51 protein-coding genes, 3 tRNA genes and 1 pseudogene (1 of these 55 cut by a window edge) are annotated in these 56,269 nt (G+C 71.8%); 35 read left to right on the forward strand and 20 right to left on the reverse strand.

Going from position 1 to position 56,269, the window contains the following annotated elements; translation table 11 throughout:
- From ACFZDL_RS31850 to ACFZDL_RS31890, 9 genes and pseudogenes are all read left to right on the forward strand, one after another.
- A pseudogene (locus ACFZDL_RS31850) lies at positions 1-341 on the forward strand (6-phosphogluconate dehydrogenase); the annotation flags it as partial.
- Positions 342-385: 44 nt separating this feature from the next.
- Complete coding sequence (recF, locus tag ACFZDL_RS31855) at positions 386-1,612, forward strand: DNA replication/repair protein RecF (RefSeq protein ID WP_353594832.1); 1,227 nt, start codon at positions 386-388, stop codon at positions 1,610-1,612.
- Positions 1,609-2,142 carry a DciA family protein gene (locus ACFZDL_RS31860; protein ID WP_353594831.1) on the forward strand — a complete coding sequence of 178 codons (534 nt, stop codon included), beginning with the start codon at positions 1,609-1,611 and terminating at the stop codon, positions 2,140-2,142. Before recF ends, ACFZDL_RS31860 begins: the two co-directional genes overlap by 4 nt.
- 335 nt (positions 2,143-2,477) lie before the next feature.
- Positions 2,478-4,520: a DNA topoisomerase (ATP-hydrolyzing) subunit B gene (gene gyrB, locus ACFZDL_RS31865; protein WP_353594830.1), complete on the forward strand. Its 2,043-nt coding sequence runs from the start codon at positions 2,478-2,480 to the stop codon at positions 4,518-4,520.
- A 45-nt stretch (positions 4,521-4,565) separates the two neighbouring features.
- Positions 4,566-7,175, forward strand: a complete 2,610-nt coding sequence (gene gyrA, locus ACFZDL_RS31870; RefSeq protein ID WP_353594829.1) for a DNA gyrase subunit A — start codon at positions 4,566-4,568, stop codon at positions 7,173-7,175.
- 147 nt (positions 7,176-7,322) lie between these two features.
- Complete coding sequence (locus tag ACFZDL_RS31875; RefSeq protein ID WP_353594828.1) at positions 7,323-7,910, forward strand: DUF3566 domain-containing protein; 588 nt, start codon at positions 7,323-7,325, stop codon at positions 7,908-7,910.
- Between the two features lie 61 nt (positions 7,911-7,971).
- Positions 7,972-8,045, forward strand: a tRNA-Ile gene (locus ACFZDL_RS31880).
- Positions 8,046-8,230: 185 nt separating this feature from the next.
- Positions 8,231-8,365 (forward strand): DLW-39 family protein, encoded by a 135-nt coding sequence (locus tag ACFZDL_RS31885; protein WP_003958712.1) that lies wholly within the window; start codon positions 8,231-8,233, stop codon positions 8,363-8,365.
- A 177-nt stretch (positions 8,366-8,542) separates the two neighbouring features.
- Positions 8,543-9,931: a hypothetical protein gene (locus ACFZDL_RS31890; RefSeq protein WP_353594827.1), complete on the forward strand. Its 1,389-nt coding sequence runs from the start codon at positions 8,543-8,545 to the stop codon at positions 9,929-9,931.
- 102 nt (positions 9,932-10,033) lie between these two features.
- Here the strand turns inward: ACFZDL_RS31890 and ACFZDL_RS31895 are convergent, their stop codons facing one another.
- Entirely contained in the window at positions 10,034-11,689 is a 1,656-nt protein-coding gene (locus ACFZDL_RS31895) for a serine/threonine-protein kinase (protein WP_353594826.1), read from the reverse strand.
- 48 nt (positions 11,690-11,737) lie between these two features.
- Entirely contained in the window at positions 11,738-12,283 is a 546-nt protein-coding gene (locus tag ACFZDL_RS31900; RefSeq protein ID WP_353594825.1) for a DNA-binding protein, read from the reverse strand.
- Between the two features lie 117 nt (positions 12,284-12,400).
- On the opposite strand from ACFZDL_RS31900, the gene ACFZDL_RS31905 reads away from it, so the two are divergent.
- Both ACFZDL_RS31905 and ACFZDL_RS31910 read left to right on the forward strand, forming a co-directional pair.
- A tRNA-Ala gene (locus ACFZDL_RS31905) sits at positions 12,401-12,473 on the forward strand.
- A 263-nt stretch (positions 12,474-12,736) separates the two neighbouring features.
- Positions 12,737-13,882, forward strand: a complete 1,146-nt coding sequence (locus ACFZDL_RS31910; protein WP_353594824.1) for a response regulator — start codon at positions 12,737-12,739, stop codon at positions 13,880-13,882.
- Between the two features lie 21 nt (positions 13,883-13,903).
- Here the strand turns inward: ACFZDL_RS31910 and ACFZDL_RS31915 are convergent, their stop codons facing one another.
- On the reverse strand, positions 13,904-14,611 hold the full coding sequence (locus ACFZDL_RS31915; protein WP_353594823.1) for a DUF5324 family protein: 708 nt from the start codon (positions 14,609-14,611) through the stop codon (positions 13,904-13,906).
- A gap of 223 nt (positions 14,612-14,834) precedes the next feature.
- On the opposite strand from ACFZDL_RS31915, the gene ACFZDL_RS31920 reads away from it, so the two are divergent.
- Together ACFZDL_RS31920 and ACFZDL_RS31925 are read left to right on the forward strand one after the other, a co-directional pair.
- Complete coding sequence (locus ACFZDL_RS31920; protein WP_353594822.1) at positions 14,835-15,368, forward strand: peptidylprolyl isomerase; 534 nt, start codon at positions 14,835-14,837, stop codon at positions 15,366-15,368.
- Positions 15,369-15,566: 198 nt separating this feature from the next.
- Positions 15,567-16,454, forward strand: a complete 888-nt coding sequence (locus ACFZDL_RS31925; RefSeq protein ID WP_353594821.1) for a rhomboid family intramembrane serine protease — start codon at positions 15,567-15,569, stop codon at positions 16,452-16,454.
- A gap of 325 nt (positions 16,455-16,779) precedes the next feature.
- Here the strand turns inward: ACFZDL_RS31925 and crgA are convergent, their stop codons facing one another.
- Complete coding sequence (crgA, locus tag ACFZDL_RS31930) at positions 16,780-17,037, reverse strand: cell division protein CrgA (RefSeq protein ID WP_353594820.1); 258 nt, start codon at positions 17,035-17,037, stop codon at positions 16,780-16,782.
- A gap of 146 nt (positions 17,038-17,183) precedes the next feature.
- Here crgA and ACFZDL_RS31935 point away from each other — a divergent pair, with 146 nt between their 5' ends.
- The 6 genes from ACFZDL_RS31935 (at position 17,184) to ACFZDL_RS31960 (ending at position 22,097) form a co-directional block, all read left to right on the forward strand.
- Positions 17,184-17,951 carry a DUF881 domain-containing protein gene (locus tag ACFZDL_RS31935; protein ID WP_353594819.1) on the forward strand — a complete coding sequence of 256 codons (768 nt, stop codon included), beginning with the start codon at positions 17,184-17,186 and terminating at the stop codon, positions 17,949-17,951.
- Between the two features lie 36 nt (positions 17,952-17,987).
- Positions 17,988-18,671 (forward strand): class E sortase, encoded by a 684-nt coding sequence (locus ACFZDL_RS31940; protein WP_353594818.1) that lies wholly within the window; start codon positions 17,988-17,990, stop codon positions 18,669-18,671.
- A 70-nt stretch (positions 18,672-18,741) separates the two neighbouring features.
- Entirely contained in the window at positions 18,742-18,933 is a 192-nt protein-coding gene (locus ACFZDL_RS31945) for a hypothetical protein (protein ID WP_319689107.1), read from the forward strand.
- Positions 18,930-19,580, forward strand: coding sequence for an aminodeoxychorismate/anthranilate synthase component II (locus tag ACFZDL_RS31950; RefSeq protein WP_353594817.1), 651 nt, complete (start codon positions 18,930-18,932; stop codon positions 19,578-19,580). The genes ACFZDL_RS31945 and ACFZDL_RS31950 overlap by 4 nt, the downstream gene beginning before the upstream one ends.
- Positions 19,577-21,262 (forward strand): class E sortase, encoded by a 1,686-nt coding sequence (locus ACFZDL_RS31955; RefSeq protein WP_353594816.1) that lies wholly within the window; start codon positions 19,577-19,579, stop codon positions 21,260-21,262. The genes ACFZDL_RS31950 and ACFZDL_RS31955 overlap by 4 nt, the downstream gene beginning before the upstream one ends.
- 76 nt (positions 21,263-21,338) lie before the next feature.
- Positions 21,339-22,097 (forward strand): class E sortase, encoded by a 759-nt coding sequence (locus tag ACFZDL_RS31960; RefSeq protein WP_391193144.1) that lies wholly within the window; start codon positions 21,339-21,341, stop codon positions 22,095-22,097.
- 123 nt (positions 22,098-22,220) lie between these two features.
- Here ACFZDL_RS31960 and pknB read toward each other — a convergent pair whose 3' ends face one another.
- From pknB to ACFZDL_RS31990, 6 genes are all read right to left on the reverse strand, one after another.
- Complete coding sequence (pknB, locus tag ACFZDL_RS31965; protein ID WP_353594815.1) at positions 22,221-24,245, reverse strand: Stk1 family PASTA domain-containing Ser/Thr kinase; 2,025 nt, start codon at positions 24,243-24,245, stop codon at positions 22,221-22,223.
- Between the two features lie 168 nt (positions 24,246-24,413).
- Positions 24,414-25,886 carry a penicillin-binding transpeptidase domain-containing protein gene (locus tag ACFZDL_RS31970; protein ID WP_353594814.1) on the reverse strand — a complete coding sequence of 491 codons (1,473 nt, stop codon included), beginning with the start codon at positions 25,884-25,886 and terminating at the stop codon, positions 24,414-24,416.
- Positions 25,883-27,307, reverse strand: a complete 1,425-nt coding sequence (locus ACFZDL_RS31975; protein ID WP_353594812.1) for an FtsW/RodA/SpoVE family cell cycle protein — start codon at positions 27,305-27,307, stop codon at positions 25,883-25,885. The genes ACFZDL_RS31970 and ACFZDL_RS31975 overlap by 4 nt, the downstream gene beginning before the upstream one ends.
- Before the next feature lie 22 nt (positions 27,308-27,329).
- Positions 27,330-28,952 carry a PP2C family serine/threonine-protein phosphatase gene (locus ACFZDL_RS31980; protein ID WP_353594811.1) on the reverse strand — a complete coding sequence of 541 codons (1,623 nt, stop codon included), beginning with the start codon at positions 28,950-28,952 and terminating at the stop codon, positions 27,330-27,332.
- Between the two features lie 75 nt (positions 28,953-29,027).
- Complete coding sequence (locus ACFZDL_RS31985) at positions 29,028-29,549, reverse strand: FHA domain-containing protein (RefSeq protein WP_353594809.1); 522 nt, start codon at positions 29,547-29,549, stop codon at positions 29,028-29,030.
- A 10-nt stretch (positions 29,550-29,559) separates the two neighbouring features.
- On the reverse strand, positions 29,560-30,390 hold the full coding sequence (locus tag ACFZDL_RS31990) for a DUF3662 and FHA domain-containing protein (RefSeq protein WP_353594808.1): 831 nt from the start codon (positions 30,388-30,390) through the stop codon (positions 29,560-29,562).
- Positions 30,391-30,715: 325 nt separating this feature from the next.
- Here ACFZDL_RS31990 and ACFZDL_RS31995 point away from each other — a divergent pair.
- Positions 30,716-30,802: transfer RNA gene (locus ACFZDL_RS31995), tRNA-Leu, on the forward strand.
- 131 nt (positions 30,803-30,933) lie between these two features.
- Here the strand turns inward: ACFZDL_RS31995 and ACFZDL_RS32000 are convergent.
- Complete coding sequence (locus ACFZDL_RS32000; protein ID WP_353594807.1) at positions 30,934-32,208, reverse strand: APC family permease; 1,275 nt, start codon at positions 32,206-32,208, stop codon at positions 30,934-30,936.
- A gap of 82 nt (positions 32,209-32,290) precedes the next feature.
- A complete protein-coding gene (locus ACFZDL_RS32005; RefSeq protein ID WP_353594806.1) occupies positions 32,291-32,944 on the reverse strand; it encodes an NAD(P)H-dependent oxidoreductase in 654 nt (217 codons plus the stop codon).
- 146 nt (positions 32,945-33,090) lie between these two features.
- Here ACFZDL_RS32005 and ACFZDL_RS32010 point away from each other — a divergent pair, with 146 nt between their 5' ends.
- The 4 genes from ACFZDL_RS32010 to ACFZDL_RS32025 all read left to right on the forward strand — a co-directional run bounded on the left by ACFZDL_RS32010 (position 33,091) and on the right by ACFZDL_RS32025 (position 36,571).
- Positions 33,091-33,456 (forward strand): helix-turn-helix domain-containing protein, encoded by a 366-nt coding sequence (locus ACFZDL_RS32010; protein WP_353594805.1) that lies wholly within the window; start codon positions 33,091-33,093, stop codon positions 33,454-33,456.
- A 199-nt stretch (positions 33,457-33,655) separates the two neighbouring features.
- Entirely contained in the window at positions 33,656-35,113 is a 1,458-nt protein-coding gene (locus ACFZDL_RS32015) for a DUF2252 domain-containing protein (RefSeq protein WP_353594804.1), read from the forward strand.
- 41 nt (positions 35,114-35,154) lie between these two features.
- Entirely contained in the window at positions 35,155-36,174 is a 1,020-nt protein-coding gene (locus tag ACFZDL_RS32020) for a hypothetical protein (RefSeq protein ID WP_391193148.1), read from the forward strand.
- A gap of 43 nt (positions 36,175-36,217) precedes the next feature.
- Positions 36,218-36,571 carry a rhodanese-like domain-containing protein gene (locus ACFZDL_RS32025; RefSeq protein ID WP_353594802.1) on the forward strand — a complete coding sequence of 118 codons (354 nt, stop codon included), beginning with the start codon at positions 36,218-36,220 and terminating at the stop codon, positions 36,569-36,571.
- 49 nt (positions 36,572-36,620) lie between these two features.
- On the opposite strand, the gene ACFZDL_RS32030 is transcribed toward ACFZDL_RS32025, so the two are convergent.
- The 6 genes from ACFZDL_RS32030 to paaA form a co-directional block, all read right to left on the reverse strand.
- Entirely contained in the window at positions 36,621-37,799 is a 1,179-nt protein-coding gene (locus ACFZDL_RS32030) for an acyl-CoA dehydrogenase family protein (protein WP_353594801.1), read from the reverse strand.
- 132 nt (positions 37,800-37,931) lie between these two features.
- Complete coding sequence (locus ACFZDL_RS32035; RefSeq protein WP_353594800.1) at positions 37,932-39,041, reverse strand: 2Fe-2S iron-sulfur cluster-binding protein; 1,110 nt, start codon at positions 39,039-39,041, stop codon at positions 37,932-37,934.
- Positions 39,041-39,544: a 1,2-phenylacetyl-CoA epoxidase subunit PaaD gene (paaD, locus tag ACFZDL_RS32040; protein ID WP_353594799.1), complete on the reverse strand. Its 504-nt coding sequence runs from the start codon at positions 39,542-39,544 to the stop codon at positions 39,041-39,043. The genes ACFZDL_RS32035 and paaD overlap by 1 nt, the downstream gene beginning before the upstream one ends.
- Positions 39,538-40,239 carry a 1,2-phenylacetyl-CoA epoxidase subunit PaaC gene (gene paaC / locus ACFZDL_RS32045; RefSeq protein WP_353594798.1) on the reverse strand — a complete coding sequence of 234 codons (702 nt, stop codon included), beginning with the start codon at positions 40,237-40,239 and terminating at the stop codon, positions 39,538-39,540. Before paaC ends, paaD begins: the two co-directional genes overlap by 7 nt.
- Positions 40,236-40,532 carry a 1,2-phenylacetyl-CoA epoxidase subunit PaaB gene (paaB, locus tag ACFZDL_RS32050; RefSeq protein ID WP_353594797.1) on the reverse strand — a complete coding sequence of 99 codons (297 nt, stop codon included), beginning with the start codon at positions 40,530-40,532 and terminating at the stop codon, positions 40,236-40,238. Before paaB ends, paaC begins: the two co-directional genes overlap by 4 nt.
- Positions 40,529-41,479 (reverse strand): 1,2-phenylacetyl-CoA epoxidase subunit PaaA, encoded by a 951-nt coding sequence (gene paaA, locus ACFZDL_RS32055; RefSeq protein ID WP_353594796.1) that lies wholly within the window; start codon positions 41,477-41,479, stop codon positions 40,529-40,531. The genes paaB and paaA overlap by 4 nt, the downstream gene beginning before the upstream one ends.
- Positions 41,480-41,704: 225 nt before the next feature.
- On the opposite strand from paaA, the gene ACFZDL_RS32060 reads away from it, so the two are divergent.
- From ACFZDL_RS32060 to ACFZDL_RS32070, 3 genes are read left to right on the forward strand one after another with little or no spacing between them, the layout of a single operon-like run.
- Positions 41,705-42,424: a DUF5819 family protein gene (locus tag ACFZDL_RS32060; RefSeq protein WP_353594795.1), complete on the forward strand. Its 720-nt coding sequence runs from the start codon at positions 41,705-41,707 to the stop codon at positions 42,422-42,424.
- Positions 42,421-43,725, forward strand: a complete 1,305-nt coding sequence (locus tag ACFZDL_RS32065; protein WP_353594794.1) for an HTTM domain-containing protein — start codon at positions 42,421-42,423, stop codon at positions 43,723-43,725. Before ACFZDL_RS32060 ends, ACFZDL_RS32065 begins: the two co-directional genes overlap by 4 nt.
- A gap of 9 nt (positions 43,726-43,734) precedes the next feature.
- Positions 43,735-44,505 (forward strand): RNA methyltransferase, encoded by a 771-nt coding sequence (locus ACFZDL_RS32070; protein ID WP_353594793.1) that lies wholly within the window; start codon positions 43,735-43,737, stop codon positions 44,503-44,505.
- 30 nt (positions 44,506-44,535) lie between these two features.
- On the opposite strand, the gene paaN is transcribed toward ACFZDL_RS32070, so the two are convergent.
- Positions 44,536-46,257: a phenylacetic acid degradation protein PaaN gene (gene paaN, locus ACFZDL_RS32075; RefSeq protein WP_353594792.1), complete on the reverse strand. Its 1,722-nt coding sequence runs from the start codon at positions 46,255-46,257 to the stop codon at positions 44,536-44,538.
- A 143-nt stretch (positions 46,258-46,400) separates the two neighbouring features.
- Between paaN and ACFZDL_RS32080 the strand changes: the two genes are divergently transcribed.
- Positions 46,401-47,951, forward strand: coding sequence for a 3-hydroxyacyl-CoA dehydrogenase (locus ACFZDL_RS32080; protein WP_353594791.1), 1,551 nt, complete (start codon positions 46,401-46,403; stop codon positions 47,949-47,951).
- Entirely contained in the window at positions 47,948-48,535 is a 588-nt protein-coding gene (locus tag ACFZDL_RS32085) for a TetR/AcrR family transcriptional regulator (protein ID WP_353594790.1), read from the forward strand. The genes ACFZDL_RS32080 and ACFZDL_RS32085 overlap by 4 nt, the downstream gene beginning before the upstream one ends.
- Before the next feature lie 51 nt (positions 48,536-48,586).
- Here ACFZDL_RS32085 and ACFZDL_RS32090 read toward each other — a convergent pair whose 3' ends face one another.
- Positions 48,587-49,078 (reverse strand): Lrp/AsnC family transcriptional regulator, encoded by a 492-nt coding sequence (locus tag ACFZDL_RS32090; RefSeq protein ID WP_353594789.1) that lies wholly within the window; start codon positions 49,076-49,078, stop codon positions 48,587-48,589.
- A gap of 166 nt (positions 49,079-49,244) precedes the next feature.
- On the opposite strand from ACFZDL_RS32090, the gene pdhA reads away from it, so the two are divergent.
- The 6 genes in view from pdhA to ACFZDL_RS32120 are tightly spaced (at most 50 nt apart) and all read left to right on the forward strand, a layout consistent with a single transcriptional unit that may run on beyond the window.
- Positions 49,245-50,375: a pyruvate dehydrogenase (acetyl-transferring) E1 component subunit alpha gene (pdhA, locus tag ACFZDL_RS32095; protein WP_353594788.1), complete on the forward strand. Its 1,131-nt coding sequence runs from the start codon at positions 49,245-49,247 to the stop codon at positions 50,373-50,375.
- A complete protein-coding gene (locus tag ACFZDL_RS32100) occupies positions 50,372-51,403 on the forward strand; it encodes an alpha-ketoacid dehydrogenase subunit beta (protein WP_353594787.1) in 1,032 nt (343 codons plus the stop codon). Before pdhA ends, ACFZDL_RS32100 begins: the two co-directional genes overlap by 4 nt.
- Positions 51,403-52,890: a dihydrolipoamide acetyltransferase family protein gene (locus tag ACFZDL_RS32105; protein ID WP_353594836.1), complete on the forward strand. Its 1,488-nt coding sequence runs from the start codon at positions 51,403-51,405 to the stop codon at positions 52,888-52,890. Before ACFZDL_RS32100 ends, ACFZDL_RS32105 begins: the two co-directional genes overlap by 1 nt.
- 50 nt (positions 52,891-52,940) lie before the next feature.
- On the forward strand, positions 52,941-53,771 hold the full coding sequence (locus ACFZDL_RS32110) for an NTP transferase domain-containing protein (RefSeq protein ID WP_353594786.1): 831 nt from the start codon (positions 52,941-52,943) through the stop codon (positions 53,769-53,771).
- A complete protein-coding gene (locus ACFZDL_RS32115; protein ID WP_353594785.1) occupies positions 53,768-55,474 on the forward strand; it encodes a molybdopterin-binding protein in 1,707 nt (568 codons plus the stop codon). The genes ACFZDL_RS32110 and ACFZDL_RS32115 overlap by 4 nt, the downstream gene beginning before the upstream one ends.
- 10 nt (positions 55,475-55,484) lie before the next feature.
- Positions 55,485-56,269, forward strand: the 5' portion of a protein-coding gene (locus ACFZDL_RS32120; RefSeq protein ID WP_353594784.1) for an NAD(P)H-quinone oxidoreductase. Its footprint extends 193 nt past the window's final position; only the first 785 of its 978 coding nucleotides appear in the window; it begins with the start codon at positions 55,485-55,487; its stop codon lies beyond the right edge, outside the window.

Genomic DNA, 56,269 nt, shown 5'->3' on the forward strand with positions numbered 1-56,269 from the left:
AGGGCTGGGAGCTGCTGGAGGCCGTGGACTCCGTCACCGACGTCCGCGAGGTCTTCCGCTCCTGGCGGGAGGGCACCGTCATCCGCTCCTGGCTGTTGGACCTCGCGGTGAACGCCCTGGACGACGACGAGCACCTGGAGAAGCTGCGGGGCTACGCGGAGGACTCCGGCGAGGGCCGCTGGACCGTCGAGGCGGCCATCGACAACGCCGTGCCGCTGCCCGCCATCACGGCCTCGCTCTTCGCCCGGTTCGCGTCCCGCCAGGACGACTCCCCGCAGATGAAGATGATCGCCGCACTGCGCAACCAGTTCGGCGGCCACGCGGTCGAGAACAAGAAGTAACCAGCCCCCGTAAGGGAGCCGCCGGGGGAGGTCGGCGCGCCACCATGCATGTCACGCATCTGTCGCTCGCCGACTTCCGCTCGTACGCCCGGGCCGAGGTCGCCCTCGGTCCGGGCGTCACTGCCTTTGTGGGCCCCAATGGCCAGGGGAAGACCAACCTCGTCGAGGCCGTCGGCTATGTGGCCACGCTCGGCAGCCATCGCGTCTCCGCCGATGCCCCGCTGGTGCGGATGGGCGCGGACCGGGCGATCGTGCGCGCCGCGATCGTCGAGGGCGACCGGCAGCAGCTGGTCGAGCTTGAGCTGAACCCCGGCAAGGCCAACCGCGCCAGAATCAATAGATCCTCGCAGGTCAGACCGCGCGATGTGCTCGGTATCCTGCGCACGGTCCTGTTCGCCCCCGAGGACCTTGCCCTGGTCAAGGGGGATCCCGGCGAGCGCCGGCGCTTCCTGGACGAGCTGATCACCGCGCGGTCGCCCCGTATGGCCGGGGTCCGCGCCGATTACGAGCGCGTGCTCAAGCAGCGCAACACCCTGCTCAAGACCGCCGCGCTGGCCCGGCGCCACGGCGGCGGCCGTGGTGCGGGGGGCGACGGGGCGCTGTCCACTCTCGACGTATGGGATCAACATCTGGCGCGGGCCGGTGCGGAACTGCTCGCCCAGCGCCTCGATCTGATCGCCGCCCTGCAGCCGCTGACCGACAAGGCGTACGAACAACTGGCGCCGGGAGGCGGCCCGGTCGGTTTTGACTACCGCAGCTCCGTCGGCGACGGGCTGGTGGCCGCGGGCGGCCGCGAGGAGCTGTACGAGCGGCTCTCGGCCGCGCTCACCGCCGCCCGCAAGCAGGAGATCGAGCGCGGGGTGACGCTGGTCGGCCCGCACCGCGACGATCTGATCCTGCGGCTCGGGGAGCTTCCGGCGAAGGGCTATGCGAGCCATGGCGAGTCCTGGTCGTATGCGCTGGCCCTGCGCCTGGCCTCGTACGACCTGCTGCGCGCGGACGTCTCATGGGCGCCGGGCGGGCCTTCCGCCGAAACCGCTCAGGCCGCCGGGGCCGGAGGGGCCGCCGGGGCGGTCCGGCGGGCGGGCGAGCCGGTGCTGGTGCTCGACGACGTCTTCGCGGAGCTCGACGAGCGGCGCCGGGAGCGGCTGGCCGAGCTGGTCGCGCCCGGTGAGCAGGTGCTGGTGACGGCGGCCGTGGAGGACGACGTTCCCGCGGTGCTGTCGGGCGCGCGCTACGCGGTCTCCGAAGGGGAGGTGCGGCCCCTGTGACCGAGCAGCCCGCACAGCCGCCCACCCCGCCGGAGCCCTCGGGGGTCGACCTGGCGCGGGTGGCGCTGCGCGCCGCCAAGGAGCAGGCGCGCGCCCGTGGTGCGGCGGCGCAGCAGAGGAAGCAGGCGCGCCGAGGGGGCTTGCGCTCCGGCGCGCGCGCCGACGGGCGCGATCCGCTGCCGCTCGGTGCCGCGATCAGCCGGCTGATCACCGAGCGGGGCTGGGAGACCCCCGCCGCGGTGGGCGGGGTGATGGGGCGCTGGCCCCAGATGGTGGGGCCGGAGGTGGCGCAGCACTGTGAGCCGCAGCGGTACGACGAGGATGCGCGGGTGCTCACGGTGCGGTGCGATTCGACGGCGTGGGCGACCCAGCTGCGGCTGCTGGCCCCGCAGCTGGTGGCCCGGCTCAACGCGGACCTCGGCCAGGGCACGGTCAAGCTGATCAAGGTCTTGGGCCCGGGCGGCCCGGCCCGCCGTTATGGCTCGCTGCGCGCCCCGGGCAGCACGGGCCCCGGGGACACCTACGGCTGAGACGGCCTTCCGCGCTGCCCGTCGCGCGCGCCCGGGCGCGCGCGACGGCGGCGGCCGTGAAGGAGGTGGCGGCTGGGGCGTCTGTCATGGTTGCCGGTGGTTGACGGCCCGAAGCGCTGAGTGGCGGTGTGAGCCTCTTGGACCCCGTGCCCAGATATGGGGAGTCGGTGGCGGCCGGTTCAGGGCGGCACATGCGTACTCAGGCACCAGCAAGCCCCCATTCTTGTCGGCGCTACCGGTAGACTGGGCCCGTACACCGTCGCCGCTTGCGCACCGAGCGCTCGCGGAAACATGTTGAACGACGCAGCCGCTCCCGCCTGCCCCGGAGACGGCTCGTGCTGTGCCAGAAAGGGCGCTTCGTGGCCGATTCCGGCAACCCCAACGAGAACATCCCGTCCCAGCTCCCGTCCCAGGACGGTGACGAGGCCCTGGCCCCGCCGTCCTATGACGCCAGTGCGATCACCGTCCTGGAGGGTCTGGACGCGGTCCGCAAGCGACCCGGTATGTACATCGGTTCGACCGGTGAGCGCGGCCTCCACCACCTCGTCCAAGAGGTGGTGGACAACTCCGTGGACGAGGCTCTGGCCGGTCACGCGGACAGCATCGAGGTGACGATCCTGGCCGATGGCGGGGTCCGCGTGGTCGACAACGGCCGCGGTATCCCGGTCGACCTGCACCCGGTGGAGAAGAAGCCGGCCGTCGAGGTCGTGCTGACCGTGCTGCACGCGGGCGGCAAGTTCGGCGGCGGCGGCTACGCCGTCTCCGGCGGTCTGCACGGCGTCGGCGTCTCCGTGGTCAACGCGCTGTCGACGAAGGTCTCGGTCGAGGTCAAGCGGGACGGCTACCGCTGGACCCAGGACTACAAGCTCGGTGTGCCCACCGCGCCGCTGGCCAAGAACGAGCAGGTCACGGAGACCGGTACGACGGTCACCTTCTGGGCCGACCCGGATGTCTTCGAGACGACCGAGTACTCCTTCGAGACGCTGTCGCGGCGCTTCCAGGAGATGGCGTTCCTGAACAAGGGCCTGTCCATCTCGCTGACGGACGAGCGGGCGGCCCATGTGGACGAGGAGGGCAAGCCGCTCTCCGTGACGTACTGCTACGAGGGCGGCATCGTCGACTTCGTGCAGTACCTGAACTCCCGCAAGGGGGAGCTGGTCCACCCCACGGTCATCGGCTTCGAGGCCGAGGACAAGGAGCGGATGCTCTCGGTCGAGATCGCGATGCAGTGGAACACCCAGTACACCGAGGGTGTCTACAGCTTCGCGAACACCATCCACACCCATGAGGGCGGTACCCACGAGGAGGGCTTCCGCGCCGCGCTGACGTACTTGATCAACAAGTACGCGCGGGACAAGAAGCTGCTCCGGGAAAAGGATGACAATCTCACTGGTGAGGACATCCGCGAGGGTCTGACCGCGATCATCTCGGTCAAGCTCGGCGAGCCCCAGTTCGAGGGCCAGACGAAGACGAAGCTGGGCAACACGGAGGCGAAGACCTTCGTCCAGAAGATCGTCCATGAGCACCTGGCCGACTGGCTGGACCGCTATCCCAACGAGGCGGCGGACATCGTCCGCAAGTCCATCCAGGCGGCCACGGCCCGGGTCGCGGCCCGCAAGGCCCGCGATCTGACCCGCCGCAAGGGGCTGCTGGAGACCGCGTCACTGCCGGGCAAGCTGGCCGACTGCCAGTCCAACGACCCGGCCAAGTGCGAGATCTTCATCGTCGAGGGTGACTCCGCCGGCGGCTCGGCCAAGGCCGGCCGGAACCCGCAGTACCAGGCGATCCTGCCCATCCGAGGCAAGATCCTCAACGTCGAGAAGGCGCGGGTCGACAAGATCCTCCAGAACAACGAGGTCCAGGCGCTGATCTCGGCGTTCGGCACCGGTGTGCACGAGGACTTCGACATCAGCAAGCTCCGCTATCACAAGATCATTCTGATGGCGGACGCCGATGTCGACGGCCAGCACATCAACACCCTGCTGCTCACCTTCCTCTTCCGCTTTATGCGCCCGCTGGTGGAGGCGGGCCATGTCTTCCTGTCCCGCCCGCCGCTCTACAAGATCAAGTGGGGCCGGGACGACTTCGAGTACGCGTACTCGGACCGCGAGCGGGACGCGCTGATCCAGGCCGGCCGTGAGCAGGGCAAGCGCATCAAGGAGGACTCGGTCCAGCGCTTCAAGGGTCTGGGCGAGATGAACGCCGAGGAGCTGCGCGTGACCACCATGGACGTCGACCACCGCGTCCTGGGCCAGGTCACCCTGGACGACGCCGCGCAGGCCGACGACCTGTTCTCGGTCCTGATGGGCGAGGACGTCGAGGCCCGGCGCTCGTTCATCCAGCGCAACGCCAAGGACGTCCGCTTCCTCGACATCTGAGTCGGCCCCGAGCAGCCGCAGACGACAGAAGGACTTTGACCAGCAATGGCCGACGAGAACACCCCGAACACGCCCGAAGACCAGGTCCAGGGGGCCGCCCTCCGCGTCGAGCCGGTGGGCCTCGAGACGGAGATGCAGCGCTCGTATCTCGACTACGCGATGAGCGTGATCGTGAGCCGTGCGCTGCCCGACGTCCGGGACGGCCTCAAGCCGGTGCACCGGCGCGTGCTGTACGCGATGTACGACGGCGGATACCGCCCCGAGAAGGGCTTCTACAAGTGCGCCCGCGTCGTCGGCGACGTGATGGGCACGTACCACCCGCACGGCGACTCGTCCATCTACGACGCCCTGGTGCGGCTGGCCCAGCCGTGGTCCATGCGGATGCCGCTGGTCGACTCCAACGGCAACTTCGGCTCCCCGGGCAACGACCCGGCGGCGGCCATGCGCTACACCGAGTGCAAGATGGCGCCGCTGTCCATGGAGATGCTCCGGGACATCGACGAGGAGACCGTCGACTTCCAGGACAACTACGACGGGCGCAACCAGGAGCCGACGGTTCTGCCGGCCCGCTTCCCGAACCTGCTGATCAACGGCTCCGCGGGGATCGCGGTCGGCATGGCCACCAACATCCCGCCGCACAACCTGCGCGAGGTGGCCGAGGGCGCCCAGTGGTTCCTGGCCAACCCGGAGGCCACGCCGGAGGAACTGCTCGACGCGCTCATCGACCGGATCAAGGGCCCGGACTTCCCCACCGGCGCCCTGGTCGTCGGCCGCAAGGGCATCGAGGAGGCGTACCGCACCGGCCGCGGCTCGATCACGATGCGCGCGGTCGTGGAGGTCGAGGAGATCCAGGGCCGCCAGTGCCTGGTGGTCACCGAGCTGCCGTACCAGGTCAACCCGGACAACCTGGCGCAGAAGATCGCCGACCTGGTGAAGGAGGCCAGGATCGGCGGCATCGCGGACGTCCGCGACGAGACGTCCTCGCGGACCGGTCAGCGCCTGGTCATCGTGTTGAAGCGGGACGCGGTCGCCAAGGTCGTGCTCAACAACCTCTACAAGCACACCGACCTGCAGACGAACTTCGGCGCGAACATGCTGGCGCTGGTCGACGGGGTGCCGCGCACCCTCTCGCTGGACGCCTTCATCCGCAACTGGGTCACCCACCAGATCGAGGTCATCGTCCGCCGGACGCGCTTCAGGCTGCGCAAGGCGGAGGAGCGGGCCCACATCCTGCGCGGTCTGCTCAAGGCGCTGGACGCGATCGACGAGGTCATCGCGCTGATCCGGCGCAGTGACACGGTGGAGATCGCGCGCACGGGCCTGATGGACCTGCTGACGATCGACGAGATCCAGGCCAACGCGATCCTGGAGATGCAGCTGCGGCGGCTCGCCGCCCTGGAGCGTCAGAAGATCATCCAGGAGCACGACGAGCTGCAGGCCAAGATCAACGAGTACAACGCGATCCTGGCCTCGCCCGAGCGGCAGCGGCAGATCATCAGCGAGGAGCTGACCGCGATCGTCGAGAAGTACGGCGACGACCGGCGCACCAAGCTGATCCCCTTCGACGGCGACATGTCCATCGAGGACCTGATCGCCGAGGAGGACATCGTCGTCACGATCACCCGCGGCGGCTATGTGAAGCGTACGAAGACCGAGGACTACCGCTCGCAGAAGCGCGGCGGCAAGGGCGTGCGCGGCACCAAGCTCAAGCAGGACGACATCGTCGACCACTTCTTCGTCTCGACCACCCACCACTGGCTGCTGTTCTTCACCAACAAGGGCCGGGTCTACCGGGCGAAGGCGTACGAGCTGCCGGACGCGGGCCGGGAGGCGCGCGGCCAGCACGTCGCCAACCTGCTGGCGTTCCAGCCGGACGAGCAGATCGCGCAGATCCTGGCGATCCGGGACTACGAGGCGGTGCCGTACCTGGTGCTGGCGACGAAGTCGGGCCTGGTGAAGAAGACCCCGCTCAAGGACTACGACTCGCCGCGCTCCGGTGGTGTGATCGCCATCAACCTCCGGGAGACGGAGGACGGCCGCGAGGACGAGCTGATCGGGGCCGAGCTGGTTTCGGCCGAGGACGATCTGCTGTTGATCAGCAAGAAGGCACAGTCGATCAGGTTCACGGCCACGGATGAGTCGCTGCGGCCGATGGGGCGGGCGACCTCGGGCGTCAAGGGCATGAGCTTCCGCGAGGGCGACGAGCTCTTGTCGATGAACGTCGTCCGGCCCGGTACGTTCGTGTTCACCGCCACCGACGGCGGGTACGCGAAGCGGACGAATGTCGACGAGTACCGCGTCCAGGGCCGTGGCGGCCTGGGCATCAAGGCCGCCAAGATCGTGGAGGACCGGGGTTCTCTCGTCGGGGCGCTGGTGGTCGAGGAAAGTGATGAGATCCTTGCCATCACGCTCAGCGGTGGCGTGATCCGTACCCGCGTGAACGAGGTCAGGGAGACGGGCCGTGACACCATGGGCGTCCAACTGATCAACCTGGGCAAGCGCGATGCCGTCGTCGGTATCGCCCGGAACGCCGAGGCCGGTCGTGAGGCTGAAGAGGTCGAGGACGAGTCCGAGACCGTGAGCGAGGCAGCCGAGGGGGCCGCGTCCGAGGCGGCCGAGGGCACACCGCCCCCGGCCGACGAGACCGAGGAGTAAGTCGTGAGTGGAGCCACGGGTGCCGCGGCGGGCGGCGGCGGAGCGGATGCCGGCCAGAGGCCGATGCCGGGAGCCGCACCCACCGGGAGCGGATCATCCGCTTCGGCAGGCGCCCGTGGCCCCGCCACCGACTCCCATGGGGGTACCGTGACGGACATCAGGCAGCCGCAGCCGCCGTACGAGGGCTACTCGGGCAGTCCGCTGCCCGGCGAGCGGCAGGGCCAGCCACAGCCCACGCAGCCGTACCACCCGCCGCAGGCCTACGCCCCGCCGAACGCCGGCGGGGCCGCCCGGGGCGCCTCGGGGCAGCAGCAGACCGCCGTGCGCCGCCCGCGCACCGAGTCGGGTGCCCGCCAGGCCCCGCGCACGCGCAAGGCGCGGCTGCGGGTCTCCCGGGTGGACCCGTGGTCGGTGATGAAGGTCAGCTTCCTGCTCGCTATCGCGCTGGGCATCTGCACCGTGGTCGCCGCGGCGGTGCTGTGGATGGTCATGGACGGGATGGGCGTCTTCAGCGCCGTGGGCGGGACGATCAGCGAGGCCACGGAGTCGAAGAAGGGCACCGGCTTCGACCTGGAGTCGTTCCTGTCGCTGCCGCGGGTGCTGACCTTCACCGGGATCATCGCCGCGATCAACGTGGTGCTGGCGACGGCGCTGGCCACCCTGGGGGCCTTCATCTACAACCTGTCGGCGGGCTTCGTCGGCGGTGTGGAGCTCACGCTCGCCGAGGACGAGTAGCGGCCGCCCGTAACCGATTTTGGGACAGGGCTGGTCGTGCGCTAATCTTTCGGTGCAGCGCGGGGCTATAGCTCAGACGGTTAGAGCGCTTCCCTGATAAGGAAGAGGCCACAGGTTCAAGTCCTGTTAGCCCCACCGGCGCGATCAGCCCGGACGGAGATCTTCTCTCCGCCCGGGCTGATTCCGTAGTGGCGCCCAGGCAGTTGGTCAATGGCCACCGACCGACCAATGCCGGGCATAGGTCACCGAACGGTATCGGCCGGTGTGTATCATCGGGCGCCAGAGGTCCCCTACGTCAAGGAAAGAGACGAGGTAGCGCGGTGAAGAAGCTTCTCCTGGTCGCACTGGCCGCCATCGGCGGGCTCCTCGTGTACCGCCAGATCCAGGCGGATCGCGCCGAGCAGGATCTGTGGACGGAGGCGACCGACTCCGTGCCCGCAGGTTCGGGTGTGTGAGACCAACAGCTCTGTACAGGGCCCCGACCGCTGGAGCGGTCGGGGTCCTGTCGGCTTTACTGGCGGCTGTCGCGGCAATCGCGGCAACCGTCTTTTTAGTTCACTCTTGCAAACAAAAAGCTTGCATAAGCAAAGTTGAACGGGCTGTGCGGCCGGCACGACGAGGAGTGACCCGCGATGGATGACCGCAGCAAGGTCAGGACCGGCCTCGCCGCGGTGGCGGCGCTGTGCGCGGTGGCCACGGCACCAGGACCGGCCGGCCAGGCCTGGGCCGCGCCCGCGGACGGGGCCGCCGGGGCGCGGCCCTACCGGACCGAGGGGACCCTCGTCCGGGGCGCCGACGGTGCCCAGGGAGCCCCGCTGCTCAAGCCGGGGCTGGGCTATGTCGACAACATCGCGGTGGGCCAGAAGCGGTACTACAGCGTCCGGCTGGACGCCACGTCCGGCTCGTACGTCTCGGCGGTGGCGGCGCCCCGGCCGGGGGCGGGCGTGGCCTCGTACCAGGACGGCGTCAAGGTGACGCTGGAGAGCCCCGACGGCACCACCTGCGACACCTCCGACCGGAAGATCGAGGCGAACGGCGTGGCCTATCCGATCGCCGACTACGTGGCACGCCAGGTCGCGTCCGGCTCGGTGGCCTCCTGCCGGCAGGCGGGCCGGTACCTCGTCACGGTGGAACGCCGAGCCGGTTCCCAGGACCCCGCCGCCTGGCCGCTGGAGCTCCGGCTGATGGTGGAGCCGCCGGTGAAGGGCGGGGCCACCGGACAGGCCCCGGAGGGGAGTTGGCGCACCACGCCGCCCGATCTGCCCGACGGCAAGGCGCGATGGCGGCAGGGCGGCACGGGGTTCAACGACGCGCGCCCGTTGTCCACAGGAGTGTGGGCGGATCAGATCAGGCCGGGCGAGACTCACTTCTACCGGGTGCCGGTCGACTGGGGACAGCGGCTCGACGCCACCGCCGAACTGCCCGCCGCGAAGACCAAGGAGACGGCAGGTGTCAACGACGCACTGGGGCTTCGGGTCTTCAACCCGGCCCGCGGCCTGACGAAGAAGAGCTCCTTCACCGCCTACGAGGGCCGACAGGCACAGGCGGAGGCGGACACCGCCCCCGTGGCGTACGGCAACCGCACGGCGCGGGCCGATTACTCGGTGCGCACGATGAGCTTCGCCGGGTGGTACTACCTGGCGGTCACGGTGAATCCGGATGTCGCGCGGTTCTTCAAGGGCACGGTGCCGCTCACCCTGCGGGTGCGGACCTCGGGCACCGCGGAGGCCGGGCCGACGTACGACGGGGACGCGGTCAAGGCGGGCTTCGGCCTCACCGCCGCCGACCGGCGGGAGGCCGCCCGGACCCCCGCGACGGGGGACGACGCCGTGGCGGTGGCCGACGGCACGGACAAGGGCCCGCTGCGGCTGGTCGGCTATGTGAGCTACGCCGTCGGCGCGCTGCTGCTGCTCGGGCTCGGGGGGTGGACGCTGGCAGCCCGGCGCCGCGCCCCGGCCGCCGCGGCCCCGGCGTCCGGGCCCGGCAGGCACCGGCGGTACGGGCCGCCGCCTGCCTGGTAGGCGGGCATGGGCGGGCTGCTGCCCCCGGGCCGGGCTGCTGCTTTTGAGCCGGGCTGCTGCCTTCGGGCCGGGCTGCTGTTGGGTCAGCCTGCTGACTTTGGGTCAGCCTGCGGACAGTAACGCCCAGGTGCCGACCGCGAAGCACACGGCCGCGGCGATCAGGATCGCGACCGCCGTCTTGCGGGACGGTCCGGGGCGGCGTCGGGCGGTGGTGGGAACCTGCGGCTGCGGAGCGGTGTATGGACGAGTAGGAGGGTATTCGTGCTGGGCCGCCGGGGCGGGAGCGGTGGCCGGAGTGGGAGTGGGGGTGGGCGTATGCGAGGGCGGGGGGCCTGGCTGTCGCGGATCGGGAGGGGCCTGTGGCGGCTGTGCGGGCCGTACGGGCCGCGGGGGCGGCGTGGGCTGTGCGGGCGCAGGCTGAGCGGCCTGCGGCTGCGGCACGCCGGAATACGGGGTGTGGGGGGCGTGCGGGGGGTACGGGGCCCCGGGCTGCCCGGTGGGGACCTGCCCGGTCGGGAACTGCCCGCTCGGGTTCTGGTTGCCCGGGACCTGGCCGGTGTGCGGCTGCCCGGTGTGCGGCTGGGGCGTCTGCGGCTGAGGGGCCGAGGGCGGTTGTGGGGCCGGGTGCGGCGGTATCCCGGTGTACGGTGTCTGGGGCGGGGGCAGTTGGAAGCTGCCGGTGTCCGACATCGACGGCTGCGAGACGGACGGCTGCGAGACGGACGACTCGGATGGCTGCTGCGGGGACGGCTCGGACGGCTGTGGTGTCCTGGTGCCCTGGGAGCCGGAGGGTTGGGGCGGCGGGCCGCTGTGCGCAGGGGCCATGCCGGCGCCGGTGTCACCGTCGGTGCCCGCGTCCGCGCCCGCCCGGCCGCTCGTGCGGAAAGGGCCCTCGGGTCCGAACCCCTCGGGGAGCGGACCGAGATGGTCGAAGACCTCGATCATCTCGTCGTCGATGCCGGGTTCGGGCAGCATCTCGGCGGCCGAGAGGAGCGCCTTGCGCGCCCCCGTGGCCGTGCGGAACCGGTCCTCGGGATCGGGCTGCAGCAGATTCGCTATCACCTGCCACAGCGGCTCGGGTACCCCCGTGGGCGCGTTCGGCACGCCCTGCTCGAACAGCTTGATCAGGGCGTCCGCGTCCGGCTTGTGGCCGCTGAGCAGATACAGCGCCACCAGCCCGACCGCGAAGAGGTCGGCGGGGAAGTCCGGCTCCTCGCCCATCATCTGCTCGGGCGCGAAGTAACCGGGCGTTCCCATCACGAAGTTGGCCTCGGTGAGCCGGGGTTCCCCCTTCGTCAGCGCGATGCCGAAGTCGGACAGCCGTACATGCGGCCGACCGGTCCCGGTGGCCTCCAGCAGGATGTTCGCGGGTTTGATGTCGCGGTGCACCACGCCTTCCGCGTGCACCGCCGCCAGGCCGGAGAGCAACTGGTCCAGCAGCGTGCACACATAGCGCGGCGGCAGCGGGCCGTAGTCGCCGATGAGGTGGGCGAGCGAGCCGCCGCCCACCAGGTCCATGGTGAACAGCACCTTGTCGTCGTCCGCCGCCCAGCTGGCCGGTGCCAGCACATAGGGGTGGTCGATGCGCAGCGCCTGTTCCCGTACGAACCGCAGCAGGGTGTGCGCGTCGCGCTGCTGCAGCACCTTCGCCGCGACGTAGCGGCGGCGCCGGTGGTCCCAGACGCGCCATACGGCGCCCACGCCACCGCGCCCGATCGGGTCGACCAGCTCGTACCGGCCCGCGAAGACTTCACCCATCGCGCGGCCCCCGCCCACTCATCGGCTCGTCAGCAGTCCGTCAGCTCATCAGCTCTGGTGTGCCTCGTAGTGGGCGACCGCCTCGGCGGTCCGCCCCGCGCCGTACACCCGGAGAAACTCTGCCAGCTCCGGGTGGGTGGGGGCGAGGGTGTCGGCGGCGTCGATGATGTCGCCCGCGGCGGACACCGAGCGCAGCAGCGACTGGATCTCGCGGACCACGCGCCGCACGGTGGGGGCGCCGGTGCTCGCCGTGGTCTGTGTGGTGTTCAGCACCGAGCCGCCCGCGGACTTCTTGATCTCCTCCATGCGCTCGGCGGCCTCGGCGGCGCTGACCCGGCCGTCCGCCGCCTGGCTCGACAGCTCTTGCAGGGCCTGTACCCGCTGGACGACGGCCGGGTTGCCGATCTTGGCTCGCTGGCCGCTCATCAGCTGCGAGAGCATGGGCGCGGACAGCCCGAGGACGGCGGCGAGGCGGGCCTGGTTGAGGCCCAGGTCGTCGATGAGACGGCGGAAGAGCGCCCCCAGCGGCTCCCCGTACCAGCTGCGCTGCAGCTCCCGTGCGCGGGTGGTGGCATCCTGCTGTGCTGCGTCCATTCGCTCTCCCCTTCGCTTCGCTGCAGCGAATCTTGCGTGGCATCCTACGGAGGGCGGTACGCGCGAGCGATACCCGGTCGGGAAAGGGGGCCACAACCGGGTATCCTGATCGGCGACGGGGCCTTAGCTCAGTTGGTAGAGCGCCGTCTTTGCATGGCGGATGTCAGGAGTTCGACTCTCCTAGGCTCCACTTTCGTCACCGGCCAGGACGCCAGAGGGTGCCCTGGCCGGTTTTTCTTGCCGTCCATGTCCCGTGCGGATCCCTTGGTGTGGTCGACCCGGCGCGGGCCTCGCAGCGCCGTTGCGGGGCATTGTCCTCCCTCATGTTGCCCGGTGTTGCCGCTCTGGCCGTTGTCGCGCGCAACACCTCGGGCATGCCCCACGCTGGCGTCAACTCGGGCGCGTGGCCCGGGAGTCGTCTGGTCGGCGCGATCCGCCGTGCGGGGAGACAACATGCGTGAGCTGCGGCCATTGGGTGAGGGGCTGAGTGACGAATGCCGGGATTTCGCCCTGGCGCTGCGGGACCTGTTCAAGGGGCTGGACGTCTCGGTGCGCAGATATGCCGCGCGCAGGTACCGCGATCCGGGCACGCTCTCGCGCTATCTGAGTGGTACGCGCATCCCGCCGTGGGAGTTCGTGCAGGACCTGTTCACCGATCTCGCCGAGCGGCGGGGCACCGCGGCGACCCCGGCCGCGATCGAGCTGGTGCGGGGGCTGCACCGGGCCGCGGTGCACACGAGCGGGTCGCCCGGTCACGCGATGGAGATCCTCCAGCATCAGCTGGCGGACGCCGACCGGGAGGCCAGGACGTCCAGTGTGAAGGAGGACGTGCTGGGCGAGGCGCTGCTCGACCGGCAGCACCGCATCGCCGATCTGGAGGTGCGGCTGAGCCAGCTGGAAGCCGCGTGGGCGACGGAGCGCACCCGGGCGGACACGCTGGAGCTGGGTCTGCCCGACCATGCGGAGCTGGTCAAGGAGCGGGACATGCTCCAGCGCGAGGTGAAGCGCCTCACCGAGGAGCTGGAGGATGTGCGGCTGCGCGGGTTACTGGCGGAGGACCGCTGCCAGATGCTGGAGCGGCAGCTGGCCATGGTGGAGTCCCAGCGCCCCGCCGCGGCCCCTGAGCCGGGCGGGGTGTCCGACGCCCCCGCGGAGCCCGCGGTGTCCACGCGCTGCTCCGGGCCTCGTCCCAAGATCCTCGTGGTCGACGACCAGCACAACAATTTGCTGGCCATGGAGGCCGTGCTGGCCACGCTGGACCAGGAGCTGGTGACCGCGGGCTCGGGGCAGGAGGCCCTCAAGGCCCTGCTCGACCACGACGACTTCGCGGTGATCCTGCTGGATGTGCAGATGCCGGAGATGGACGGCTATGAGACCGCGGCCCATATCCAGCGGCGGCCCCGCAACCGGGACATCCCGATCATCTTCATGACCGCGATGGGCGCCGACCCGGAGCACTCCTCCCGGGGGTACGCGGCCGGTGCGGTGGACTACATCGCCAAGCCGTTCGACCCCTGGGCGCTGCGTGCCAAGGTCTCCGTGTTCACGGAGATCTTCCTGGAGAGGCGCCGGTACAGCGAGCGCGTCGCCGCTCACTGACCGGCGCCCGGCTCCCCGGTTTCAGCGCTCATTCTCGTCGGCCTGCTTGGCCTGCGCCTCCGGGTCGAGTGCGGATTGGTCGCTGCCGTCCACGGACGTCAGCGGCTCACGCCCGCTCAGCTCGGTCGCCGCCGGGGGCTCGACCAGCCAGTCGGGGTTGGCCTGCCTGTCCCACCACTTCCACGCGGTGAAGAGACCGGCGCCCACCAGGCCGACGAAGGCCGTGCGCTTGGCGATGCGTCCGGTGCGGTCCCTCCTGCGGCGGCGCCTGGCGAGCTTTTGGATGTCGGCCGCGGTCACATGGTCACGCAGGGCGGCGAGGGCCGCGGCGCTGCGGGTGACGGCTTCCTCGCACACCGGCCCGGCGGTGGCGCGCGCCTCGGCGACCGCGTGCTGGACGCGCGGCGCGGTGTACCGCGCGGCTCGGCGGGCCGCCTTGCGGGTGCGGAGGGCGGCCCGGGTGGCGGCGTCGTCGACCCCTCGCGGCAGGGTGCCGCGGGCCTGGGTCAGCCGCGGCGCGATATGCACGTGGTACTGGCTGCCTGCGGCGTGGCGGGCCTGGTGCGCGGCGTGCGAGACCTTCGGCCCCAGCTGTACGCGAGCCGTGTGTGCGTAGCGCGTGGCGGCGTCCTTGGCCGTACCGGCGTAGGGCGCCACCACCTCCGCCGCGTGCAGGACGCTGCCCTTGGCGGTGCCAGTCGCGGCTCGCACGCTCTCCATGCGGGTCACGGGATCCTCCCCTTTCCGTTTCATGGAAGATCATGCCTATTGTGAAGATCATGCCTGTTCGCCGGGTGCCGGGCACGTGTGGCCGGGCATCCGGGGCACGTACGGGTTCCCGTTCGGCCCGGTATGAATCGTGTGCGTGCCGCGCGCCGATTCGCGGGTACGCGTCGTCGCGGCGTCCGTGCGAGGATCAAGGGACCGCAATGAAGACTATGGAAGGTAGATCGTGGCTGAGCAGCTCTACGCCACCCTGAAGACGAACAATGGCGACATCGTGGTCCGGCTGCTGCCGAACCACGCCCCCAAGACGGTCAAGAACTTCGTGGAGCTCGCTGAGGGCACCCGTGAGTGGACCCACCCGGCGACGGGCAAGCGGGCCAAGGAGAAGCTGTACGACGGCACCGTCTTCCACCGCGTGATCAGCGGTTTCATGATCCAGGGCGGTGACCCGCTGGGCAACGGCACCGGTGGCCCCGGCTACGAGTTCGCCGACGAGTTCCACCCGGACCTGTCGTTCAACAAGCCGTATCTGCTGGCGATGGCCAACGCCGGCCCGGGCACCAACGGCTCGCAGTTCTTCATCACCGTCGCGCCGACGACGTGGCTGACCGGCAAGCACACCATCTTCGGCGAGGTCGTCGACGAGGGGAGCAAGAAGGTCGTCGACGCGATCGTGAGCACCTCGACCAACCCGCGCACCGACCGCCCGCTCAACGACGTCGTCATCGAGTCGGTCGTCGTGGAGACCCGCGAGGGCTGAACCGAGGGCCGGCCTCGAGGCCGTAGTCGCCACGCGGCGGAGCCGCATGTCGATGCGGCCGGCCGCCGCCGCGTGGCGGGCCCGCGCCGCGCCTCGCGACCGGCGGCGGGAACTCCGCGCCCCGCCTGTCCGTCTTGACGGCAGGCAGGCGGGCACGTGGGCCCGGTGCGAGCATGGATTGCAGGGCAAGGGGAGACGATGGAGGACCAGGCGGTCTGCTGCTATCGGCACCCGCAGCGGGAGACCGGCATCAGCTGTGTCCGCTGTGAGCGGCCGATCTGCCCCGAGTGCATGATCAGCGCCTCGGTCGGTTTCCAGTGCCCCGAGTGCGTGCGCGGTGGCGCGCAGGGCTCCTCGGGCGGTCCCGTCCCGGCGGGGCGCCCGGTGCGGGACGCCCGGCCGCGCACCATAGCGGGCGGCACGTTCACCGCCGACCCGCGGCTGGTCACCAAGGTCCTGATCGGCCTCAATCTCGCCGTGTGGTTCGTGGCGCTCGCGATCGGCGACCGGTTTGTGAACGCCCTGGATCTGGTCGGCCGGGCCTACGACCCCAGCGCGGGCGAACTGGTGGGGGTCGCCGAGGGCCAGTGGTACCGGCTGATCACCGCGATGTTCCTGCACCAGCAGGCGTACCACATCGCCTTCAACATGCTCTCGCTGTGGTGGCTGGGCGGGCCGCTGGAGGCGGCGCTCGGCCGGGCCCGCTATCTCACGCTGTATCTGCTGGCCGGGCTGGGCGGCAGCGCGCTGTCGTATCTGCTCGCCGCGCAGAACCAGCCCTCGCTCGGCGCCTCCGGGGCGATCTTCGGCCTGCTCGGCGCCACGGCGGTCCTGATGCGCCGCCTCAACTACGACATGCGGCCGGTCATCGCGCTGCTCGTGCTCAACCTGATCTTCACCTTCGCCTGGTCCGGTATCGCCTGGCAGGCCCACGTCGGCGGCCTGGTCGTGGGCACGGCGGTGGCGTACGGGATGGTGCACGCGCCGCGCGAGAAGCGTGCGCTGGTGCAGCAGCTCACCTGTGCGGTGGTGCTGCTCGCGATCGTGGCGGTGGTGTGGCTGCGGACGGTGCAGCTCACCGGCTGACCGGTCGGCGCCCGGTGACCGGCTGACCCCGGGGACCAGTCGGCACCGGCTGACCGTCGGCACCGCATCCGCCGCCCCGGGGATATCCACAGCGCAGTTGTCCACAGCACGTGGCTGATCTTGTGCAAGCTGTGGAGAACATCAGTGCGGGTCCGGGCTCCTCCGCGTTCCCGCAGGCAGAGGCAGGTGTGAACGGTCGAACGGACGTGTTCGGCCGATCACACCGGCGTCAATGCGGCGGAAGTTATCCACAGATCTTCTGAGTTTTCCCCGGCTGTGGATAACTCTGTGGACGACCGGGATGCGGAGGATCGGAGGGACGATCCTACTTCCACTGAGTGGAGACCACGAACCCGGCGGCGATGAAGCCGAAGCCGACCACGATGTTCCAGTTGCCCAGGGACTTGACGGGCATGTCCCCGGTCGTCACGTAGAACATCACGATCCAGGCGAGACCGATGAGGAACATCGCCAGCATCAACGGAGCCACCCACCGGCGTCCGCTGTGCAGGCTGATGTTAGCGGCCTGCTTCGCCGGCGGCGGCGTGAAGTCGTCCTTCTTGCGGATCCGTGACTTCGGCACGAGGAACTCTCCTGTCGATGCGCTGCGTGACCGCGCGGGATTGGTACGGACGGCACCGGGTCGGGGCTGAGACGGGGGACCACACCCTTCACTCGGGGCGTCCGTTAGCGTAGTCCTTCCGCGGCGTCGTAAGGAGTAAGGGTACGTTGAGCAATTCCGCCGGCACCCCCAACCCGGGCCCCCGCCGCCCCTCCTTCCGTCCCGTCCGGCTGCTGACCGCCGCGGTCTTCGCGCTCGCCGGACTGATCTTCTGGACCAGCTTCGACACCGCCCGGGGCACCAATCTGCGCAGTGACGAGTCGATGCTGAGGCTGTCCGACCTCATCCAGGAGCGCAGCCGCAAGAACGCCAGGCTCGACGAGAGCACCGCTCAGCTGCGCTCGCGGGTCGACGCCCTCGCCCGCCGCGACAACGGCGCCACGGACGCCGAGCGCCGCAGGCTCGCGGCGCTGGAGCGGAACGCGGGCACCGAGAAGCTCACCGGAACGGCGCTCTCCGTCACCCTCACCGACGCCCCGCCGAACGCGACGGCGAAGATCCCCGGAGTGCCCGAGCCGCAACCCAATGACCTGGTCATCCACCAGCAGGACCTGCAGGCCGTGGTCAACGCGCTGTGGCAGGGCGGCGCCCGGGGGATCAAGGTCATGGACCAGCGGCTGATCTCGACCAGCGCGGTGCGCTGCGTCGGCAACACCCTGATCCTGCAGGGCCGGGTCTACTCCCCGCCCTACACCATCACCGCCGTCGGCGACCGCGGCAAGCTGCGCGCCGCGCTGGCCGCCTCCCCCGCCATCGAGAACTACCGCAGTTATGTCGAGGCGTACGGGCTCGGCTGGAAAGTCGCCCAGCACGACAGGGTGACTCTTCCCGGCTACTCCGGCACAGTGGACCTGCACTACGCACAGCCCCGGTGAACCCGGTAGACGCAGACATGGGCAGGTGTGCGGCCGATGAGGGTGCGACTGGTCGTCAGGACGCTCAGTGAGATCTGCCTCACCGTCGGCACCCTGATCGTCCTCTTCGTCGTCTACGTCCTGTACTGGACCGGCGTCCGCGCGGACCGCGCGATGGACGGGGAGATCGACCGGCTGCAGGACCGATGGGCGACCGGGCCCGTCGCCGGCGCCGCGGCGACACAGCGCCGGTCCGAGCCGGAGCCGTACCGGGACGGCGCGTCCTTCGCCATCATGTACATCCCCCGCTTCGGCGCCGACTGGGTAAAGCCGGTCCTTCAGGGCACCGCGACCGACACCCTGAAGAAGGGGCTCGGCCACTACACGCGCACCGCCCGGCTCGGCGCCCGCGGCAACTTCGCCGTCGCCGGACACCGCCGCACCTACGGCGACCCGTTCAAGGACTTCCCCCGGCTGCGGCCCGGCGACGCCGTGGTGCTCAACGACGGCACGACCTGGTACACGTACCGCATCGACAAGCGGCCCTACCGCACGCTGCCGACCGATGTCGGCGTCATCGACCCCGTGCCGCGCGCGTCCGGGTTCCGCGGACCGGGCCGCTATCTGACCCTCACGACCTGCGAGCCGGAGTGGGGGCACAGCCACCGGCTGATCGCATGGGCACATCTGGACGCCACCCGTCCAGTGACCGAAGGCAAGCCCGAAGCTTTGCTCAGCTGACCCACCGACCCCAGGCCCGGCCCCTTACTCTGGTGCAGCAGTCTCTGGTGCTGCAATCGACTTCTTCGTCGTGAGTAGGGATGGCATGTACGGCTGGATCTGGCGGCATCTGCCGGGTAACGCATGGGTGCGGGCGCTGATTTCGCTCGTACTGGTGCTGGCGATCGTCTTCGTGCTCTTCCAGTACGTCTTCCCGTGGGCGGAGCCCCTGCTGCCCTTCAACGACGTGACGGTCGACGAGGGGATGGCGGGGCCCCGGTGAGCGCACGCATTCTGGTCGTCGACAACTACGACAGCTTTGTCTTCAACCTGGTCCAGTACCTCTACCAGCTCGGCGCCGAGTGCGAGGTGCTGCGCAACGACGAGGTGGCCCTCGGCCACGCCCAGGACGGCTTCGACGGCGTCCTGCTGTCCCCGGGCCCCGGCACCCCCGAAGAAGCGGGCGTCTGCGTCGACATGGTGCGGCACTGCGCGCACACCGGCGTGCCGGTCTTCGGCGTCTGTCTGGGGATGCAGTCCATGGCGGTCGCGTACGGCGGGGTCGTCGGGCGCGCCCCGGAGCTGCTGCACGGCAAGACCTCGCGCGTGACGCACGAGGGCGCCGGCGTCTTCAAGGGCCTCCCCTCGCCCTTCACCGCCACCCGCTACCACTCGCTGGCCGTCGAACGGGACACCGTCCCGGACGAGTTGGAGATCACGGCCTGGACGGAGACGGGCATCGCGATGGGGCTGCGCCACCGGCGGCTGCCCGTCGAGGGAGTGCAGTTCCATCCCGAGTCGGTGCTCACCGAGTGGGGACACCGGATGCTCGCCAACTGGCTCGAGGAGTGCGGCGACGCGGGGGCGGTGGGGCGGTCGGCGGGCCTGGCCCCCGTGGTGGGGACGGTCGGCGGTAAGGCCGTCGAGTGACCGCACTGCGCCCCGAGCGCGAGGGCGTGTCCCAAGGCGCCCAGGAGCCCGACCCGTATGCGTCGTACGAGCCGAATGAGCCGCACGACGCGTACGGGGCCACGGACGCGTTCGCGGCGGCTGTGGAGCGGCTGGACGACCCCCTGACCGATCCGCTGCCCAGACCCTCGCCCGGACTCGTGGCGGGGACTGTGACGGGGCCCTCCGCGGGGCCTGCGACGCCTGCCGCGAGACCCGCCGCCGGTCCCGCCCAGGGGCCTTCGGCGGAGCCCATGACGGGGCGTACCACCGGGCCCGTGACGGGTCCCATGGCCGGGCCCCCGCCAGGGGCCGCCAGAACGCCCGCTGCCGGGCCTGTGACGGGACGGGCGGGTCCGTCGGTGCCCGGGCCCGCCCCGGCCGCCGAGCGGGCTCCTGGAGGCCCGTCCAGGGCCCGCCATCGCCGCCCCGACCCCGTGGCACCCGTCGGGCCCGCCACGCCCGCCGACGTGGACGCGACGGCCGTACTGCCGCCGGTGTCCGCGGCGGGGGCTCCGGCGCGCGCCCCGGCCGGGCACGCACCGGGCGGGCAGGCACCGGCCGGGCGCCGGGTGGCGGGCGACGACGAGACGGTGGCGCTGCGCGCGGTCCGGCCGGGGACGGCCGACGGGCGGGGGGCCCCCGCCGCTCCCCCTCCGGGCGGCGACGAGACGGTGCTGCTGCGGAAGATCGGGACCGGCGGCCCCGCCGAGGCGGAGACGATCGGTGCGGACCGGCACGGCGGGGCCGAGGCGGAGGCCGCGGACGGCCCGCAGGGGCCGCCCGGGGGCCGGGCCGCCCGCCGGCGCGCCGCTCAGGCGGCGGCCAAGCGCGGCGGCGGCAGACGGGGCGCCCGCGCGCGCGGTGAGGCGGGCGGCGCGGGCGGAGGGGGTACGGGCACCGCCACGGCGGCCGGGAGCGGGCCGCAGCCGACGAAGCCCCGTACCCGTATGGAGGCCAAGCGCGCCGCCCGGGCGCGCAAGGACAGCCCGGCCGTCATCGTGAGCCGTGTCGTCGGTGAGCTGTTCATCACGGTCGGCGTGCTGATGCTGCTCTTCGTGACCTACCAGCTGTGGTGGACCAACATCCTGGCCCATCAGCAGGCGAACGGCGCCGCCAACAGCCTCCAGAAGAAGTGGGACCGGGACGGCGGGGCGAACCGCGATCCCGGCACGTTCTCGCCCGGCGAGGGCTTCGCGATCCTCTACATCCCCAAGCTGGACGTCAAGGCCCCGATCGCCGAGGGGATCAGCAAGCAGAAGGTCCTCGACCACGGCATGGTCGGCCACTACGGAAGCGGCAAGCTGAAGACCGCGATGCCGTGGGACAAGAAGGGCAACTTCGCGCTGGCCGGGCACCGCAACACCCACGGTGAGCCGTTCCGGTACATCAACCACCTCAAGCCCGGCGACAAGATCGTCGTGGAGACGCAGAACGCGTACTTCACCTACGAGATGACCAGCATCCTGCCGCAGACCCAGCCCTCGAACACGGGAGTGATCGGTCCGGTGCCGCCCGGCTCGGGCTTCACCGAACCGGGCCGCTACATCACCCTGACGACCTGCACCCCCGAGTTCACCAGCAAATACCGCATGATCGTCTGGGGCAGGATGATCGACGAGCGGCCGCGGAGCAAGGGCAAGCCGGACGCGTTGGTCCAGTGAGCGAGCACGGCCGGGAAAGCCAGAACGACCGGGGAGTCAGAAATACCCGGACGACCGGGAAAAGGGGTACCACGCGGTGGCACGGACCGACCAAGACGAGCGGCCGGGGGAGCCGGGGGAGGTGTCCGCCGCGCCCGCGCGGCAGCGCCGCCCCCGCCGGGGGCGGATAGCCGCGGCCGTCGGCCTTCTGGGCGAGCTGCTGATCACCGTGGGGGTGCTCCTCGCCCTCTTCGTCGTCTACTCGCTGTGGTGGACGAATGTGCTGGCCGACCGCGAGGCGAAGAAGCAGGGCGACCGGGTGCGCCGGCAGTGGGCGCAGCAGCAGGGGCCCGGCGGGCCCGGCCGGCTCGACACCAAGGACGGCATCGGCTTCCTGCATGTGCCGGCGATGGACAACGGTGAGGTGCTGGTCAAGGAGGGCACGTCGACCGAGACGCTCAACGACGGCGTCGCGGGCTACTACACCAAGCCGGTGAAGTCGGCGATGCCCTGGGACAAGAAGGGCAACTTCACCCTCGCGGCGCACCGGGACGGGCACGGCGCCAAGTTCCACAACATCAACAAGCTGGACAAGGGCGATCCGATCGTCTTCGAGACGCGCGACACCTGGTACATCTACAAGGTCTACGCGGAGCTGCCCGAGACCTCGAAGTTCAATGTGCGGGTGCTCAGCCCGGTCCCGAAGGAGTCGGGGAAGAAGAAGCCGGGCCGCTACATCACGCTCTCCACGTGCACGCCGGTCTACACCTCGCTCCACCGCTACATCGTGTGGGGTGAGCTGGTGCGTACGGAGAAGGTCGACGCGGACCGTACGCCGCCCAAGGAACTGCGTTAACCGCCCGGCCCCTAAGGGCCCTGGACACCGCAAGGCTCTGGACACGGGGAAGCCCCGGCCGCCCGATTTCCGGGCGCCGGGGCTTCTTCGCTGAGGCGACTGCCGCCGAGTGGAGGGCGCGTCCTACGTGGCGGGTCCGCCGGAGGGGCCGCCGAACGGGATGGTGCCGCCGTCGCCTCCCCCGCCGTTGTCACCGCCCCCGTCGTTGCCCTGGCCACCGTCGAAGGTGGTCAGGTTGACGACCTGGCCCTTGGCCACCTGGCTGCCCTCCGTCGGGTCGGAGAGGATCACCCTGGAGTTCTCGTTCTGCGACCCGGAGACGGTGCCGACGGTGAGGCCGGCGTCCTCGATGGCCTTCTTGGCCTCTTTGAGCGTCTTGCCGCGCAGCTGGGGCACCGCGACGTTGTCCTGCTGCGCGGGGGCCTTGGCGACGGTCAGGGTGACGATCGAGCCGGGCAGGACCTGCTCGTTGGGCTGGGGATTCTGGCTGATGACCGTGCCCGCCTCGACGTCGGCGTTCTCCACCTCCGTGGTCTGCACCTTCAGACCCTTGCCCTCGAGCGTGGAGGTGGCGTCCTCGACCTTCTGGGTGGTGACGTCCGGGACGGTGACCTTCGACTGCTCCCGGGCGACGGTCAGGGTGATCTCGGTGCCCCGCGCGACCTTCTTGCCGCCCTTGGGGTCCTGGTCGATGACCTTGCCAGGCGTCTGGTCGGACTCCTCGGTCTTCTGGGTGACCTCGAAGCCCTTGGCCTTGAGCTGCTCCTTGGCGCTCTCGAACTGCACGTTGATGACGTCGGGGACTTCGACCTTCTCGGCGGGCTTGGGGCCCTTGGACATGGTCAGCTGGACCGTGCCGTCGCGCTCGATGGCCTTGTCGCCCTCCACGCTCTGCCGGCAGACCGTCTCCTTGGCCTCCTTGCAGAAGACGGGACTGCCGGTCACCGCGACCTTGAAGTTGCCGTTGTTGGCCTGGTCCTGGGCCTCGGAGAGTTTCAGACCGGCCAGCGACGGCACATCGACGCGGTCGCTGTTCTTGCCGCCACCGAAGATCGCCTTGCCGATGAAGATCGCTCCGACCAGCACCAGGATTCCGGCCAGGACCAGCAGGACCGTCGAGAGCTTGCTCTTCTTCTCGGGCCCGCGCCTGCGGTCGGGGCGCTCGTCGTAGCCGAAGCCCCCGTCGTCGTCGCGCACCGGCGGCAGCATCGAGGTCTGGGCGCCGACGTCCTGCGACCTCAGCATGGTGGTGGGCTGGTCCTCGCCGCCGTAGCCGACCGCGCCCAGCGCGGCGGTGGCGGCGACCGGCTGGCCCTCCAGGGCCGCCTCGATGTCGGCGCGCATCTCGTCGGCGGACTGGTAGCGGTAGTCCGGGTCCTTGACCAGGGCCCGCAGCACGATCGCGTCCATCTCCGGGGTGATCTCCGGATCGAACGCGCTCGGCGGCTGCGGTTCCTCCCGTACGTGCTGATAGGCGACGGCGACCGGCGAGTCGCCGATGAACGGCGGGCGCACGGTCAGCAGCTCGTACAGCAGACAGCCGGTGGAGTAGAGGTCGCTGCGCGCGTCGACGGTCTCGCCCTTGGCCTGCTCGGGGGAGAGGTACTGGGCGGTGCCGATCACGGCGGCCGTCTGCGTCATGGTCATGCCGGCGTCGCCCATGGCCCGGGCGATGCCGAAGTCCATCACCTTGACCTGGCCGGTCCTGGTGAGCATGACGTTCGCCGGCTTGATGTCGCGGTGGACGATGCCGTTGCGGTGCGAGTACTCGAGGGCCTGGAGAATCCCGACGGTCATCTCCAGGGACCGCTCGGGGAGCAGCTTTCTGCCGGAGTGCAGCAGCTCCCGCAGGGTGGATCCGTCGACGTACTCCATCACGATGTACGGGATCGAGACACCGTCGACGTAGTCCTCGCCGGTGTCGTAGACCGCGACGATCGCGGGGTGGTTGAGCGAGGCCGCCGACTGGGCCTCTCGGCGGAACCGGGCCTGGAAGGACGGGTCACGGGCCAGGTCCACCCGGAGCGTCTTCACGGCGACAGTGCGGCCGAGGCGGGTGTCATGCGCGAGGTAGACCTCGGCCATGCCACCGCGGCCGAGCACAGAGCCCAGCTCATACCGGCCGCCGAGGCGACGCGGCTCTTCCATAGCTACTCCAGCCCTCTTCCGTCATTCCCGGCCGCACCCGTGGGGGCCCGGCGGTGTGCTGCTCGGGCATACCGTACCCGGGACGCCGTGCCGGACCCGGCCTCGGTCGCTACTTGATACGTGACCGGTACGGCGACGTGCGGTATCGGCACCAGGACGTGACCGGGGTCACTTCTCGCCGGCGAGCACCGCCTTCATCACGTCCTTGGCGATCGGCGCGGCGAGCTTGCCGCCGGCGATGTCGTCGCGGACGGTGTCGGAACCCTCGACGACGACCGCGACCGCGACCGGCGAGGAGCCGTCCTTGGCCTTGGCGTAGGAGATGAACCACGCGTAGGGGTTCTTGCTGTTGGCGACGCCGTGCTGGGCGGTACCGGTCTTGCCGCCGACCGTGACGCCCGGGATTTTGGCGGCGGTTCCGGTGCCGACCTGGACCACCGTCTCCATGATGTCCTGGAGCTTGCGGGCGTTGTCCTCGGACAGCGGCTCGCTCATCTCCTCGGGCGAGGTCTGCTCGATGACGTCCAGGCTCGGGGCGCGGAGCTGGTCGACCATGTACGGCTTCATCAGCTTGCCGTCATTGGCGACCGCGGCGGCGACCATGGCCATCTGCAGCGGGGTGGCGCGGGTGTCGAACTGGCCGATGGCGGACATGGCGTTGGACGACGGCTCCATGTCCTGGGGGTAGACGCTCTTGTCGGCGCGGACGGGGGTGAACACCTCTTCGTTGAAGCCGAACTTCTCGGCCTGCTCGCGCATCTTGTCCTCTTTGAGGTCAGCACCGATCTTGCCGAAGACGGTGTTGCAGGAGTAGCGCAGGGCGACGCGGAGGCTGGCGTTCCGGCAGGGGATGCTTCCCTCGTTCGGTAGAGGCTTGGTGGTGCCCGGCATGATCCACGGCAGCGGCGAGTCGGTGGGGTCGTCGACGTCCTTGACCAAACCGTCCTCCAGCGCCGCGGCCGCGGTGACGACCTTGAAGGTGGAGCCCGGCGGGTAGGTCTGACGCAGCGCCCGGTTGAGCATCGGGTCGTCCGGGTTCTGCTTCTTGTCGAGCGCCTTCCAGGCGGCCTCGTCCTTCTTGCTCGCCCCGGCGATGGTGGAGGGGTCGTAGCTGGGGGTACTGGCGAGCGCGAGGATCTTGCCGGTGCGCGGGTCGATCGCGGCGACGGCGCCCTTCTTGTCGCCCAGGCCCTTGAACGCGGCTTCCTGCGCCTTGGGGTTCAGGGTGGTGATGACGTCACCACCCTTCTTCTCCTTGCCGGTGATCATGTCGATGGTCCGGTTGAAGAAGAGGCGGTCGTCGTCGCCGGTGAGGATGGAGTCCTCGACGCCCTCGAGCAGGTTGGTGCCGTAGACCTGCGAGGCGTAGCCGGTGACCGGCGCCCACATCTCGCCGTTCTTGTAGGTGCGCTTGTACTTGTAGTCGATGCCGTTGGTCTCGACGGAGCCCGTGATGGCGTCGCCGCCCTCGACGATGATGTTGCCGCGCGGCTGGCTGTAGCGGGCGATGTCGACACGGTGGTTGTGCTTGTGGTTCTTGAGTGAGTCGGCCTGGACGTACTGGATCCAGTTGTCCCGCAGCAGCAGGGCGAAGACGAGAAGGCCGCAGAAGATCGCGATTCGGCGCAGGGGCTTGTTCACGGTCGGACCACCTGGGTCATCTCGGCGTCGGTGGAGGGGGCGGGGGCCGGCGCCGGGCGGCGGGCGGTGTCGCTGATCCTGATCAGGATCGCGATGAGCGCCCAGTTGGCGAGGACGGACGATCCGCCGTAGGCGACGAACGGCATGGTCATACCGGTCAGCGGGATCAGGCCCATCACACCGCCGGCGACGACGAAGACCTGGATGGCGAAGGCCGCGGACATGCCGATGGCCAGCAGCTTGCCGAACGGGTCGCGGGCGGCGAGGGCGGTGCGTACGCCGCGCTCCACGATCAGGCCGTACAGCAGGAGGATCGCCATGGTGCCGGCCAGACCCAGCTCCTCGCCCACGGTGGCGAGGATGAAGTCGGAGTTGGCGGCGAAGCCGATGAGGTCGGAGGCGCCCTGGCCGAGGCCGGTGCCGAAGACGCCGCCGGAGCCGAAGGACATCAGCGCCTGGGCGATCTGGTCGGTGGTGGCCCAGCTGGGGCGCGGGTCCTGGTAGACGGCGAAGGGATGGAGCCACGCCATCACACGGATCTTGACGTGCGGTTCGAAGGAGGCCACGCCGACCGCGCCGGCCGCCGACATCAGCAGACCGAAGACGATCCAGCTGGTGCGCTCGGTGGCCACGTACAGCATGACGACGAACATGCCGAAGAACAGCAGCGAGGTGCCCAGGTCGGTTTCGAAGACCAGGATCAAGATACTCATCGCCCAGACGACGAGGATCGGGCCCAGGTCGCGGCCGCGCGGCAGGTACAGGCCCATGAATCGGCGGCTGGCCAGGGCCAGGGCGTCCCGCTTGACCATCAGGTAGCCGGAGAAGAACACCGCGATGATGATCTTCGCGAACTCGGCGGGCTGGATGGAGAAACTGCCGACCCGGACCCAGATCCGGGCGCCGAAGACGGGCGGGAAGAAGACCGGGAGGATCAGCAGGATCAGCGCGCCGACCATGGAGATGTAGGTGTAGCGCTGGAGGATCCGGTGGTCCTTGAGGAAGATCAGCACACCCACGAACAGCGCCACGGCCATCGCCGAGTAGATCAGCTGGTTGGGGGCCGCGGCCGAGTAGACCCGGTCGGCGTTCTTGGCGAGCTGGGCCAGCCGCCGGGACTGGTCGAGACGCCAGATGATCACCAGGCCGAGGCCGTTGAGGAGGGTCGCGATCGGCAGCAGCAGCGGATCGGCGTAGGGGGCGAACTTACGCACCACCAAGTGGCCCACCCCGGCGAGCAGCCCGAGGCCCAGGCCGTAGCTCAGCATGCCCGAGGGCAGCTCGTCGCTGAGGGCCAGGCCCGCGTTGGCGTACGCGAAGACCGGGACGATCACCGCGAAGACCAGCAGCGCGAGCTCGGTGTTGCGTCTGCTCGGCGGGCCGATCGTGCTGATGGTGGTCGTATTGCTGGTACTGCTCATGGATCAACGGCCCCCTACGGCTTCACTGCTGGGTGCTGCTGCACTGCGGGACCAACTTCTGCTCTTCCTCGGAGAGGGTGGGGCCGGGCTTGGGCGTGGAGCTGGACGAGGGCTTCGACGACGGCGTGGACGAGGGCGACTTCGTGTCCTTGTCGTTCGTGTTCGGCTGCTGTTGCTGACCACCCGGCGCCGGCGGCGTCGTGGCCTCGCCCGCGCGCGTCGTGAGCTCGTTGTCGGTCCGGGCCTTGTCGCCGGAGGAGCCGCCGGCCTTGTCCTTGTTCTTGCCGTTGGTCAGGTCCTGCTGCTTCTCCTCGGCCTGGCGCTGCGCGTCGGACTTCTTGCAGGCGCTGGCGAGGGTGGCCAGGTCCTTGGTCTTGTCCTTGGCCTGGCCGAGGCTGCTGACCGCGATGGTGTCCTCGACCCGGCTGCGCTGGTCCACCGGGAGGTACTTGAGTTCGATCTCGCGGTGGTCCTCATGGACCTTGTTGAGCTTGATCCAGGCGAGGTCCTGGCTGATGCCCTGGTAGATGGCCACATGGTCGCCGTTGGCGCCCACGTAGTACTGGGTCTGCGTCCAGCGGTAGCCGCCGTAGAGGCCGCCGCCGACCACCGCGAGACCCAGGGCGATGTACAGCGACCGCTTGATCCACTTCTTGCGGCCGCCCTTTTTGGCGAAGTCGCCGTCGGCGTACGCCCCGTAGCTGCCCTCGGGCGGGCCGCCGAGCGACGGGTCGCCGCTTCCGGGCGGGCCGAAGCCCCCTTGGGCCTCTCCCTGCGCCATGCCCCGGTTGCGCCCGAGCTCGGCGGCGCGGCCGGCGGGGGTGTGTGCGGCGCCGCCGTCCCCGAGGGGGGTCTGGTTCTCGGCGACCGCGCCCACGATGACCGGAGTGTCGTTGAGCTGCCCGGCGAGGGTGTCGCTGCCGTCGACGTCGAGGACGTCGGCGACGATGCAGGTGATGTTGTCGGGGCCGCCGCCGCGCAGCGCGAGCTGGATGAGCTCCTGAATGGTCTCGTGCGGGCCGTGGTAGCTGGCGAGGGTGTCCTCGAGGGTCTGGTGGCTGACCACGCCGGACAGGCCGTCGGAGCAGATCAGATAGCGGTCCCCGGCCCGGACCTCGCGGATGGACAGGTCGGGCTCGACGTGGTCGCCGCTGCCCAGGGCGCGCATCAGCAGGGAGCGCTGCGGGTGGGTGCCCGCCTCCTCCTCGGTGATCCGGCCCTCGTCGACGAGGCGCTGCACCCAGGTGTGGTCCTGGGTGATCTGGGTGAGCACGCCGTCGCGCAGCAGATACGCGCGCGAGTCGCCGACGTGGACGAGGCCGAGCCGCTGGCCGGTCCACAGCAGGGCGGTGAGCGTGGTGCCCATGCCCTCCAGCTGGGGGTCCTCCTCGACCATGATGCGCAGTTGCTCATTGGCGCGCTGCACGGCGCTGCCCAGGGAGGTCAGGATGTCCGAGCCCGGGATGTCGTCGTCGAGCTGGACGAGGGTGGAGATCACTTCCGAACTGGCGACCTCACCGGCGGCCTGGCCGCCCATGCCGTCGGCAATGGCGAGCAGCCGGGGGCCGGCGTAGCCGGAGTCCTCGTTGCCCTCCCGGATCATGCCTTTGTGCGATCCGGCGGCGAAACGCAGTGACAGACTCATGCGCACCTCGCCCGTCGGCTCCGGGTACAGCCCCTTGCCAACCACGCTGCCCACCCTCCGGTCGTCATGGTCGTACTACTTCCGCAGCTCGATGACGGTCTTGCCGATGCGGATCGGCGCGCCCAGCGGAATCGGTGTCGGTGTGGTGAGTCGGGTCCGGTCGAGATACGTGCCGTTGGTGGACCCGAGGTCCTCGACGATCCACTGGCCGTCGCGGTCCGGGTAGATCCTGGCATGCCGGCTGGAGGCGTAGTCGTCATCCAGCACGATGGTCGAGTCATGGGCCCGGCCGAGGGTGATGGTCTGCCCCTGGAGGGCGACGGTGGTGCCCGCGAGCGTGCCCTCGGAGACGACCAGCTTGGTGGGGGCGCCGCGGCGGCCGCGGGCGCCGCCCCGGCCGGCCGGCTGCTGGCGCTGGGGCGGAGGCGTCGCCTGCCGCTGCTGGGGCCGGTCGGGGGCGCCGCGCCGCGCCGAACCGCGCTGGGTCACGCGGGTCCCGAACAGGTCGCTACGGATGACCTGGACGGCCACGATGACGAACAGCCACAGTACGGCGAGGAAACCCAACCGCATGACCGTGAGGGTCAGCTCTGACATTGCCCCCGCTTCACCCTTCGGCTTGCCGGTAAACGATGGTGGTGCTGCCCACGACGATGCGCGAGCCGTCGCGGAGCGTAGCGCGTGTGGTGTGCTGTCCGTCTACCACGATGCCGTTGGTCGAGCCCAGATCCTGGATGGTCGAGGGCGATCCGACCCGGATCTCGCAGTGTCGGCGCGAGACGCCCGGGTCGTCGATCCGTACGTCGGCGTCGGTGCTCCGGCCCAGGACCAGGGTGGGCCGGGAGATCTGGTGGCGGGTGCCGTTGATCTCGATCCACCGGCGGGTCTGTCCGTACGGCTGCGCACCGACGGCGGGGCCGCCCGCGCGGGGCGCGGAGCGGGCTCCGGGCGGCGGCGCGGAGGGCATGGGGGGCGCGCCCGCGGGCTGCGGGGGGTAGCCGTAGCCGCCGGGGCGCTGCTGGGGTGCGGCGGAGCCGCGGGCCCCCTGCGGGGTCTGGGACTCGCTGGACGCCAGGGTGCGGCTGCGCACACGGTACAGGCCGGTGTCGAGGTCCTCGGCCTTCTGCAGATGGACCTTGATGCCGCCCATGAACGTGTAACGCTGCTGCTTGGCGTAGTCGCGCACCATGCCGGCGAGCTCGTCGCCGAGCTGGCCCGAGTACGGGCTGAGCCGCTCGTAGTCGGGCGCGCTCAGTTCGACGATGAAGTCGTTGGGGACGACGGTCCGGTCGCGGTTCCAGATGCTGGCGTTGTTGTCGCACTCACGCTGGAGTGCGCCGGCGATCTCGACGGGCTGGACCTCTGACTTGAACACCTTGGCGAAGGTGCCGTTCACGAGACCCTCGAGACGCTGCTCGAAGCGCTTCAGTACTCCCACGGGGCACCTCCTTCCTCAGTCGTGCTCAGTGTCGTCCTCATAGTGCTTACTGATCGTATCCACGCGTCGGGAAATCGGGTGGTTCCCCTTCCTGGCCCTGCGGAGCAGTGTCACCTCTCACAGGGATCGTAGAGGTGCCTTCATGACAGTGTCCCGCAACCGGGTCGCTATCCGGTCGGGCGGGTGCGGGGGCGTCGGGAACGCGTGTGAATCCACCCTGGACGGCGTGCTAATGTTCTGGATGTCGGAAGGCGCACCGCACAGACCGACCAAACCGGAGCGATCGGTTCGGAGAGTCGGCGGTGATTCGGTCGGCAGCACCCATGCGCGGGTGGCGGAATAGGCAGACGCGCTGGATTCAGGTTCCAGTGCCCGAAAGGGCGTGGGGGTTCAACTCCCCCCTCGCGCACCAGTCGGAGCGGGCCTCTCTTGTGTGACGAAAGTCGCGCGAGAGAGGCCCGTTTCGCGTTTGAGGCGTTCGCTGTTTCGGGCGGGTGGGTCCCAGTGCGTGGTTTTGGCCTGTCTCCGCGGTTGTGCCGCAGGTCACGGCTGCTTCGATGAACCGGTCCTGTGGCGCAGCGCGTACACCCCCGTGCCGGCCGCCAGGACGGCCGCGCCCAGGAGCACGGAGGTCAGGGGGAGGGCGAAGGCGAGCAGCAGACAGCCGGTGAGGCCGACGACGGGCACGGCCCGGCGGGGCCGGCCTTCGTCGGGGCGCAGGGTCCAGGCGGCGGCGTTGGCGATGGCGTAGTACACGAGCACGCCGAAGGACGAGAAGCCGATCGCGCCCCTGAGGTCGGTCGTGGCGGCGAGCACCGCGACGACCACGCCCACGGCGGCCTCGGCCCGGTGCGGCACCTGCGCCCGTGGGTGCACCGCGGCCAGGGCGTGCGGCAGATGCCGGTCCCGGGCCATGGCCAGGGTGGTGCGCGAGACACCGAGGAGCAGGGCGAGCAGCGAGCCGAGCGCGGCGACGGCGGCTCCGGCGCGGACCACGGGGACGAGTTGCGGATGGCCCGCCTCCCGTACGGCGTCGGCGAGCGGAGCGGTGGTCCGGGCCAGGCCGTCGGGGCCCAGGACCGCGAGGGCGGCGGCCGCGACGGCCGCGTAGACGACGAGGGTGATGCCCAGGGCGAGCGGGACGGCCCGGGGGATGGTGCGGGCGGGGTCGCGGACCTCTTCGCCGAGGGTGGCGATGCGGGCGTAGCCGGCGAAGGCGAAGAAGAGCAGCCCGGCGGCCTGGAGGACGCCGCCCGCTGTGGTGCCGGTGCCCAACTCCAGCCGGGCGGCGTGCGCCTGACCGCTCGTGGCGCAGGCGGCGACGACGGCGGCCAGCACCGCGAGGACGGCTACGACGATCGCCCGGGTGAGCCAGGCGGCCTTCTGTACTCCGGCGCAGCCCAGCGCTGTGAGCGCGACGACGGCGGCCGCGGCGGCCTCGTGCTCGTGGCCGGGCCAGACATAGGAGCCGACGGTCAGCGCCATGGCGGCGCAGGAGGCGGTTTTGCCGACGATGAAGGACCAGCCGGCGAGATAGCCCCAGAAGGGGCCGAGGCGTATCCGGCCGTAGACGTAGGTGCCGCCGGAGGCGGGATAGCGGGCGGCCAGCCGGGCGGAGGAGGTGGCGTTGCAGTAGGCGACCAGGGCGGCGAGCCCGAGGCTCAGCAGGAGGCCGGAGCCGGCGGCGCGGGCGGCGGGGGCGAACGCGGCGAAGATGCCCGCGCCGATCATCGCGCCGAGGCCGATCGTCACCGCGTCACCGACGCCGAGCCGGCGCCGCAGCTGAGCGGGGTCCGTACCGGTGGGCGGGGTGTTCATGGGTGGGCCTCCCCCGTGGCGCGTCGGCGTGGTCCTCGCGGTGCGTGGTGGCGCCAGGGTACGGGGGAGGCCCTGGTACGGGTCAGGCGGCGAGGCGGGCGGTGAGGGCCTTGGCCTTGGAGGCCGCTTCCTCGTGGGCCTTGGCCTTGGAGGCGTCGGAGAGTTCGATCAGGTCGGCCATGGCCGGGTTGGTGCGGGCCAGGGTCAGCTCCGGCACGATGAACTCGACATCGAGGGAGAGCATGTCGGTCAGCGCCTTGTCCAGGTAGTTGAGGACGAACTCGAAGCTCTCGCGCGGGGTTCCGGGGCCGTAGCCGCCGCCACGGCTGGCGACGACGACCGTCGGGGTGCCCGCCACGGTGGACGGCTGGGCCATCGACGTACGGCCCGCGATGATCACGTGGTCCAGCCAGGCCTTGAGGGAGGAGGGGATCGTGAAGTTGTACATCGGGGCACCGAGCACGACCGCGTCGGCCCGCTCCAGCTCGGAGGCCAGGGTGTCCCGCAGGGCGAAGGCGGCCTCGAGCTCCGGCGTGCGCTGCTCGGCGGGTGTGAAGCCCGCGGCGGCGGCGAGGCCGTCCAGGTGGGGCAGGGGTTCGGCGGCCAGGTCGCGGTAGATGACCGTGCCATCGGGGTTCTGGGCTTCCCACTCCTTGCGGAAGGTGGCGGTGACGGCGCGTGAGGTGGAGGCGTCGACCGGGAAGAGGGAGCTGTCGATGTGCAGAAGCGTGGGCATGAGGACCTTCCGATGACGGGGCTCCGTCTCGGGCCGGCTCGGGAGCCGGCCGGGACAGCGAGCGCGAAGTATTTCTACGTAGCTATGAATAGCACAGGAGCTTACTTTTCCGCAGTGGTGCCCGGGGTGGCAGTACGCTGTGGTTCATGGCGGGAGGCGGCGGGCGCGTGGAGCACGACGAAAAGGCCTGTATGAGGGTCGGCGAGACGATGACCCGCGTCTTCGAGCTGCTCGGCAAGCGGTGGACCGGGCTCATCGTGACCGTTCTGATCGAGCGGCCCGCGTACTTCGCCGAACTGCGGAGGGCCATCCCGAAGATCAGCGAGCGCATGCTGACCGACCGGCTCACGGAGCTGGTGGCGGCGGGGCTGGCGCTGCGGGAGGTCGAGCCGGGGCCGCCGCTGCGGGTCACCTACCGGCTGACGGAGAGCGGCAGGGCGCTGGAGCCCGCCCTGAGCGAGCTGGCTCGGTGGGCGGAGCGGTACATGGCCGAGGACGGGGAGTGCCCGTAGCCGGCCCTCACCTTCTGAGCAGGGCATTCGCGGCGGTCGGCGAGGTTATCCACAGGCCGTGACGGGTTTTCGCGGCGGGCTGTACGGTCATGGCAGTCGAAGTCTCCGGTGGCCTTCGTCCGGGCCCGGTCGGCTTCGGCGTGTGCGATGTCCGCGATATGGCCGGTGCTTGTGCCGGCAGGGAAATGGGGGGCGCGTGATGGACGGGGGGCGCGTGATGACGGACGGCGGGAGCGGCGAGGAGACGGTGCGGCGGCTGCCGCATGTCCCGGGGTTCGCCCGGTGGCCGGGGAGCGGCGCGGCCCGGCAGGAGGGGAAGGCCCTGCGGGAGCGGGTGCCCCGCTCGGCCCACCGCGAGCTGCCGCGGGGCGCGGGGCGGCCGGACGCGGTGGAGGCGGTCGAGCGGTCCAACGCCGGGCGGCTGCCGGAGCTCACACCGATCCGGGTGGGGCGGATGGCCGCCTCCCCCTTCTCCTTTCTGCGCGGAGCGGCCGGGCTGATGGCCCATGATCTGGCGGCCACGCCGGTGACCGGCGTCGGCGCGCAGATCTGCGGGGACGCCCACGGAGCCAATTTCGGGTTGTACGGGGACGCGCGCGGCGGCCTGGTCATCGACCTCAATGACTTCGACGAGACCATCCACGGCCCATGGGAGTGGGACGTGAAGCGGCTCGCCGCCTCACTGGTGCTGGCCGGGCGGGAGGTGGGCGCGGACGAGGACACCTGCCGGGCGGCGGCCCGTGACACGGTGGGCTCCTACCGGCGCACGCTGCGGCTGCTGTCGAAACTGCCCGCCGCCGACGCGTGGAACGCGATCGCGGACGAGGAGCTGGTCTCGCACGCGGACGCCAAGGACCTGGCCGGCACGCTGCAGCGGGTCTCGGAGAAGGCCCGGCGGAACACGAGCGCGCGGTTCGCGGCCCGGTCGACGGAGGCCGTGCCGGACGAGGGCAGTCCGTCCGGGCGACCGGTGGCGCGGCGCTTCGTGGACGCGCCGCCCGTGCTGCGGCGGGTGCCGGACGCCGAGGCGGCGGCCGTGGCGTCGGCGCTGGGTGAATACCTGGTCACGCTGCCGGAGGACCGGCTGCCGCTGCTGGCCCGTTACGCGGTGCACGACGTGGCGTTCCGGGTGGTGGGCACCGGAAGCGTGGGGACGCGGTCGTATGTGGTGCTGCTGCTCGACCACCGGGGCGAGCCGCTGGTGCTGCAGATCAAGGAGGCCCGGCCGTCCGCGCTGCTGCCCTATGTGCGGCAGGCCGGTTTCGAGGTGCCCGCCAGTGCCCACGAGGGGCGGCGGGTGGTGCTCGGCCAGAAGCGGATGCAGGTGGTCAGCGACATTCTGCTGGGCTGGGCTACGGTCCAGGGGCGGCCCTGTCAGGTGCGGCAGTTCCGCAACCGGAAGGGAAGCGTGGACCCGGCGGCGCTGGCGGCCGACCAGATGGACGACTACGGGCGGATGACGGGCGCGCTGCTGGCGCGGGCCCATGCGCACAGCGTGGACCCGCGGCTGCTGTCGGGGTACTGCGGAAAGGGGGAGGAGCTGGACGAGGCGGTGGCCGAGTTCGCGGTGGCGTACGCGGACCGCACGGAGGAGGACCATGCGCGGCTTCTCGCCGCCGTGCGGAGCGGGCGGATAGCGGCCGAGTTGGGGGTGTGACACCTCCGCGGCCGGGCCGCCGCCGGACGTAGGCTGAGCGGGTGACGAACCCGGAAGCGCAGCAGCAGGCCCGGCAGCCGGTGCCGGAGGCAGAGCCCCAAGCTGAATCGCAGGAGCGATCACACACCCGGCCCGACGGGCGATCAGAGGGGTCGCCGGAGGCGGTGGCGGGTGTGCCGTCGGACGCGGACGCGGGCACATCCGCGGATGCGGGGGCGGGCGTGCCCGCGGGGGCGGATGCGCAGGCGGGGGCGGATGCGCATGTGGGGCCGGATGCGCAGGCGCAGGCGGAGGCCACCGCGCGGCTTGAGCGGGCCGTGCGGGCGGCGGAGCAGGCGCTGATCGAGTTCGAGATCGCGGTGGAGACCTTCCGCATCGAGGTGGAGAATTTCTCCCGGCTGCACCACCAGCGGCTCGGGCCGATGTACTCGCGCCTCGACGAGCTGGACGCGCTGATCGCGGAGGCTGTGGCGGCGCGCACCGGTGACCCCGAGGACATCCGCAAGGCGCGGGAGGCGCGGGGGCTGGTGCTGCCGATGCCGAAGGTGGAGGAGCTGTTCCACGGCTGGATCGACTCCGACGGTCTGTCGCCCGAGGGAGCGGCCATGCTCACCGAGCAGCCGGTGCAGCCGCCGCCGCGGGTGCGGCCGAGCGAGGAGTCGCGCCGCATCTACCGGGAGCTCGCCCGCAAGGCGCATCCGGACCTGGCGGAGGAGGAGGCCGAGCGGGAGCGGCGCGGCGAGTTCATCGTGCGGGTCAACGCGGCGTACGCGGCCGGGGACGAGGAGCGGCTGCGGGCGCTGGCCGAGGAGTGGGCGGCCGGTCCGCCGCCGCCGGAGCGCAGGTGGAGCCGGAGCGAGGAGCTGTACGCCCGGCTGGAGTGGCTGGCCGAGCGGAAGGAGATGCTGGCCCAGGTCGCCGCCGAGCTGGAGTCCAGCGCGATCGGCGCGATGATCAAGATGGCGCCGGAGGACCCCGACGGGCTGCTGGACGAGATCGCCGAGCAGCTGCTGGCCAAGGTCGCCGAGAAGGAGAACCAGCTGGCGGAGCTGGTGCGGTAGTAGGTTTTCCCTCAGCTGTCAGGTCGTGTGAGAGGTGTGTGTGATGGGTTTTGCCCCGCTTCCCGAGGTGGAGGCCGCGGCGGTGCCGGCCGATGGGTTCCTGCTGGACGTGCGGGAGGACGACGAGTGGGCCGCAGGGCACGCCGAGGGCGCCCTGCACATCCCCATGGGGCAGATCGTGGCCCGGTTCGGTGAGCTGACCGAGGCGCTGGGCGACGGCGGACGGGTACATGTGGTGTGCCGGGTCGGCGGTCGGTCGGCTCAGGTGACGCAGTATCTGATCGCCCAGGGGCTGGACGCGGTGAATGTGGACGGCGGCATGCTCGCCTGGCAGGCGGCGGGCCGCCCGCTGGTGAGCGGGCAGGCCGCCGCGGCCGATGGGGCCTTTGTGCTCTAGCCGGGCGCTTGTCTCTGGTCGGGCTGCCCGGACGGGGCCCTGCCGTGCGCTAGCCGAGCGGATGGGCGGCGAGCAGGTCGCCCAGCGCCTCCTCATGGGCGGCCGCGGGGCCGAGGGACAGCTCCAGCTGTTTGGCCCAGGCGTGGTAGCGGTGCAGCGGGTAGTCGGTCGCCGCGCCGAAGCCGCCGTGCAGATGCTGTGCGGTCTGGACGACGCGGCGCACCCCTTCGGCGGCCCAGATCTTGGCGACGGCGACATCCCCCGCGACGGGCAGCGCCCCGGGCGCGGCCGGTGCGCCCTCGCGGTCCGTGGCCAGCCGCCAGGCGGCCTGCCAGAGTGTGGCCTCCATCGCGCGCAGATCGATATAGCGGTCGGCGGCCTGCACGGCGACCGCCTGGAAGGTGGCGAGCGGGAAGCCGAACTGCTCGCGCTTGCCCGTGTAGGAGCTGGTCAGGGCGAGCACCGCTTCGCCCAGGCCCAGTGCGAGTGCGCAGGTGCCGGTGGTGAGGAGGTGGCGCAGCCACTCCCAGGCGCCGTCCGCCGTCAGCACCTCGGAGCCCTCCACCCGTGCGGAGTCCAGGTGGATCTCGGCGAGCCGCTCGCCGCTGGTGGAGATCTGCGGCTTGAGCGTGACGCCGGTGAGGTCGCGGGGGACCAGCGCGAGAAGCGTCCGGCCCGCTTCGGTGTGGGCGGGGATGAGAACGCGGTCGGCGCTGTGGACCCAGGGCACGGCGGTCTGAGCGCCGTCGAGAACCCAGGCGCCGCCGTCGCCGTCCGCGCCACCGGCGCCCCTGTCTTGGTATGCCCGTACGGCGAGTTCGGCCGCGTCGTGGCCGGTGCGGCCGTGGGGCGCGACGGTCAGCACGAGCTCGCCTCGGCAGGCGCCGGGCAGCACGGCGGAGCGCAGCTCCTCCCCGCCGTACCGCTGGACGGCGAGCGCGGCCGCGGTGGACTCCAGCAGCGGCACCCGGGCCAGGACCCGGCCCGCCTCGCGCAGCACCAGGCACAGGGCGATGGGGTCGAGACCGGCGCCGCCGTACCGCGGGTCAAGCAGGAGTCCGAGCAGATCGGCGTCGGCTGCCTTGCCCCAGAGGCGGCGGTCGAGGTCGTCGGCGACGGCGCCGGGGGTGAGCGCGGGGCTGGGCACCCCGTCCGGTGAAGCGGAGGCGAAGACCGCCTTCGCCGCCTCGGCGGCCGCCTGCTGCTCCTCGGTGAAGGTGAAGTCCACTGTCCGTCCTCCCGCGCCATGGCTTGGTCTGACGGCCCGTCAAGATAGAACAGGTTCTACAAGAAGGGAACGCCCGCGCATGCTCGCCCTTCCGGGGGCGCGGTCCGCGTTGTCGCGCCGGCCCGCGGAGGTTCAGCGGTCGAAGTCCAGCTCCACGCGCTCGCCGACCGGGTGCGACTGGCAGGACAGCACATAACCGGCCGCCACCTCATCGGGCTCCAGCGCGAAGTTCCGGTCCATCCGCACCTCGCCCGAGACCAGGAACGCCCGGCAGGTCCCGCAGACCCCGCCCTTGCAGGCGTAGGGCGCGTCCGGGCGGTTGCGCTCCACGGCCTCCAGCAGCGATTCGCCCTCCCGCACCGGCCAGGTGCCCGACCGGCCGTCCAGGGTCGCCGTGACCGTGGAGCGGGACGGGGCGGCGGCCGGGCTCGGCCCCGCGGGGACGGCCTCGCTGTCCCCGGCGTCCACATGGAAGATCTCCTGGTGGACACGGCGGCGGGCGACGCCGAGGGCGCGCAGCGCCCGCTCGGCCCCGCGCACCATCCCGTACGGCCCGCACAGGAACCAGCCGTCCACCGACTCCACCGGCAGCAGCGCCGGCAGCAGCCCGGTCAGCCGCTCCTCGTCGAGCCGCCCGGAGACCGGCCCGGCCTGTCGCTCCTCCCGGGACAGGACGCTCACCAGCTGGAACCGGCCGGGCCAGCGGTCTTTCAGATCGGCGACCTCCTCCAGGAACATCGTGGAGGCGGTGGTGCGGTCACCGCGGATCAGACAGAAGCGGGCCTCGGGCTCGCGGGCGAGCAGTGTCGCGGCGATGGACAGGACGGGGGTGATGCCGCTGCCGCCGACCACGGCGGCGAAGTGGCCGGGCCTGGGGTCCAGTACGAACCGGCCGGCCGGGGCCATCACCTCCACGACCTCGCCGACCGCCAGCTCCTTGAGGGCATAGGTCGAGAACTCGCCGCCCTCGACCAGCCGCACCCCGACCCGCAGGGCCGAGGGACCCTCGGGCGCCAGGGCCGGTGTGCAGATCGAGTAGGTCCGCCGTATCTGGGCGCCGTCGGCGAACCGCCGCACCGCGATGTGCTGCCCGGGGGAGAAACGGAAGGTCTCGCGCAGCGCGGGCGGGACCTGGAGGGTGACGGCCACCGAGTCGTCGGTGAGCCGGTCGACCGCGATCACCCGCAGCGGATGGAAGGCGCCGTGGCGGGGCACGGGCGCCGCCACGCCTTCGGCGGCCATCACAACTCCTTGAAGTGGTCGAAGGGTTCGCGGCAGGTCTCGCAGCGGCGCAGCGCCTTGCAGGCGGTGGAGGAGAAGCGGCTGAGCAGTTTGGTGTCGGTCGATCCGCAGTGCGGGCAGCGCACCGCCAGGTCGACGGCGACCGGCCCGCCCTCCGCGCGGGGGCCGGGCGGCGCGATGCCGGACTCGGCCAGCTTGCGGCGGCCTTCCGCGCTGATCTCGTCGGTCGACCAGGGCGGGGACAGGACGGTGCGGACCGTCACCTCGGGTATGCCGTGGTCGTGCAGCACCCGCTCGATGTCCGCGGCCATCGACTCCAGCGCGGGACAGCCGGTGTAGGTGGGGGTCAGCTCGACCTCGACCCGGCCCGGCGCCATGACGCGCAGCGCGCGCACCACACCGAGCTCGGCCAGGGTCACCATGGGCAGCTCCGGGTCCGGCACGGCTCCCGCCAGCTCGCGCAGCCGGGTCTCGAGCGGGGTCGCGGGCGCGGGCGTCACCATGACGCCCCCGGGTGGCTGCGGTGCAGATGCTGCATCTCGGCCAGCATCCGGCCGAACGGCTCGGTGTGGACGCCCTGCCGCCCGGCGCCGGCCGCCCAGGCGCCGCGCCGCGGCCCCTCGGGCACGGCCAGGGTGGCCCGGTCCAGCACGGCCGTCACCCGCGCCAGCCACTCGGCGTGCAGGGCGGTCCAGTCCACCTCGCACCCCTCGACCGGCTCGAACAGCTCGCCGGTGAACCGCCACAGGGCCTCCAGGCCGCGCCGCATCCGCTCATGGCTCTCGGCGGTGCCGTCGCCCAGCCGCAGGGTCCAGTGCTCGGCGTGGTCGCGGTGGTAGGCGACCTCCTTGACCGCCTTGGCGGCCAGCGGGGCGAAGGGGCCGTCGCCGCGCGCCAGCCGGTCGTACAGCAGCTGCTGATAGGTGGAGAAGTACAGCTGGCGGGCGATGGTGTGGGCGAAGTCGCCGTTGGGCTGCTCGACGAGCTGGACATTGCGGAAGGCGCGCTCCTCCCGCAGATAGGCCAGCTCGTCCTCGTCGCCCACGAGGGAGAGCAGCACCCGCGCCTGCCCGAGCAGGTCCAGGGCGATGTTGGCGAGGGCGACCTCCTCCTCCAGCACCGGGGCGTGCCCCGCCCACTCCCCCAGCCGGTGGGAGAGCACCAGAGCGTCGTCGCCGAGGGCGAGTGCGGCGGTCACAGGTGCCGCACCCCCTCGGGGATCTCGTAGAAGGTCGGATGGCGGTAGGGCTTGTCGGCGGCCGGCTCGAAGAAGGGGTCCTTCTCGTCCGGCGAGGAGGCGGTGATCCGGTCGGAGGGCACGACCCAGATGGAGACGCCCTCGGAGCGGCGCGTGTACAGATCGCGGGCGCTGCGCAGGGCCATCTCGGCGTCCGGCGCGTGGAGACTGCCGGCGTGGGTGTGGGACAGGCCGCGCCGGCCGCGCACGAACACTTCCCACAGGGGCCACTCACCGCTGCCGCTGCCGCTCATGCCCCGGCCTCTCCGTGCTTGGCCGCGTACGCCGCGGCCGCCTCGCGCACCCAGGCGCCTTCCTCATGGGCCCGCCGCCGCTGGGACATGCGCTGGGTGTTGCACGGCCCGTTTCCCCGGAGCACTTCGCGGAACTCCTCCCAGTCGATCGGCCCGAAGTCGTAGTGGCCCCGGTCCTCGTTCCACCTCAGGTCGGGGTCGGGGAGGGTCAGGCCGAGCGCTTCGGCCTGCGGGACGCAGATGTCGACGAAGCGCTGGCGCAGCTCGTCGTTCGAATGGCGCTTGATCTTCCAGGCCATGGACTGGGCGGAGTGGGCCGACGCCTCGTCCGGCGGGCCGAACATCATCAGTGAGGGCCACCACCAGCGGTCCACCGCGTCCTGCGCCATCGCGCGCTGCGCCTTTGTGCCCCGGCTCAGGGCGAGCAGCAGCTCGAATCCCTGGCGCTGGTGGAAGGACTCCTCCTTGCAGATCCGGACCATCGCCCGCGCGTACGGCCCGTAGGAGCAGCGGCACAGCGGCACCTGGTTGGTGATCGCCGCGCCGTCCACCAGCCAGCCGATGGCGCCCACGTCGGCCCAGGTGAGCGTGGGGTAGTTGAAGATCGAGGAGTACTTCTGGCGGCCGGAGTGGAGCCTGTCGAGCAGCTCGTCGCGGCTGGTGCCCAGGGTCTCGGCGGCGCTGTAGAGATACAGGCCGTGTCCCGCCTCGTCCTGGACCTTGGCCATGAGGATGGCCTTGCGGCGCAGGGAGGGCGCCCGGCTGATCCAGTTGGCCTCCGGCTGCATGCCGATGATCTCGGAATGTGCGTGCTGGGCTATCTGTCTCACCAGCGAGGCGCGGTATTCGTCGGGCATCCAGTCACGGGGCTCGATGCGCTCGTCCGCGGCCAGGGCGGCGTCGAACACCGTCTGATACGCGTCCGCTTCAGCCGCCATCGTCGTCATGCGAAGCCCCTTCGCCGTCCCGCCGGGCTGCTTCCCGACCCAACCGACCGATCGTTCGGTTCAATGGTGTGTCGGGGGAACGTGGGGTGTCAAGCCTGTGGATAACTCCGGGGCGCTGTGCCCTTCGCGCGCTCATCGGTACCGTTCCGGGGCGTAAGGGCCGCGGAAGGCGCGGAGAGCGCGGCGGCGCGGCGCGCGGCCGGGGACCACGGGAGCGGGGCGGGAATGGCGGATACGGGGCACGCGGTGAAGGAAGGGGAGAAAGGGGATACGGGGGGCGGGGGTGAGAAGGGGGAGAGGGAGGCAGAAGCGGGGAGTCCGCTGTCGCTGCCCTCGCAGCTCGTCGTGGCGGTGGGCCTCGCGGTGACCGTGGCCGCCGTGGCCGTGCACCTCGGAATGGCCTTCCTGAACGTCTCCCCGCCCAACACGGTCAGCAAGCAGCACAGCCAGGCGATAGACGACTACATATATCCAGAATTCGAACGGAACTGGAAACTCTTCGCTCCGAACCCCCTGCAGCAGAATGTCGCCGTGCAGGTGCGCGCCGAGATCCGCACCCCCGAGGGTGGCACCGCGACCACCGGGTGGCGAGATCTGTCGGCCCAGGACGGCGCGGCCATCAGGCACAACCCGCTGCCCAGCCACACCCAGCAGAACCAGCTGCGCCGCGCCTGGGACTTCTACCTCCTCTCGCATGACGCCCAGGAGCGGCCGAACGGGCTGCGCGGACAGCTCTCGACGCAGTATCTGCGCCGGCTCGCGATGCTCCGCCTGGGCCAGAAGGTGGACGGTGGCACGGTGCAGCGGATCCAGCTGCGCTCGGTCACCCGGCAGCTGGCCGCCCCGTCATGGAGCGAGGAGAAGACCGACACCCGGCCCATCCGCCGTGAGCTGCCCTGGTGGACGGTCACCGCCGACGACCTGCCGGAGGCGAAGCGCCGGTGACGACTCCAGCCCTCCCGCCACAGCCGCCACAGCCGCCGCTGCCCCCGCACCCTCCCCGCCCCGCCCTGCCCCCGGCGCCGCCCCGCTCCAAGGCCGTCGCCCGCATCGAGGCCACTGTCATCCGTGCCCACGGCCGCGTCACCGGATCGGCGCTCGCCCCATACCAGACCGCCGTGGTGCGCATCGGCTTCTCCTTCACCTGGCTGCTGTTCCTGCTGCGCGAATGGCCCCACCGCCAGGAGCTGTACGGGCCCGAGGGCCCGTGGAGCTGGGAGATGGCCCACCAGCTCATCGAGGGCAACGGCGCCTTCAGCGCGCTCATGTGGTCCGACAGCGACCTGTGGTTCGACACCGTCTACGCCCTCGCCGTCGTCTCCAGCGCGCTGCTCCTGCTCGGCTGGCGGACCCGCACCATGTCCGTGCTGTTCATGCTCGGCGTGATCTCCCTGCAGAACCGCAGCGTCTTCGTGGGGGACGGCGGCGACAACGTCATCCACCTGGTGGCGATGTATCTGACGCTGACCCGGTGCGGACAGGTGTGGTCCCTGGACGCCCGCCGCGCGGCGCGGCGCGGGCCCGGGGCGCCGCTGCCGCGCGACGTCACCGGGATCGCGCTGTGGGCGCTGGCCGGGGCGGCCCTGCTCTGGGCGCAGCTGAACCCCTCGGCCCGCCTCGACTGGTCGGCCCACGGCCCGCTCCCCGGCGTCGGCTGGGCCACGGCGCTGTGGGGGGTGTGGGCGGTCCACGGCGCCTGGTGGCTCGTCCGGCGCTACGCCCCCGGGGAGCCGCGCACCCTCCTGGACATCCTCGCCAACCTCGCGCACAACGGCGCGGTGCTGGTGATCATGGCCGAGGTCTGTCTGCTGTACGCCTCCGCCGGCTGGTACAAGGTCCAGGGCTCGCGCTGGCAGGACGGCACCGCGCTCTACTACCCGCTGCACCTGGACTACTTCTCGCCCTGGCCCGTGCTGGCGGATCTGCTGGCCGGCAGCGGCCTCCTGGTCATGGCACTCACCTACGGCACCGTCATCGTGCAGGTCGCCTTCCCCTTCACGCTGCTGAACCGGCGGGTCAAGAACGTGATGCTGGTCCTGCTGGTGCTGGAGCACCTGGGGATCGCGGTCCTGCTGGGGCTGCCGTTCTTCTCCCTGGCCATGATCGCGGCGGACGCGATCTTCCTTCCGACGAACTTCCTGCGCTGGGTCGGAAGGCGGGCGGACACGGCCCGCGACCGCGCCCGCGCGCGGACGGCCCGGCTGCCGCGACAGCGGACGGGGGAGACCGCCGCGGGCCGACCGTAGGCTGTGGGCATGGGTGATGACGAGGCCGTGACGGCCGTGCGGCGGTGGCGCGAGGCCGCTGCCGGGACCGTGCTGCTGGATGGCTTCCATGCGCTGAAGCACGCGCTCCGGTTCGGCGCGGAGGTGCGGATCGCGGTCACGAGTGACAAGGCCGCCGCGCTCGCTCTCGCGGACGACCTGGCCTCGGATCTGACCGAGATGATCGAGAAGCGCCTCGTCGAGGTGCCGGCCCGGACGCTGCGCGACCTTGTGCCCAGGGTCCACCCGACGGGGGTGGCCGCGCTGGCGGTCAGGCGGGATCGGCGGGGGAACCTGGACGAGTTGACGAGGCCGTCCAGGTCGGCGCCGGTCGTGGTGCTGGACAACCCGCGCAACCTGGGGAACGTGGGGGCCGTGGTGCGGCTCGCCGCCGGGTTCGGGGTCGCGGGGGTGGTCACCACCGGCGATATCGACCCCTGGCATCCGAACGCCGTCCGGTCGGGGGCGGGGCTGCACTTCGCCACCGCCGTGGAGCGGCTGGCGGGCGATGACCTTCCGCCGGGGCCGCTGTACGCCCTGGACCCGGAGGGGGAGGACATCCGGTCCGTGGCCATCCCCGATGACGCGCTGCTCGCGTTCGGATCCGAGCGGCACGGGATCTCGCCGGAGGTGCGCAAGCGGGCCACCAGGCTGGTGGCCCTCCCCATGCGGCCTCAGGTGTCCAGCTACAACCTGGCCACCAGTGTCGCCATGGCGCTGTTCCACTGGGGAGGGCCGGCCCAGGCGCCGGTGAGCGGCTGAGCGAGCGCGGCGAGGAAGCCCCGAGCGGCGCTACAGCGGGCGGCGGACCTCGACCATGCGGAAGCGGGAGGCCACGAACGCCGCATCGCACAAGGTGGCGTTGGCCGAGGGGTTGCCGCCCGTGCCGTGGAAGTCCGAGAAGGCCGCGGTCTGGTTGACGTAGACCCCGCCGGTCAGGTTCAGCGACAGCTGGGCGCACTCCTCCAGACAGGCCTCCTCAAGCAGCCGCTCGGCGTCCGGTGAGGTGGTGTACGCGCCGACGGTCATCGCGCCCTTCTCGCGGATGGCGCGGCGCAGCAGGTCGACCGCGTCCGCCGTGGAGTCCATGGCCACGGCGAAGGACACCGGGCCGAAGCATTCGGAGAGGTAGGGCGCCTCCGCGTCGGCCGCCTCCCAGAACTTCCGGGCGCCGTCGGCCTTGACGATCACGGGGGTGCGGACCGTGGCGTCGGGGAAGTCGGGGTGGGTCACCGGGCGGGAGGCCAGGGCGGTCGCGCCGAGGCCGGGGGCGGCCTCCAGCCGCTCCTTGACCCCGGGGTTCACGATCGCGCCGAGCAGGGCGCTCGCCCGCGCGTCGTCGCCCAGCAGCCGCTCGACGGCCGCCGCCAGGTCGGCGACCACCTCGTCGTACGACTTGGGGCCGGTGTCCGTGGCGATGCCGTCCCGGGGGATGAGCAGGTTCTGCGGGGTGGTGCACATCTGGCCGCAGTACAGGGACAGGGAGAAGGCCAGATTGTCCAGCATGCCCTGGTAGTCGTCGGTGGAGTCGATCACGACCGTGTTGACCCCGGCCTTCTCGGTGAAGACCTGGGCCTGGCGGGCGTGGCTCTCCAGCCAGTCGCCGAAGGCGGTGGAGCCCGTGTAGTCGATGACGCGGATCTCGGGGCGCACGGCGAGGACCTTGGCCAGGCCCTCGTCCGGGTGCTCCGCGGCCAGGGCCACCAGATTGGGGTCGAAGCCGGCCTCCCGCAGCACCTCGCGCGCCACCCGGACGGTCAGGGCCAGCGGCAGCACGGCCCGGGGGTGTGGTTTGACCAATACCGCGTTGCCAGTCGCCAGGGAGGCGAACAGGCCCGGGTAGCCGTTCCACGTCGGGAACGTGTTGCACCCGATGACCAGGGCGATGCCGCGGGGGACGGCCGTGAAGGTCTTGCGCAGCCGCAGCGGGTCGCGCTTGCCCTGCGGCTTGGTCCACTCGGCGGTGGCGGGGGTGCGCGTCTGCTCCGCGAAGGCATGGGCCACCGCCTCCAGGCCGCGGTCCTGGGCGTGTGGCCCGCCGGCCTGGAACGCCATCAGATACGCCTGCCCGCTGGTGTGCATGACGGTATGGGCGAACTCATGCGAGCGGGCGCTGATCCGGGCCAGGATCTCCAGGCAGACCACGGCGCGCGCCTCGGGACCCGCGTCCCGCCAGGCCGGCATCCCGGCCCGCATCGCCGGGAGCAGCACCTCGATGTCCGGGTGGGGGTACTCCACCCCCAGCTCGATGCCGTACGGCGAGGTCTCGGTGGCGGTCCAGCCGTCCGTACCGGGCTGGTCCAGCTCGAAGCGCCGGCCGCGGAGCCCGTCGAAGGCCGCTTGGCCCTCGGCGGGGCTCAGGCTCTCCCGCCCGCCGGCGTCGGCCCCTCCGTAAGCCTTCGGGTGCTCGGGGTGCGGCGACCAGTACACACGGGTACGGATGGCCTCCAGGGCCTGGTCGAGGGTGGGGCGGTGCTGCTCGGTCAACTGCGCTGTGGTGAGTCCGGCGGTCACGACTGACCAACTCCTCGTCGAGCTGGGATTGAGCTGAGCGGGAGACGACGGCCTGGCCGTCAGAGTTAGAGTAACCGAACGATCGGTCGGGACAAGAGGGCCTGGCGCACCTGTGGATAACTTCGTCCGAGAGGATCAGCGGCATGACTGCGATCGACCGGAGGATCGACCCCGCCGGCACCGTGGCCGTGGTCGGCACCGGCACCATGGGCCAGGGAATCGCGCAGGTCGCGCTGGTCGCGGGGCACCCCGTACGGCTCTATGACGCCGCCCCCGGCCGCGCCGCGCAGGCCGCCGACGCCATTGCCGCCCGCCTGGAGCGGCTGGTCGACAAGGGCCGGCTCGCCCCCGCCGCCCGGGACGCCGCCCTGGGCCGGCTCGCCCCGGTCGCCGGGCTCGCCGGACTCGCGGACGCCGAGCTGGCGATCGAGGCGATCCTGGAGGACCTGGGCGCCAAGCAGCAGCTGTTCACCGCCCTGGAATCCGTCGTCTCGGACGGCTGTCTGCTCGCCACCAACACCTCCTCGCTGTCCGTCACCGCCGTCGCGGGCGCCCTGCGACGGCCCGGCCGCCTCCTGGGCCTGCACTTCTTCAACCCCGCGCCGCTGCTGCCGCTGGTTGAGGTGGTCCGCGGCTTCGCCACGGACCAGGCCGCCGCCGACCGGGCGTACGAGACCGTCGCGGCCTGGGGCAAGACCCCGGTGCGCTGCGCCGACACCCCCGGTTTCATCGTCAATCGGATCGCCCGCCCCTTCTACGCCGAGGCCCTGTGCGTCCACGAGGAGGGCGCCGCCGACCCGGCCACGATCGACGCCGTGCTGCGCGAGTGCGGCGGGTTCGCGATGGGCCCGTTCGAGCTGACCGACCTGATCGGACAGGACGTGAACGAGGCCGTCACCCGGTCCGTGTGGGGCGCGATGTTCCACGACCCGAAGTTCACCCCGTCCCTCGCCCAGCGGAGGCTCGTCGACGCGGGACTGCACGGGCGAAAGTCGGGCCGGGGCTGGTACGACTACGCCGAGGGCGCGCCGCTCCCCGAGCCGCACACCGCGGAGCCGTGCCGGGCCCCGGAGAAGGTCACGGTCCACGGGGGAGGGCCGGGATGGGGACCGGCGCGGGAGCTGCCGCGTCTGATCGAGGAGGCCGGCATCACGGTCACCAGGGAGGACCCGCCCGGCGACGCCCCGCCCGGAGGCTTCATCGCCCTGCCCGACGGCACCCGTCTGACCCTCACCGACGGCTCGTCGGCCACCGTCGGCTCCCCCGTCCCGTGCATCCGGTTCGACCTGGCGCTGGACTACCGCACCGCCACCCGGATCGCCCTCGCCCCGGGCGAGACCGTCTCCCCCGAGGCGCTGCGGGCCGCGACCGGGCTCTTCCAGGCGCTCGGGAAGCAGGTCAGCGTCATCCAGGATGTCCCCGGCATGATCGTGGCCCGCACGGTCGCGATGCTCGCCGACTTCGCCATGGACGCCGTCGCGCGCGGGGTGGCGAGCCCGGAGGACACGGACACCGCGATGCGGCTGGGGGTGAACTACCCCCTCGGACCGCTGCGTTGGGGGAGCGAGGTCGGCGCGCGCTGGGTGCGCGACATCCTGTTGAATCTTCATCAGGCCTATCCCACCGGCCGCTATGCCCCGTCCCAACCGCTGATGCGGCGCGCCGCCGCCGAAGTAGAACAGTTCTCATCATGACCATGCCGAAGCGCGACACCTACACCCCTGAATCGCTGCTCGCGGTCGCCGTGGAGGTGTTCAACGAGCGCGGCTACGACGGCACCTCCATGGAGCATCTCTCGCGCGCCGCCGGGATCTCCAAGTCGTCGATCTACCACCACGTCAAAGGCAAGGAAGAGCTGCTGCGGCTGGCCATAAGCCGCGCCCTCGACGGTCTGTTCGGCATCCTCCAGGAGCCGGGCGCGCGCGACGGGCGGGCGGTCGAGCGGGTGGAGCACGTGACCCGGCGCACCACCGAGGTGCTGATGGCGGAGCTGCCGTACGTCACCCTGCTGCTGCGCGTGCGGGGGAACACGGACACCGAGCGGTGGGCCATGGCCCGGCGGCGGGATTTCGACCACCAGGTCGCCGAACTGGTCAAGCAGGCCGTGGCGGACGGGGACCTGCGGGCGGACGTGGACGCCCGGCTGGCGACCCGGCTGCTCTTCGGCATGATCAATTCGATTGTGGAGTGGTACCGGCCGGGCCGGGGCGGGGCCGCGACCACGGACGAGGTGGCCGACGCGGTGGTCCGCACGGCGTTCGCGGGCCTGCGTGTCTGAGGCCCTCGCCCAGGGGGCACCTCCCAGCGGTAGCTGGGGGAGAACCGAGCCTCAAAAGAGATCAGAGTCGAGGTCGGTCTCCTCGAAGACCAGCAGCGTCCGCGTGCTCAGCACCTCCGGTATGGCCTGGATACGGGTGAGGACCAGCTCCCGCAGTGAGCGGTTGTCCTCCGTGTGGACCAGCAGCAGCACATCGAAATCCCCGCTGACCAGCGCGATATGAGCGGCGCCCGGAAGCTGTCTGAGCTGTTCGCGGACCGTGCGCCACGAGTTCTGCACGATCTTCAGCGTGATGTACGCCGACGCGCCCTGCCCGGCCCGCTCCTGGTCCACCCGGGCGCTGAAGCCGCGGATCACCCCGTCGTCGATGAGGCGGTTGATGCGGGCGTAGGCGTTGGCGCGCGAGACGTGCACCCGCTCGGCCACGGAGCGTATCGAGGCGCGGCCGTCCGCCCGGAGCATGCGCAGGATGTCCCGGTCGATCGGGTCCAGGGGACGGGCGGGGGGCTTGTCGTCCGGATTGGCCATCTGTTCGCCCCGCATACCGCCCCGCCTCCCCTTCATGGACGTCCTGGCCACATCTCATGCCGTGCTGAACCGTTTGTCCACAGGCTGAGGGCGCCTGTAGCCAAAATGCGTCATCGACCGAACAATCGGTAGGGAGGGGGCTGCCCGCCCCACCAGCTCTCTGCCCGCAGGAGGTCGTGCCATGACGGTCCTTGAGCAGCCCGGTGCCTATCGGCCCACTCCCACGCCCGCCTGGCGGCCGCGGGTCGACGCCGCGCCGCTGCTGCCCGACGCGGAGCCGTACCGCCTGCTGGGCACCGATGCCGCGGCCGATGTCGACCCGGCCCTGCTGACCCGGCTCTACGGGGAGCTGGTGCGCGGCCGCCGGTACAACACGCAGGCCACCGCCCTGACCCGGCAGGGCCGGCTCGCCGTCTATCCCTCCTCCACCGGGCAGGAGGCCTGCCAGGTCGCCGCCGGGCTTGTGCTGCGCGAGCAGGACTGGCTCTTCCCCAGCTACCGCGACACCCTGGCCGCCGTCGTCCGCGGGCTTGACCCGGTGCACGCCCTCACCCTGCTGCGCGGCGACTGGCACTCCGGCTACGACCCGCGCGACCACCGGGTGGCCCCGCTGTGCACCCCGCTGGCCACCCAGCTGCCGCATGCGGTCGGCCTGGCGCACGCCGCCCGCCTCAAGGGTGACGATGTGGTGGCGCTCGCCCTGGTCGGCGACGGCGGCACCAGCGAGGGCGACTTCCACGAGGCGCTGAACTTCGCGGCGGTGTGGCGGGCCCCCGTCGTCTTCCTCATCCAGAACAACGGCTTCGCGATCTCCGTCCCGCTCGCCAAGCAGACCGCCGCCCCCTCCCTCGCCCACAAGGCCGTCGGATACGGCATGCCCGGCCGGCTGGTCGACGGAAACGACGCGGTGGCCGTGCACCAGGTCCTGGGCGAGGCCGTCCGCCGGGCGCGCGCGGGCGGCGGCCCCACCCTGGTGGAAGCCGTCACCTACCGCCTCGAGGCCCACACCAACGCCGACGACGCCACCCGCTACCGCTCGGACGCCGAGGTCGAGGCCTGGCGCGCCCACGACCCCATCACCCTGCTGGAAGAGGCGATGCGCGACCGCGGCCTGCTCGACGACCAGGCCGTACAGGCCGCGCGCGACGCCGCCGAGCGGCTGGCCGCCGATCTGCGGACGCGGATGCACCAGGACCCGGTCCTCGATCCGATGGACCTCTTCGAGGAGGTCTACGCGGAGAAGACCGGCCAGCTGCGCGAGCAGGCGGACCTGCTGCGCGCGGAGCTCGCCGCGGAGGAGGGCGAGCGATGACGACGACCGCGGTCAAGCCCGCCACCATGGCCCAGGCCCTGGGCCGCGCGCTGCGCGACGCGATGGCCGCCGACCCGGCCGTGCACGTCCTCGGCGAGGACGTGGGCACGCTGGGCGGCGTCTTCCGGATCACCGACGGGCTCGCCGAGGAGTTCGGCGACGACCGCTGCACGGACACCCCGCTCGCCGAGGCGGGCATCCTCGGCACCGCCGTCGGCATGGCCATGTACGGGCTGCGGCCCGTCGTCGAGATGCAGTTCGACGCCTTCGCGTATCCGTCCTTCGAGCAGCTCGTCAGCCATGTCTCCCGGATGCGCAACCGCACCCGCGGCGCCCTGCCGATGCCCATCACCGTGCGGGTGCCCTACGGCGGCGGCATCGGCGGCGTCGAGCACCACAGCGACTCCTCCGAGGCCTATTACATGGCGACGCCCGGCCTCCATGTGGTCGCCCCGGCCACCGTCGCCGACGCGTACGGGCTGCTGCGCGCCGCCATCGCCTCCGACGACCCGGTCGTCTTCCTCGAACCCAAGCGGCTGTACTGGTCCAAGGCCGCATGGTCCCCCGACCACCCCGAGGAGGTCGCCCCCATCGGCCGCGCCGTGGTGCGGCGCCCGGCCACCGGCGGGCGGACCGCCACCCTCATCTCGTACGGGCCCTCGGTGCCCGTCTGTCTGGAGGCCGCCGAGGCGGCCTCGGCGGAGGGCTGGGACCTGGAGGTCGTCGATCTGCGGTCGCTGGTGCCCTTCGACGACGAGACGGTGTGCGCCTCCGTGCGCCGGACCGGTCGGGCCGTCGTCGTCCACGAGTCCACGGGCTTCGGCGGCCCCGGCGGGGAGATCGCAGCCCGGATCACCGAGCGCTGTTTCCACCACCTGGAGGCGCCGGTGCTGCGCGTCGCCGGATTCGACATCCCCTACCCGCCGCCGATGCTGGAGCGGCACCATCTGCCCGGCGTGGACCGGGTGCTGGACGCGGTGGCCCGGCTCCAGTGGGAGTCGGAGTGGACCGAGGGGAGGGCGGTGTGATGGCGGAGGTGCGCGAGTTCACCCTGCCCGATCTGGGCGAGGGGCTGACCGGGGCGGAGATCGTGCGCTGGCTGGTGGAGGTCGGCGATGTCGTCGCGGTCGACCAGCCGGTCGTGGAGGTCGAGACCGCCAAGGCCATGGTGGATGTGCCCTGCCCGTACGGCGGGGTGGTGACCGCCCGCTTCGGCGAGGAGGGCACCGAACTGCCGGTCGGCGCGCCGCTGCTGACGGTCGCCGTGCCGACCGCCGAGGGCGGGGCTCCGGCTGCGGGAGGCGGGGCGTCGGCGGTTGACGGCAGGTCTCCGGCCGGCGGGGGTGGCGCCTCGGCGGTTGACGGCAGGTCTCCGGCTGCCGAGGGCGGGTCCGGCAATGTGCTGGTCGGCTATGGCACCGCGGCTCCGGCCGCCCGGCGCCGCCGCGTCCGCGCGGCCGCCCCGCCGGCCCCGGCCTCCGGCGCGGCCGAGGGCCTTGCCGGGGGTCTTGCCGAGGGTCTTGCCGGGGGCCCCGCGCCGACGCCGACCCCCGGCCCGGCCGCCGCGAGCAGCCCGGCCGCCGCGGACAACTCGGTCGCCGCGCGCCCCGTACCGCCCGCGCCCGGGCCCGTCCCCGTCATCTCGCCGCTGGTCCGGCGGCTGGCTCGCGAGCACGGACTGGATCTGCGCGAGCTGCGGGGCTCCGGGCCCGACGGGCTGATCCTGCGCGCGGACGTGAACCAGGCAGTAGAGGCGGCACAGGCCGCAGAGGCGGCACAGGCCGCACCGGCCCCTGCGGCTGTCGCCGCCGGCGCCGCGCGGGCGGCGGCGCCCGAGGCCGACGGGAAGCGCGTCCCGGTGCGGGGCGTGCGCGGCGCCGAGAAGCTGGCCCGCAGCCGGCGGGAGATCCCCGACGCGACCTGCTGGGTGGACGCCGACGCGACCGAACTGCTCGCCGCCCGCGCGGCCATGAACGCGGCGGGGCCCAAGATCTCCCTGCTCGCCCTCCTGGCCCGCATCTGCACGGCGGCCCTCGCGCGCCACCCCGAGCTGAACGCGACCGTCAGCGAGGGCGAGATCACCCGCCGCTCCGATGTCCACCTCGGCTTCGCCGCGCAGACCGACCGAGGCCTGGTGGTCCCCGTGGTGCACGACGCGCATGCGCGGGACACGGCCGGGCTGTCCGCCGAGCTGGCCCGCCTCACCGAGGCCGCCCGCTCCGGCACCCTCACCCCCGCCGAGCTGACCGGGGGCACCTTCACGCTCAACAACTACGGCGTCTTCGGGGTCGACGGCTCGACGCCGATCATCAACCACCCCGAGGCAGCGATGCTCGGCGTCGGCCGGATAGCGGCGAAGCCGTGGGTGCACCAGGACCAGCTGGCCATACGGCAGGTGGTGCAGCTGTCGCTGACCTTCGACCACCGGGTCTGCGACGGCGGCGCCGCGGGCGGCTTCCTGCGCTATGTGGCCGACTGTGTGGAACAGCCGGCGGTCCTGCTGCGGTCCGTGTAGATCAGGGCGGCAGAGGCCGTACTGGGCTGTCACCGGGACATACTCATGGGGTGACGTATGACGCTGTGATCCTGGCCGGAGGGGCCGCCCGGCGGCTGGGCGGGGCCGACAAGCCGGCGCTGCGGGTGGGCGCCCGGCCGCTGCTGGACCGGGTGCTCGGCGCCTGCCGGGGCGCCGAGCGCACCGTCGTCGTCGGCCCGCGCAGACCGACCGAGCGGCCCGTGCACTGGGCCCGCGAGGAGCCGCCGGGCGGCGGGCCGGTCGCCGCCGTCGACGCGGGTCTGCGCAGGACCGCGGCGCCCGTCGTCCTTCTGCTCTCCGCGGATCTGCCGTTCCTCACGGGCGAGACGGTCGGGGCGCTCGTCGAGGGGCTGGGCGAGGCCGAAGGCGTGCTGCTCACCGACGCAGGCGGTCGCGAGCAGCCCCTGGTCGCGGCGTACCGGGCCGAGCCGCTGCGCCGGGAGGTCGCCCTGCTCGCGGCTGAGCACGGCGGTCTAGCCGGGCTGCCCCTGCGGCTGCTCACCGCCGATTTGAAGCTCGTCCGCCTGCATCACCCCATCGCCTCCTTCGACTGCGACACCTGGGAGGACATCACCACTGCCCGCGCACGGATCAGGGAGCATGGACACGTGTTGGACGAATGGATCGCCGCAGTCAAGGCGGAGCTGGGCATCGACCTCGATGTCGACACCGCCGCCCTTCTCGACCTCGCCCGCGACGCCGCGCACGGCGTGGCCAGGCCTGCCGCGCCGCTGACCACCTTTCTCGTCGGTTACGCGGCCGCCCAGCAGGGCGGCGGTCCCGAGGCGCTGGCCGCCGCCACCGGCAAGGCGGCCGCGCTGGCCGCTCGGTGGGCCGAAGAGGCCGAGTCGGCGGGATGACGGACCGGGAGCCCCGCGGCGGCGACGCGCTGGACCGCGAGTTCGACGAGGCCCTGGCGCTGGCGAAGGACCAGGGCACGGGCACGGATCAACGCCGCCCCGAGGCATGGTCCGAGCGCGAGACATGGCCCGGGCGGCCCGGGCAGCCCGAGTCCTGGGACCCCACATCCCACGACCCCACATGCCCTGACCCCACATCCCAGGAGGCGCCATCTCGGCCCCCGGCATCCCAGGGCCGCGCATCCCAGAGCCGCGCACCCGAGGGACGGGCACCCCAGGGCCGCGCACCCGAGGGACGGGCACCCCAGGGCCGGGCGCTTCACGAGCCGCCGTCCCAGGGCCGGGCGCTCCATGACGCGACGTCCGCGGACCCGGTGTTCCCGGACCCGGCACCCCACGGCCCGGCTGCCCAGGATCCGAACCCCACATCCCAGGGCCCGTCATCCCCGGACCCGGCGCCACGCCGCGGGCGCCCCTCCCAGGCCCCCGCCTCCCGCCACCGCCCCGGCACCCCCTGGCCCGACGCCCGCGCGATCGCGGCCCGCGCCCCGCTGAAGGCCGCGTCGCCCCTCTCCCGTCCGCTCCCCGACGCCCTCGGCCATGTCCTGGCCGCCCCCCTCACCGCCCTCACCGACCTGCCGTCCTTCGACACCTCCGCCATGGACGGCTGGGCCCTCGCCGGCCCCGGCCCCTGGCGCCTCCCCGCCGCCGGGCACTCGATCCTGGCCGGCCACGCCGAGACCGACCCGCTCCCCGACGGCCACGCGATCCGCATCGCCACCGGCGCCCGTATCCCGCCCGGCGCCACCGCCGTGCTGCGCACCGAGCACGGCACCGCCGGCGACGGCTGGCTGTACGCCGCCCCCGCCCACCCCGTCACCCCCGGCCAGGACATCCGCCCCCGCGGCCAGGAGTGCCGCAGCGGCGATCTGCTGCTCCCCGCGGGCGCCCTGATCACCCCCGTGATACTGGGTCTGGCCGCCGCCGCCGGGTACGACGAGCTGTCGACCGTGCCCCGGCCCCGCGTCGAGATCCTGGTCCTCGGCGACGAGCTGCTGCGGCAGGGCCTCCCCCACGACGGCCGCATCCGCGACGCGCTCGGCCCGATGCTCGCCCCCTGGCTGCGCGCGCTCGGCGCCGCGCCGCTGGCGACCCGCCGGCTGGCCGATGACGCGGAGGCGCTGTGCGAGGCCGTGGCCGGATCGCCCGCCGATGTCGTCCTGACCACCGGCGGCACGGCCGCGGGCCCCGTCGACCACGTCCACCCCACGCTGCGCCGGCTGGACGCCGAGCTGCTGGTCGACGGGGTGGCGGTGCGCCCAGGTCACCCGATGCTGCTGGCTCGCCTGGCCCCGGACAAGCACCTCGTGGGGCTGCCCGGCAATCCGCTGGCCGCCGTGTCCGGCCTGCTGACCCTCGCCGAGCCGCTGCTGCGGACGCTGGCGGGCCGCCCGGCGCCCGTCCCCTGCCCGGCCCCGCTGGCCGCCGCCGTGCACGGCCATCCGCGCGACACCCGCCTGGTCCCGGTGGTCTTCCGGGGCGACGAGGCGCGTCCGCTCCGCTTCAACGGACCGGCCATGCTGCGCGGCGTCGCCGTCGCGGACGGCCTGGCCGTCATCCCGCCCGGCGGCGCGGGCCGGGGCAGCGACGTCGAGGTGCTGGACCTGCCCTGGTCCACGGCGTGGCCCGGAGCTCAGGAGTAGCCTCGCCGCCATGCATGCGATCACCATCCCCGAACCCGGCGGCCCCGACGCCCTCGTGTGGGCGGAGGTCCCCGATCCCGTACCCGGCGAGGGCGAAGTCCTGGTCGACATCGTGGCCGGTGGCGTGAACCGCGCCGATCTGCTGCAGCGCCAGGGCCACTACCCCCCGCCCCCGGGCGCCCCCGACTACCCCGGCCTGGAGTGTTCGGGCCGGATCGCGGCGCTGGGCCCCGGCGTCAGCGGCTGGACGGTGGGCGACGAGGTCTGCGCGCTGCTCGCGGGCGGCGGTTACGCCGAGAAGGTGGCGGTGCCCGCGGGGCAGCTGCTGCCCGTGCCCTCCGGCATGGACCTGGTCACCGCGGCCGCCCTGCCCGAGGTGACCGCGACCGTCTGGTCCAACGTCTTCATGCTCGCCCATCTCAGGCCGGGCGAGACCCTGCTGGTGCACGGCGGCTCCAGCGGCATCGGCACCATGGCGATCCAGCTCGCGAAGGCGGTCGGCGCGCGGGTCGCGGTGACGGCGGGCAGCGCGGAGAAGCTGGCGGCCTGCCGTGAGCTGGGCGCCGACATCCTGATCGACTACCACGAGCAGGACTTCGCCGAGGAGGTGCGCGCGGCCACCGACGGCGCCGGAGCGGATGTGATCCTGGACATCGTCGGCGCGAAGTACCTCGCCCGGAACGTGGCGGCGCTCGCCACCAACGGACGGCTGGCGATCATCGGTCTGCAGGGCGGGGCGAAGGCCGAGCTGAACCTCGGCGCGCTGCTGGCCAAGCGCGGCGCCGTGATGGCCAC

The organism is Streptomyces sp. NPDC007917, from assembly GCF_042959105.1.
Lineage (GTDB): Bacteria > Actinomycetota > Actinomycetes > Streptomycetales > Streptomycetaceae > Streptomyces.

Coding starts and splice junctions, on each gene's coding strand:
- recF (WP_353594832.1), top strand. CDS start 386: ATGCATGTCACGCATCTGTCGCTCGCCGACTTCCGCTCGTACGCCCGG.
- gyrA (WP_353594829.1), top strand. CDS start 4,566: ATGGCCGACGAGAACACCCCGAACACGCCCGAAGACCAGGTCCAGGGG.
- ACFZDL_RS31890 (WP_353594827.1), top strand. CDS start 8,543: ATGGATGACCGCAGCAAGGTCAGGACCGGCCTCGCCGCGGTGGCGGCG.
- ACFZDL_RS31895 (WP_353594826.1), bottom strand. CDS start 11,689: ATGGGTGAAGTCTTCGCGGGCCGGTACGAGCTGGTCGACCCGATCGGG.
- ACFZDL_RS31900 (WP_353594825.1), bottom strand. CDS start 12,283: ATGGACGCAGCACAGCAGGATGCCACCACCCGCGCACGGGAGCTGCAG.
- ACFZDL_RS31910 (WP_353594824.1), top strand. CDS start 12,737: ATGCGTGAGCTGCGGCCATTGGGTGAGGGGCTGAGTGACGAATGCCGG.
- ACFZDL_RS31925 (WP_353594821.1), top strand. CDS start 15,567: ATGGAGGACCAGGCGGTCTGCTGCTATCGGCACCCGCAGCGGGAGACC.
- ACFZDL_RS31940 (WP_353594818.1), top strand. CDS start 17,988: ATGAGGGTGCGACTGGTCGTCAGGACGCTCAGTGAGATCTGCCTCACC.
- pknB (WP_353594815.1), bottom strand. CDS start 24,245: ATGGAAGAGCCGCGTCGCCTCGGCGGCCGGTATGAGCTGGGCTCTGTG.
- ACFZDL_RS31975 (WP_353594812.1), bottom strand. CDS start 27,307: ATGAGCAGTACCAGCAATACGACCACCATCAGCACGATCGGCCCGCCG.
- ACFZDL_RS31980 (WP_353594811.1), bottom strand. CDS start 28,952: ATGAGTCTGTCACTGCGTTTCGCCGCCGGATCGCACAAAGGCATGATC.
- ACFZDL_RS31985 (WP_353594809.1), bottom strand. CDS start 29,549: ATGTCAGAGCTGACCCTCACGGTCATGCGGTTGGGTTTCCTCGCCGTA.
- ACFZDL_RS32000 (WP_353594807.1), bottom strand. CDS start 32,208: ATGAACACCCCGCCCACCGGTACGGACCCCGCTCAGCTGCGGCGCCGG.
- ACFZDL_RS32005 (WP_353594806.1), bottom strand. CDS start 32,944: ATGCCCACGCTTCTGCACATCGACAGCTCCCTCTTCCCGGTCGACGCC.
- ACFZDL_RS32010 (WP_353594805.1), top strand. CDS start 33,091: ATGGCGGGAGGCGGCGGGCGCGTGGAGCACGACGAAAAGGCCTGTATG.
- ACFZDL_RS32015 (WP_353594804.1), top strand. CDS start 33,656: ATGGACGGGGGGCGCGTGATGACGGACGGCGGGAGCGGCGAGGAGACG.
- ACFZDL_RS32025 (WP_353594802.1), top strand. CDS start 36,218: ATGGGTTTTGCCCCGCTTCCCGAGGTGGAGGCCGCGGCGGTGCCGGCC.
- ACFZDL_RS32035 (WP_353594800.1), bottom strand. CDS start 39,041: ATGGCCGCCGAAGGCGTGGCGGCGCCCGTGCCCCGCCACGGCGCCTTC.
- paaD (WP_353594799.1), bottom strand. CDS start 39,544: ATGGTGACGCCCGCGCCCGCGACCCCGCTCGAGACCCGGCTGCGCGAG.
- paaB (WP_353594797.1), bottom strand. CDS start 40,532: ATGAGCGGCAGCGGCAGCGGTGAGTGGCCCCTGTGGGAAGTGTTCGTG.
- paaA (WP_353594796.1), bottom strand. CDS start 41,479: ATGACGACGATGGCGGCTGAAGCGGACGCGTATCAGACGGTGTTCGAC.
- ACFZDL_RS32060 (WP_353594795.1), top strand. CDS start 41,705: ATGGCGGATACGGGGCACGCGGTGAAGGAAGGGGAGAAAGGGGATACG.
- ACFZDL_RS32070 (WP_353594793.1), top strand. CDS start 43,735: ATGGGTGATGACGAGGCCGTGACGGCCGTGCGGCGGTGGCGCGAGGCC.
- ACFZDL_RS32080 (WP_353594791.1), top strand. CDS start 46,401: ATGACTGCGATCGACCGGAGGATCGACCCCGCCGGCACCGTGGCCGTG.
- ACFZDL_RS32085 (WP_353594790.1), top strand. CDS start 47,948: ATGACCATGCCGAAGCGCGACACCTACACCCCTGAATCGCTGCTCGCG.
- ACFZDL_RS32090 (WP_353594789.1), bottom strand. CDS start 49,078: ATGCGGGGCGAACAGATGGCCAATCCGGACGACAAGCCCCCCGCCCGT.
- pdhA (WP_353594788.1), top strand. CDS start 49,245: ATGACGGTCCTTGAGCAGCCCGGTGCCTATCGGCCCACTCCCACGCCC.
- ACFZDL_RS32100 (WP_353594787.1), top strand. CDS start 50,372: ATGACGACGACCGCGGTCAAGCCCGCCACCATGGCCCAGGCCCTGGGC.
- ACFZDL_RS32105 (WP_353594836.1), top strand. CDS start 51,403: ATGGCGGAGGTGCGCGAGTTCACCCTGCCCGATCTGGGCGAGGGGCTG.
- ACFZDL_RS32115 (WP_353594785.1), top strand. CDS start 53,768: ATGACGGACCGGGAGCCCCGCGGCGGCGACGCGCTGGACCGCGAGTTC.